Source organism: Arthrobacter sp. 92, assembly GCF_050260325.1.
In the GTDB taxonomy this organism is placed as follows: domain Bacteria; phylum Actinomycetota; class Actinomycetes; order Actinomycetales; family Micrococcaceae; genus Arthrobacter.
The window spans coordinates 2507549-2564310 of sequence record NZ_CP189863.1 but is presented as its reverse complement, the minus strand read 5'-3'; the positions used below and the strand labels follow the sequence as shown (position 1 = coordinate 2564310).

Below are 56762 nucleotides of genomic sequence, written 5' to 3'. Positions count from 1 at the left end.
ACCTACGTGTCCCTGGCGGTCATCATCGGCACCATCATCGTGGCTGTGGTCGCCAGCCTGGTAAGTTCCAAGGCGAAGAAAGCCAAGCTGGATGCCCGGCTTGAGGAGGACTCGCGCAAAAGCCTGACCGACGCCGAGTAAACGCAGCGGTGCCCGGCCAGGCGGACCGCCTGCGGTCTTAGCGGGACGATTAGCGGGACGACTAACGGCACGGCACCGGACCCTGAGCGGGGCCGGTGCCGTGCCGTTGTGGCGTCGTACGGTGCCTGCCGGATCTAGGGCTGCAGGTGTGAGCGGCGGTTCAGTTCCTGGCCGACCGGGTCATGCCCAGCAACCGGCGGAAGATCCCCTCACCGTCGTCGGCAATGCCGTCATGGTGGAAATCTGCTGTCTCCCAGACCTGGAGTCCACGGACGGCCGCGGCGGTCTCCAGCGATAAGTTCCTGTCGACGTAGATGTCCTCGCTGTACACCGCCGCGGCGACCGGGACCGTGTTCGCGGCCAACTGCGCCGGATCGTAGAGAGGGGCCCAGTCCTTCTTTTCTGCCAGGTGTTGCGCAACATCCCCCAGGGGCGCCAGGGTTTTGTCCTGTTCGAAGTACCAGGGATAAACCATTTCCCCGGTCAGCAGAAGTTGCGGCGCTTCGGGGCGGAATTCGGGGAAGTCGTTCAGGACCCGCCAGGCCGCCCACTGCGTGGCCTGCCCCTGCCCGTAGATGGACTCGTGCATCAGCGCGTACAGGGGGTTCGCGGAGCGCGAGACCAGCCCGTAGACCTGCTCGAGGAACTGATCCGAAAGGCGCTCACCGCCGGGCGCTGGAATGAAGGCGTCCTCCAACAGGTGATGAAGCGCGTCCACACGGGTATTGCCGCCCAGGAACGCGCCCACCATCTGGAACCGTTCAACGGTCAGGCGTTCGCCGCCGGGCAGGAACTCCGCCGCCGTCCGGAGGTGCCGGGCGATCTTGTTGACCTTCTCCCGGTCCTCGGGATACCAGCTGAAATACTCCGCGTTGCGTGCCGAGACGCGCCGGAAGGTTGCCTTGTACACGCGGTCGGCGGTTCCATGTAACGGCGCAAGACCACCGGTGATGAGCACCTCCCGCAGACCAGCCGGTGCAAAGGACAGGTAGCTGAGGGCACAGAATCCGCCGTAACTCTGCCCGTACACGGTCCACGGCTCCGAGCCCAGGGCCAGCCGGATTGCCTCCGCGTCGGCAACAATGGAGTCGGCCCGGAAGTGCGTCAGGTAGTGGGCCTGGGCGGCCGTGTCACCGCGGAGCGGGAGGGTATTACGGTCAACGGGGGATGACAGCCCGGTGCCTCGCTGGTCCAGCATCAGGATCCGGAAATCCCTGGCCGCCGCCTTCGTCCAGCCGCCCAGTGACGCCAGTCTGTTGCCCCGGCCCCCCGGGCCGCCCTGAAGATATACCAGCCAGGGCAGTTCCGCCGCCTCCGCGGCACCGTGATCGGCGGAGACGTACTCCCGGGCAAATAGGGTGATGTTCTCCGGGCCCGTTCCGAAGTGGTCCAAGGGCACGCGGAAGACGTGTTCGACGGTTCGCATCCCGCGGAAGGAGTGCCGGGCCCTGACATCGTGGCTGGTCGCGGCCCTGCCGTAGGCCGTGGACGCCGGCCCGGTGGGGGAGAGCTGCACGGAGGGCCGCGCGGAGGCCACGTCAGCCATTGATCCTGGCTTCCGCGCGGACCCCGGCCGGGGACCGGAGCGGAGCGGGAGCGCCAAAAGTCTCCAGCGCGGCTCCAGTCAGGCGGAACATGGACCACTCATCCATGGGATGGGCACCCAGGCCCTTGTAGAACTCAATGGACGGCTCGTTCCAGTCCAGGACGCTCCACTCGACCCGGGCGTAACCGCGTTCGACGGCGGTGGCCGCCAGATGCTTCAGGAGCGCCGTGCCATGGCCCTCGCCACGGGACTCCGGGGTGACATAGAGATCCTCAAGGTAAATGCCGTGGACGCCTTCCCACGTGGAATAGTTCAGGAACCACAGGGCGAAGCCCTGTACCTCGCCGACCGCGTTTTCAGCCATGGTGGCAAACACCCTGGGGCTCTCGCCGAAGAGCACCCCTGCCAGCATCCCCGGGGTGTTCCGGACAGCGTCCGGTTCCTTCTCGTAAACGGCCAACTCGTGGATCATCTTCAGGATGACCGGAACGTCGGCTTCGGTGGCGGGCCGGATAACACTCATGGTGATTCTCGTCTCTCCCTCGTTGGAGGCTGTGGATACTGGACTGTAAAACACTCTACTGATTCCGCGCTGTACCGGCCCCCGGACGGACACACCGGCACCGGCGGCTCAGAGCCTGTTGACGTCGGTCACGCGGACCACCGCGGTCCCCGTCTCGTCCGATGCCGCCAGATCCACTTCCGCCGATATTCCCCAGTCATGGTTGCCGGCGGGGTCGTCGAAGATCTGACGGACCTTCCAGATGCCCGGTTCCTCGGTGATGATCAGCAAACCCGGGCCCCGTGCGTCCGGTCCCGTGCCTATGTCATTGTGTTCGTCGAAGTAGTCGTCCAGGACGTCCTCCCAGCGCTCCGCGTCCCAGCCCGAGCCGCCGTCGAGTTCGCCAAGCACCGTGGCGGCCTCATCGGCGAACAGTTCCACACGGCGGAACATCTCATTCCGGACCATCACCCGGAAAGCCCTGATGTTCGAGGTCAGCGACGGCGGCGGGGGCGGCGGGGCATCGTGCCGGGTGGGGGCGTGCCCGGAGGTCAGCTCCTCCCACTCGTCGAGGAGGCTGGAATCGACTTGCCTGACCAGTTCGCCGAGCCACGCGATCAGGTCCTCGAGGTCCTCGCGGAGGGAATCCTGGGGAACGGTTTGGCGCAGCGCCTTGAAGCCGTCGGCCAGGTACCGCAGCACAATACCCTCGGAGCGGGCCAGGCCATAGAACTGGACGAACTCGCCGAAGTTCATGGCGCGCTCGTACATGTCCCGGATCACGGACTTCGGCGCCAGCTCGAAATCCCCGATCCAGGGAGCCGCCTTGCGGTACACATCGAATGCCTCGGTGAGGATGCCGGCCAGGGGCTGGGGGTAGGTGACCTCCTCCAGCATGGCCATCCGCTGGTCGTACTCGATGCCGTCGGCCTTCATGGCGGCGATTGCCTCGCCCCTGGCCTTCTTCTGCTGAGCAGAGAGAATCTGTCGCGGCTTCTCAAGCGTGGATTCGATCACGGACACGACGTCGAGGGCGTACGACGGCGACTCCGGATCCAGGAGCTCGAGTGCTGCCAGCGCGAACGGGGAGAGCGGCTGGTTAAGCGCGAAGTTGGGCTGCAGATGCACCGTCAGCCTGACCGTCCTGCCGTCCGGTCCCTGCTCTTCAGCGGGAATGCGCTCCACCACTCCGGCCGCCAGCAACTCCCGGTAAATACCGAGGGCCTTTTTCATGAGCTGCAGCTGGGATGAGCGCGGCTCGTGGTTCTCTGTGAGCAGCCGCCGTGCGGCCTTGAAAGGATCTCCGGGCCGCTCCATCAGGTTCATCAGCATGGCGTGGGTCACCGTGAAGCTGGAGGTCAGGGGATCGGGGACTGAATCCACCAGCCTCTTGTAAGTGGGCTCCCCCCAGGACACAAAGCCCTCCGGTGGTTTGCGCTTCACCACTTGGCGGAGCTTCTTTTGGTCATCGCCGAACTTGGCTGTGGCCTTGGCCATTGCCTTGACGTTTTCGATCACATGTTCGGGCGCCTGGACCACCACGGTGCCCGCGGTGTCGTATCCGGGACGCCCGGCACGCCCGGCGATCTGATGGAATTCGCGCGAATTCAACAGGCGGGTGCGGACGCCGTCGTACTTGCTCAGGGCAGTGAGCAGCACCGTCCGGATCGGCACGTTGATGCCCACGCCGAGGGTGTCGGTGCCGCAGATGACTTTGAGCAGGCCGGCCTGGGCCAGCTGTTCCACCAGGCGGCGGTACTTCGGCAGCATCCCCGCGTGGTGCACGCCTATGCCGTGCCTTACCAGCCGGTTCAGGGTCTTGCCGAAACCCGCGGCAAAACGGAACCCGGCAATGAGCTCGGCGATCTTGTCCTTCTCCTCGCGGGTGCACACATTGACGCTCATCAGGTTCTGGGCGCGATCGATGGCTTCCAACTGGCTGAAGTGCACAACGTAGACCGGGACCTGCTTGGTGGACAGCAGCTCCTCGAGGGTTTCGTGGACGGGGGTCTGCTGGTAGTAGTAGTGCAGCGGAATGGGACGCTCAGCGGAACTGACGGTGGTCGTCGGGCGTCCCGTGAGTTCGGTGAGGCCCGTCTCGAAGCGGCTGACGTCGCCCAGCGTGGCCGACATCAACAGGAACTGCGCCTGGGGGAGTTCCAGCAATGGAACCTGCCACGCCCAGCCGCGCTGCGGATCCGAATAGAAATGGAATTCATCCATGATCACGGAGCCAAGGTCGGCGGCGGAACCCTCGCGGAGAGCGATGTTCGCGAGTATCTCGGCGGTGCAGCAGATGATGGGAGCGTCCTGGTTGACGCCGGAGTCACCGGTGATCATGCCCACGTTTCCGGCGCCGAAGATCTCGCAGAGCGCAAAGAACTTCTCGGACACCAGCGCTTTGATGGGGGCGGTGTAGTAGCTGCGTTCGCCACGAGCCATCGCCTGAAAGTGGGCGGCGATTGCCACGAGGGACTTGCCGGAGCCGGTGGGAGTGGCCAGAATGACGTTATCGCCGGACGCCAGTTCCATGATGGCCTCATCCTGGGCCGCATAGAGGGTCAGTCCGCGGCTTTCGGTCCACTCGACGAACCGGGTGTACAGCTCGTCCGGATCGTGGGCGTTCCCCTCGGCGGACCGTGCGGCGGGGACGGGGAGCTGCTCAACGAGTTTCATTGATTTCAAGCTTAGTGCCCGGGGCGGCCCGAGGGCGGTTCGATCTTGGTAGCGGCGGCAGGCGGGGCTAGGCTCACGGTGGGGCAATAGCGCGAGCCATTGGAGGAAGTCGTGAAATGGGATCCTGCTAAATATGCGGAGTTCGGCAATTACCGGGACCGACCGTATTTCGACCTCACCGGGCGCGTGCTCAAGGATGATGCCCGGCATGTGGTGGATCTGGGCTGCGGGCCCGGAAATTTGACGGCCACCCTCGCTGACCGGTGGCCCGGCGCGGACGTTGTGGGGATCGATGCCTCGGAGGCCATGCTCCACAAGGCGGCGGAGCTGGCCGCCGCCAGGCCCAACCTCAGCTTTACCCTCGCCGACATTGCGCACTGGATGCCCTCAGGCCGCACCGATGTGGTGGTGACCAACGCCGCCCTGCAGTGGGTTCCGGGGCATCGAGATTTGTTGGCCCGCTGGCTGGCTGCCCTCAGACCCGGCGCCTGGTTTGCGCTCCAGGTCCCCGGCAACTTCAACGCGCCCTCGCACGCCCTGATGCGGCAGGTCGCGGAGTCAGCGCAGTGGCTCGAAGCCCTGGATGGCGTGCTCAGGCACGAAGACGCGGTGGGCGAGGCGGTGGAATACCTGCGGATCATGCTGGATGCCGGCTGTCAGGCGGAAGCCTGGGAGACCACCTACTGTCAGGTCATGCAGGGCCCGGACCCCGTCCTGGAGTGGGTCCGCGGAACGGGGCTCCGGCCGGTGCTCGCCGCGCTGGGGGCCGAGGAGGGTGCGGCGTTTGAGGAGGAGTATTCCGCGCGCTTGAGAGAGGCCTATCCGCCCACCCCGCACGGGACGGTTTTTCCGTTCCGGCGGATCTTCGCGGTGGCGCGGAAATTCGGCTGAGAAGCCTGCCACGGCTTTGTCATTCACATGACAAAACCTGCAGGGTTTGTGGGCTTACAATGACGAAACGGCCGAGGCGGGGGCATCTAGCTGGTTCTGGATCTGTTCCGTGATCTAGCGAGGGAGGTTTGGTGCTGCTACGCATGATGACGCGGCTGCTCGCCGCGCACCGCGCGAAAGTGCTGGCAATTGTGCTGCTCCAGTTCGCCCAGACCACGGCCACCCTGCTGCTGCCGACCCTTAATGCCTCCATCATTGACGACGGAATCGTCAAAGGGGACACCGGCCTCATTTTGCGGCTGGGCGGGTTGATGGCCGGCATCGCAGCCGCGCAGGTTGCGGCCGCCGTGGCTGCGGGCTACCTCAGCGCCTTCGTCGCCATGCGGCTCGGGCGCCAGCTGAGGCAGGAACTGTTTGCCAAAGTACAGGCCCTGTCCTCCCAGGAGGTAGGCGGCTTCGGGGCCACCAGCCTCGTGACGCGGGCCACCAACGACGTTCAGCAGATCCAGGCCCTGGCTGTGCTGGTCTTCACCATGCTGGTGGCCGCGCCGGCCATGGGCATCGGCGGAATCGTGCTGGCCTTGAACCAGGACGTGGTGCTGTCCGGCATCCTGGTGGCCATCGTGCCCATGCTGGTGCTGATCATGTTCCTGATCGTGCGCCGGCTGGTGCCCCTCTACCGGCAGGGGCAGGTCCTGATTGACCGGATCAGCCGCATACTGCGGGAACAGATTATCGGTGCCAACGTGATCCGCGCCTTCGTCCGGCAGGAACACGAAATCCGCCGTTTCCGCGCAGTCAACCGCCAGTTCACCCGGAACAACCTAAGCTCCGCGCTCCTGGTGGCCGGAATGCTTCCCCTCATCATGATCGTGGTCAACCTGTCGTCGGTGGCCGTGGTCTGGTTCGGCGGACACCGCATCCAGACGGGGGAGATGCAGGTGGGGGCGCTGACTGCCTTCATTGCCTACATCCTGCAGATCCTCATCGCCATCATGATGGCGATGTACGTGCTGATGAACGCGCCCCGCGCAGCGGTCTGCGCGGAGCGGATCCAGGCGGTGCTGGATACGGAACCGTCGATCGCCGACCCCGGAACGGTCCAGGTGCCGGCGCAGGCCGGTTCAGTGGCTGCCGGCGCGAACGATGCCCTGGCGGGTGCCGGGGCCGGTGCCACGCCGGGCACCGTGGAATTCCGCAACGTCTCGTTCGCCTACCCCGGCGCCGAAGCTCCCGTTCTGGACGGCATCAGCTTCACCGCGGTCCCCGGGGCCACGACGGCCATCATCGGCGCCACCGGCAGCGGCAAATCGACCCTGCTCAGCCTGCTGCCCCGTTTCCTTGACCCCACCGGGGGCGAAGTCTTGCTCGGCGGCCGCGATGTCCGCTCGGTGCCGCTGGAGCAGCTGAGGAATTCCTTGTCGCTGGTGCCTCAGCATGCCCATCTTTTCTCCGGCACCGTGGCCGAGAACCTCCGGATCGCCGCTCCAGAGGCGAGCGATGCGGAGCTCATGCAGGCGCTGCGGACCGCCCAGGCCGAAGATTTCGTGCAGGAGCTGCCGGACGGACTGCATGCGGCGGTACGGCAGGGGGGAACGAATTTCTCGGGCGGCCAGCGCCAGCGCCTGTGCATCGCCCGTGCCCTGCTCCGCGACGCGCCGGTGTACCTCTTTGATGACAGCTTTTCGTCCTTGGACTACTCCACGGACGCCCGGCTGCGGAGCGCGCTGGCACCGCTTATCCGGCGCGCCACCGTGATCGTGGTGGCGGAGCGGGTGGCAACGATCCTTGATGCAGGCCTCATCCTGGTTCTCAGCAACGGCAGGGTGGCGGCACAGGGGACGCATCTGGAACTGATGGATGCATCCTCCGCCTATCGGGAAATTGCCGCCTCCCAGCTCGCATTGGGGGGCATGTTGTGACGACGACGGCGTCCGCACCCCCGGGGCCCGGTTCCTGGGCCATCAGCAGGCGGCTGCTGGGACTCCTGGCCCCCATGAGGGGAAGGATGCTGGCGGCGGTCGCGGCAACGTGCGCCTTTGTGGTGCTCAACGTGAGCGCGCCGAAACTGCTCGGTGACGCCACCGACGTCGTTGTTGAAGGTGTATTTGGCGGGACCTTCAACGAACCCAAGCTGGCCGGGCTGCTGTTGGTGGTGTCTCTGATGTACTTGGGCGCTTCCCTCTTCAGCTGGACGCAGGGCGCCTTGACGGCCACGGCGGTCCAACGGCTCAGCTACGGGCTGAGGGCTTCCGTTGAGGCGAAGCTCCACCGTCTCCCGTCCGCCCACTTCGACGAACAACGGCGGGGCGACGTGCTCAGCCGGGCCACCAACGACGTGGACAACATCTCCCAGGCGCTCAACCAGTTGCTTAACCAGCTGATCCTCTCCGTGTTGATGCTTCTCGGGGCGCTCACCATGATGCTGTGGCTTTCACCCCTGCTGGCGGTCATCGCCCTGGTGACCGTTCCGCTCTCCACCCTGATTACCGTCCTTGTGGCGCGGAAGTCGCAGGCGCACTTTGCCGCCCAGTGGCACACCACGGGCGAACTGAACTCGCACCTCGAAGAGTTCATCACCGGTCACGAGGTGCTCAAGGCCTTTAGCCGGCAGGGCATGGCCATGGAGACATTCACCGCCAGCAACGACCGGCTCTTCCAGGCCAGCGCCCGTGCCCAGTATGCCTCCGGAGTGGTCCAGCCGCTGCTGGTCTTTGTCTCCAACGTCAATTACATCGCAGTGGTGGTGGTCGGCGCGCTCCAGGTGGCGGCCGGAGCCTTGACCATCGGCGGGGTGCAGGCGTTCATTCAGTTCAGCCGGCTGTTCAGCCAGCCCATCGGACAGATCGGCGGGATGCTCACGCTGATGCAGTCCTGCATCGCCTCGGCGGAACGGGTCTTCGACTTGCTTGACGCTGCCGAAATCCCGGCGGAGCTTCCGGTTGACACCACCGACGGGACGGGGCCTGGAGCCGGCGGGCGCGTGATGTTCGAGCACGTGACGTTCGGTTACAGCACTGGCACGCCTGTGGTCCGTGACCTCTCGTTCACTGCAGAGCCCGGTCAGACGGTGGCAATCGTCGGGCACACCGGCGCCGGAAAGACCACCCTGGTGAATCTCCTGATGAGGTTCTACGAGCTCGATTCCGGCCGAATCACCATCGATGGGGTGGACATCGCCACACGGGCCCGGGACGAGCTGCGCTCCACCATCGGGATGGTGTTGCAGGACGCCTGGCTGTTCACGGGCACCATCAGGGAAAACATCGAGTACGGCAGGCTGGGGGCCCGCGATGCCGACATCGTCAGTGCCGCCGAAGCCACCCTCGTGGACCACTTTGTCAGATCCCTTCCGGATGGTTACGCCACGATTCTGGGAAACGACGGCGGCTCACTCAGCGAGGGGCAGCGCCAGCTGATCACGATCGCCAGGGCGTACCTGGCGGGCCGCAGCATCCTCGTCCTGGATGAGGCGACGAGCTCGGTGGACACGCGCACGGAGATGCAGATCCGGGACGCCATGCAGCGCCTGAGGCAGGGTCGCACCAGCTTCATCATTGCGCACCGCTTGTCCACCGTGCGTGACGCTGATGTAATTCTCGTCATGGACCACGGACGGATCGTAGAACAGGGAACCCACGAGGAGCTGCTTGCAGCCAGCGGGTTCTACAGCAGGCTGTATGACGCCGAGTCCAGCGGCCGGGAAGAACTTCGCCCGGCTGAGGAACCCGGCCTATGAGCGGCGAGGTTGGCTTTCCCGGATCCTGGAAGCCAAACCAGGCCAGCTCCGTGCCGCTGTTCGAGCAACTGCGCCTGAACATCATTGAACGGGCGGACAGCGGGGCATTGGTCCCCGGCACCCGCCTCCCCGCGGTGCGAAGCCTTGCCGCCGAGCTCGGGGTCGCCCCGCACACGGTGGCCCGGGCGTACAAGGAGCTCGAGGCCGCGGGGGTGGTTGCCACGAGGGGACGGCACGGCACCACGGTGTGTGCCCGGGATGAGGCCTGGACCTCTCTGACTGCCGCCGCCGCCCAGTTCGCAAGCGCCGCCAAGGCCCAGGGAGCCAGTTTTGCCGAGGCGGTTCAGCTGCTGGCCGCCGCCTACGACGCCGAATAGGGCCCCTCATGGAAGTTCGAAGAAGTTTTCGATTAGCATTAGTGGGTGCCTAAAGCTGTAGCTGAAGAACCAGCCGTTGATGACCGCTCCGCCGTCGTTCCCCTCAACCGTGCCGCGCCAGCGCGTCCGGACCTGTCCCGGCTCGTCGTGAAGGGGGCCCGGGAGCACAATCTGCGCAACGTTGACCTGGACCTGCCCCGTGACTCCATGATTGTCTTCACCGGACTTTCGGGGTCCGGGAAGTCCTCCCTGGCGTTTGACACCATCTTCGCCGAGGGCCAGCGCCGCTACGTGGAATCCCTGTCCGCCTACGCGCGGCAGTTCCTGGGGCAGGTGGACAAACCGGACGTGGACTTCATCGAAGGACTCTCCCCGGCCGTCTCCATCGACCAGAAGTCCACCAGCAAGAATCCCCGGTCCACAGTGGGCACCATCACCGAGATCTATGACTACATGCGGCTGCTGTGGGCCCGGGTGGGGCGTCCGCACTGCCCGATCTGCGGCCAGCCGGTGGCGAAGCAGACCCCGCAGCAGATCGTGGACCAACTGCTCGAGTTGCCCGAAGGCACCCGGTTCCAGGTGCTCGCCCCCGTGGTTCGTGGACGTAAGGGCGAGTTCGTTGACCTCTTCAAGGAACTGACGGCAAAGGGTTACTCGCGCGCACGTGTGGACGGCGAGCTTATCCAACTCAGCGAACCGCCCAAGCTCGGCAAGCAGTTCAAGCACACCATCGAGGTGGTGGTTGACCGCCTGGTGGTCAAGGAAGGCATCAGCCAGCGGCTCACAGACTCAGTGGAAACGGCACTGGGGCTGGCCGAGGGCCGCGTGCTGGCCGAATTTGTCAGCCTTGACGCGGACGATCCCGAGCGGATCCGCGCGTTCTCCGAACACCTGGCCTGCCCGAACGAACACCCCCTCGCGATCGATGAGATCGAGCCGCGTTCGTTCTCCTTCAACAACCCGTTTGGGGCCTGCTCCGCCTGCAGCGGCATCGGCACCAAGCTGGAGGTCGACGAGGAACTGATCATTCCCAATCCGCAGCTTTCCCTGGGCGAAGGCGCCATTGCGCCCTGGTCCCTGGGCACCGCCACCACCGAGTACTGGAACAGGCTCCTCGGCGGCCTCGCCAAAGAGCTGGATTTCTCCATGAAAACCCCGTGGGAAAAGCTCCCCGCCGAGATCCGCCAGACGGTGCTTCACGGCAAGGACCATAAGGTTGTTGTCCAGTACCGCAACCGCTTCGGCCGGGAACGGAAGTACAGCACGGGCTTCGAGGGCGTGGTGCAGTACGTGCACCGCAAGCACCTTGAGACCGACTCGGACAAGGCCCGGGACCGTTACGAAGAGTACATGCGGCAGATCCCTTGCCCCGCCTGCAACGGCGCCCGCTTGAACCCGGCCTCGCTGTCAGTGCTGATCAATGGGAAGTCCATTGCCGACGTCGCCGCCCTGCCCATGCGCGAGTGCGCGCACTTCCTCAACAACCTGGTCCTCACCGGGCGGGAAGCCCAGATCGCCAACCAGGTGCTCAAGGAGATCCAGGCGCGCCTGACCTTCCTCCTCGACGTCGGCCTGGAGTACCTGAACCTGGAACGCCCCTCCGGGACGCTGTCCGGCGGCGAGGCACAGCGCATCCGGCTTGCCACTCAGATCGGTTCCGGGCTCGTTGGTGTCCTCTACGTGCTGGATGAACCGTCCATCGGCCTGCACCAGCGTGACAACCGGCGCCTCATCGAAACCCTGACGCGCCTCCGCGATCTGGGCAACACCCTCATTGTGGTGGAGCACGACGAGGACACCATCCAAGAGGCCGACTGGATCGTGGACATCGGCCCCGGCGCCGGCGAGCACGGCGGCCAGGTGGTGCACTCGGGCTCGTATGCCGAACTGCTGGAGAACACGGAATCCCTCACCGGTGACTATCTCTCCGGCCGCAAGAAGATCGACATCCCCAAGAAACGGCGCAAGTACGACAAAAAGCGCGAGCTCAAGGTCATCGGCGCCCGCGAAAACAACCTCGTCAATGTGGATGCCGCGTTCCCGCTGGGGCTCTTCACGGCTGTCACGGGCGTCAGCGGATCCGGCAAGTCCACGCTGGTCAATGAAATTCTGTACAAGGTGCTGGCCAACAAACTCAACGGCGCCAAGCAGGTGGCCGGCCGCCACCGCACCATCCAGGGCCTTGAACACCTGGACAAGGTGGTGCACGTGGACCAAAGCCCCATCGGGCGCACGCCGCGGTCAAATCCGGCTACCTACACGGGCGTGTTCGACAACATCCGCAAGCTGTTCGCCGAAACCACCGAGGCCAAAGTCCGCGGCTACCAGCCCGGGCGGTTCTCTTTCAACGTCAAGGGCGGCCGTTGCGAAGCGTGCTCGGGCGACGGCACGCTGAAGATCGAAATGAACTTCCTGCCCGACGTTTACGTCCCGTGCGAAGTGTGCCACGGCGCCCGCTACAACCGGGAAACCCTGGAGGTCCACTACAAGGGCAAGACCATCGCCGATGTGCTGAACATGCCCATCGAAGAAGGCGCGGAATTCTTCGCCGCTTTCTCGCCGATCGCCCGGCACCTCAACACCCTGGTCGAAGTCGGCCTGGGCTATGTGCGCCTGGGCCAGCCCGCCACCACGTTGTCCGGCGGCGAGGCGCAGCGCGTGAAGCTTGCCGCGGAACTGCAAAAGCGCTCCAACGGCCGGAGCATCTACGTCCTGGACGAGCCCACCACAGGACTGCACTTCGAGGACATCCGCAAGCTCCTCCTGGTGTTGCAGGGCCTCGTGGACAAGGGCAACACGGTCATCACCATCGAGCACAATCTCGATGTGATCAAGAGTGCGGACTGGATCGTGGACCTGGGGCCGGATGGCGGGTCAGGCGGCGGCCAGATCATTGCCACCGGCACTCCGGAGCAGGTGGCAAAGTCCACCCAAAGCCACACTGCAGCCTTCCTGGCGGAGGTTCTGCAGTAACACGGGCCGCACCCCATGCCGTGACGCCGTCGAATGGCTGAAGCCCGTTGATCCCGAAGGACCATGTATTCCTGCCGGGGCATGCGAGTTTCAGCCATTTGCGCACTCATGAGAAACTAAGCCGGTGACCCAATCAACAGTGCCCGTGATCTTCGACCTGGACGGCACTCTTGTCGATCCGGCCGGTGGAATAACGGATGGAATCTCGGCGGCCCTCAGTGAACTTGGCCTCAGGGTTCCGGCCCAGGCCCAGCTGGATGCGATGATCGGCCCGAAACTCAGCGATTCCCTGCTGAACGTCGCCGGGGTCCCGGCCGAGCTGCTGGGGCAGGTCATCGGCCTCTACCGCACGTATTACCGCGAAACGGGCATTGCCCAGAGCCGCCTGTACCCGGGGATCCGCGAACTGGTGGAGGACTACGCCGCGGCGGGCCGTCCCATCGCGGTGGCAACCCAGAAGCCGGAGGGCCTGGCCCGGACCGTCCTGGAACACCACGGCATTGCAGCCTCCTTTCTTTTCATCCGCGGCTCAGCGGACGACGAAGCGGCCCACGCCGCTGTCCCGCCGGGGAAGTCCGGGATTGTGGCGGCCGCCCTGGCCGATCTTCGGACCCAGCACGCCGTGATGGTGGGGGACCGCGCCCAGGACGTAGCGGGCGCCATGGCAAACGGGCTCGACTGCATCGGCGTCAGCTGGGGCTTCGCCCCGCACGGCGAACTTGATGAAGCGGGCGCCGTGGCGATCGTTCACACCACCGCCGGTCTTGTGGCCGCCATCGACGCCATGGACGAGGTCCGGAATTCAGCCCTGAGTGAGGTGCCTGACGATGGCACTGTTTGATGCGATCCGCTGGACCACCCGCGGGCTGATCTCCGGGACCTGCCGGCCCACGGTCATCGGGCTGGAGAACGTGCCCCGGGAGGGTCCGTTCATCGTGGCGCCCAATCACCTCTCCTTCCTGGACAGCGTGATCGTCCAGGCCCTCATGCCCCGGCCCGTGGCGTTTTTTGCGAAGGCCGAATACTTCACCACCGGCGGGGTCAAAGGGCGGGTCATGAAATCCTTCTTCGAGGCTGTTGGCTCCATCCCGGTGGAACGCGGCGAACAGGCCGCAAGTGTCCAGGCACTGAAGACGCTGCTGGACATCCTCGAAGCCGGCAACGGCATTGGAATCTACCCGGAAGGAACCCGTTCCCGGGACGGGATCCTGTACCGCGGGCGCACGGGTGTGGGCTGGCTGGCCTTGACCACGGGCGCCCCCGTGATCCCTGTTGGCCTCATCGGCACCCAGAACCTTCAGCCCGCCGGCAGCAACGCGGTGAAGCCCCAGCACTTCACCATGAAGGTGGGTGAACCGCTCTACTTCGAAAAGACCGGACCAGATCACTCCCTTCCCGCGCGCCGGCAGGTAACGGACCGCATCATGGATGCCATCGCCGAATTGAGCGGCCAGCAGCGCTCCACCAGCTACAACCAGAGCAAGTCCATTGAGTAGGCGGGCCGCGTCCGGGGGAACGGTCCGGCCTCAGTAGACTTGAACCGTGGCAGATCCAGCGACTTACCGACCCCGGACGGGTGAAATTCCGACCAACCCGGGGGTATACCGTTTCCGGGATCCGCACGGGCGGGTCATCTACGTGGGCAAGGCCAAGAGCCTGCGTTCGAGGCTGAATTCGTACTTCACGAACCCCGCGGGCCTGCTGCCCAAGACGCACGCCATGGTGCACGCGGCAAGCAGCGTGGAGTGGACCGTCGTCGGAAGCGAACTGGAATCGCTTCAGCTGGAATACACGTGGATCAAGGAATTCAAGCCGCGCTTCAATGTCGTCTTCCGGGATGACAAGACCTACCCGTATCTGGCCGTCACCATGGGGGAGAAGTTCCCGCGGGTTCAGGTGATGCGCGGGGAGCGCAAAAAAGGAACCCGGTACTTTGGCCCCTACACGGCCGGTGCCATCCGGGAAACCATGGACACCCTGCTGCGCGTCTTCCCGGTCCGCAGCTGCAGCCCCGGCGTGCTTAAGCGGGCTCAAGCCAGTGGCAGGCCCTGCCTGCTGGGGTACATCGACAAATGCTCGGCCCCGTGCGTGGGCCGCGTCACGGCCGAGGAACACCGGGCGCTGGCCGAAGACTTCTGCTCGTTTATGGGCGGCGAGGCCAAGCGCTTCATCGCACGCCTGGAAAAGGACATGGCTGCGGCGGTTGCGGAGCTCGACTACGAGCGCGCGGCGCGGCTCCGGGACAACATCATTGCATTGCGGAAGGTCTTTGAACGCAACGCCGTGGTGCTCGGCGAGGACACCGATGCTGACGTGTTCGCCCTCCACGAGGACGAGCTCGAGGCAGCCGTCCAGGTCTTCCACGTCCGCGGCGGCCGGGTCCGGGGCCAGCGCGGCTGGGTGGTGGAAAAAGTCGAGGATTCCACCACGCCGGACCTCGTGGAACATCTGCTCCAGCAGGTCTACGGGGAAGACGGCGAAAGCCAGGGACGGATACCCAGGGAAGTGCTGGTCCCCGAGGAACCAAGCAACGCAGCGGAACTGTCCGAGTGGCTGGCCGGCATCCGCGGCGCCAGGGTGGACATCAGGGTCCCCCGGAGGGGCGACAAGGCGGCTTTGATGTCCACTGTGCGCGAAAACGCCGAGCATGCCCTGACGCTGCACAAGTCGCGCCGTGCGGGCGACCTCACGGTCAGGTCCCTCGCACTGCAGGAACTGCAGGAAGCCCTGGACCTGCCCGTTGCCCTGCTCCGGATCGAGTGCTTCGACATCTCCCATGTCCAGGGAACCAACGTGGTCGCGTCGATGGTGGTGGTGGAGGACGGACTGCCGAAGAAGTCCGATTACAGGAAGTTTTCCATCACCGGCGCGGCCGCGGTTGACGACACCGCGGCCATGCATGACGTCCTGACACGCCGCTTCCGGCACTACCTCGAGGAGAAGAGCACCCAGGCCGAGGCCGCCCGGCTGCCCGGTCATCAGGCGGCGCTGCAGGCCCTGGCAGACGCGTCCGTCCAGGACACCACCACGCCGGCGCCCCGGGCCAAGTTTGCCTACCCGCCGAACCTCGTGGTGGTGGACGGCGGGAAGCCACAGGTCAATGCGGCGGCGCGGGCACTGGCCGAACTTGGCATCGAGGATGTCTACGTTGTGGGCCTTGCCAAGCGGCTGGAGGAGGTCTGGCTGCCGGACAGCGATTTTCCCGTGATCCTGCCCCGGACCTCGGAAGGGCTCTACCTGCTCCAGCGGATCCGTGATGAGGCGCACCGCTTCGCCATCACGTTCCACCGGCAAAAGCGCGGCAAGGCCATGACCGTCTCGGCCCTTGATGGCGTCCGCGGGCTCGGGGAGGCCAAGCGAAAAGCGCTCCTGGCGCAGTTCGGCTCCGTCAAGAGCATCCGGACCGCCACCGCCGCGGAGCTGACCTCGGCCAGGGGGATCGGCCCCTCCCTGGCCGATGCCATCGTGAGCCATTTCAGCACCGGCGCCGCCGCTCCCGGGACAAGCGAACCGGCAATCAACATGACCACCGGCGAAATCCTTGAAACTTAGCTAGGGTAAAGACCTGAACCGGCACGTGCGCTTGCGCGGAACCACACAGCAGAAATGGGGCTTCACTGATGGCAGAGTCAACGGCAGAATCCGAGGTGGAGCAGGACGGCATGACGCCCGTCAAGCCCGTTGAAGCGGAGCTGCTCGTCGTGACGGGGATGTCCGGGGCCGGGCGCAGTACCGCCGCGGACGCGCTGGAGGACCACGGCTGGTATGTGGTGGAGAACCTTCCGCCGCAGATGCTTGGCACCCTGGCCGAGCTCGTGTCGCATGCGCCGCAGTCCATCCCGAAGCTCGCCGTGGTGGTGGACGTCCGCAGCACGGCACTGTTCGCCGACATCAGGGCCGCCCTCGGAACGCTTGAGGCAAGCGGAGTCACCTTCCGGGTGCTTTTCCTGGACGCCAACGACGACGTCCTGGTCCGCAGGTTCGAACAGGGCAGGCGGCCCCATCCGCTGCAGGAGGGCGGCAGGATCCTGGACGGCATCGCCGCCGAGCGCCAGTTGCTGAAGGAACTCCGCGACGCCTCGGACATTGTCCTGGACACCTCCGAGTTCAATGTCCATGCCCTGGCCACCGCCATCACGGAGCTTTTCAGCGAAACCGGTCCGGTCGCCATTCGTTTGAACGTCATGAGCTTCGGGTTCAAATACGGGCTGCCCGTTGACGCGAACTTTGTAGTGGACGCGCGCTTCATTCCGAACCCGCACTGGGTCCCTCAGCTTCGCCCGCACACAGGCCTGGACAAGGACGTCAGCGACTACGTGCTGGAGGCCGAGGGCGTCCGCAATTTCGTGGACCGCTACGTGCTGGCCATCGAGCCCGTCCTTGACGGGTACCGGCGGGAAAACAAGCACTACGCCACCATTGCCGTGGGGTGCACGGGTGGAAAGCACCGCTCAGTGGCCGTGGCCATGGAGCTGTCCAAGAAGCTGGCGCAGTATCCGCGGGTCACCGTCACCACCACACACCGGGATCTGGGCCGCGAGTAATGGGACTGCTTACCGGGCCGTTGCCCCTGGTTCCGCCTGCCAGCGGCACCACCGGCGCGCAACTGGAGAAGGGACCTTCCGTTGTCGCGCTCGGCGGCGGCCATGGCCTGTCCGCCTCGCTGTCGGCACTGCGGCTCCTCACCTCTGAGCTGACCGCCATCGTCACCGTGGCGGACGACGGCGGATCATCCGGCCGTCTCCGGGAAGAGTACGGTGTCCTCCCGCCGGGAGACCTCCGGATGGCGCTCACCGCACTGTGCGACGACACCGACTGGGGCCGCACCTGGCGGGACGTCATGCAGCACCGGTTCAAGCCGGGAAAGGGCCCGGGCGGCTCGCTTGACGAACACGCCATGGGAAACCTGTTGATCGTGACGCTCTGGGAACTGCTGGGCGACACCGTGGCGGGCCTCAAGTGGGCCGGGGCGCTGCTGGGCGCCCGCGGTCAGGTCCTGCCCATGTCCACCGTTCCCTTGACCATTGAGGGCCAGGCGCGGGTCCCGGGGCCCGACGGAAGCCACACGTTGCAAACGGTCACCGGTCAGGCCAAGTGCGCGGTGGCGGGTTCGCTGGAGAGTGTTCGGCTCCTGCCCGAATCGGCGCCGGCGTGCATCGAAGCCCTGACAGCCATTGAGCTCGCCGACTGGATCATCCTGGGACCGGGCTCGTGGTTCACCTCCGTGCTGCCGCACCTGCTGTTGCCGGAAATACGCGACGCGCTCTGCAGCACCCCTGCCAAACGATGCCTCACCATGAACCTGGCAACGGACACCAAGGAAACGTGGGGCATGTCCGCTGCCGACCATCTGCACCAGTTGCGCAACTACGCGCCGGACTTCACCATCGACGTCGTCCTTGCGGATCCCGCGTCCGTGCCGGACGTCGAAGAGTTCAAGCGTGCGGCCGGGATGCTGGGAGCCGAGGTTGTGTTGGGTAAAGTGGGGGCGTCGAACCGCCGTCCGATCCACGACCCCCTGCGTCTGGCAACGGCGTACCACGATATTTTCGGGAACAGTTAGGAAGGTGCCATGGCACTGACATCATCAGTCAAAGAAGAACTGTCCCGCCTGGACATCAAGAAGTCCTCGGTCCGCAAGGCTGAAGTCTCGGCTATGCTGCGCTTCGCCGGCGGCCTGCACATTATTTCCGGCCGGATCGTGATCGAGGCGGAGGTGGACCTGGCGTCCACCGCGCGACGCCTCCGGGCGGCCATCGCCGAGGTGTACGGCCACCAGAGCGAGATCATTGTGGTGTCCGGCGGCGGCCTCCGCCGGGGCAACCGTTACGTGGTGCGCGTGGTCCGCGACGGCGAGGCCCTCGCCCGCCAGACCGGTCTGCTGGACACCCGCGGCCGTCCCGTCAGGGGGCTGCCCTCAGCGGTGGTCAACGGCTCCGCCGCCGACGCCGAAGCGGTCTGGCGCGGCGCCTTCCTGGCCCACGGCTCCCTGACCGAGCCCGGCCGGTCCTCCTCCATGGAGGTCACGTGTCCGGGGCCGGAGTCCGCCCTGGCGCTCGTGGGCGCTGCCCGCCGGCTTGGGATCCAGGCCAAGGCACGTGAAGTCAGGGGAGTGGACCGGGTGGTGATCCGCGACGGCGACACGATCGCCGCGCTGCTGACCAGGATGGGCGCGCACGACGCGCTCATGGTCTGGGAAGAACGCCGCATGCGCAAGGAGGTCCGGGCCACGGCCAACCGCCTTGCCAACTTCGATGACGCCAACCTGCGCCGCTCCGCACAGGCCGCGGTGGCCGCCGGCGCCCGCGTGGACCGCGCCCTGGAAATCCTGGGCGATGACGTCCCGGACCATCTCAAGTACGCCGGTGAACTGCGCGTCGCCCACAAGCAGGCCAGCCTCGACGAACTGGGCCGCCTGGCCGATCCGCCCATGACCAAGGACGCCATTGCGGGGAGGATCCGCAGGCTCCTGGCCATGGCGGACAAACGGGCACTGGACCTGGGTGTCCCGGGCACCGAGGCCAATGTGACGCCGGAAATGCTCGACGAGTAGGGAGCACCCCTAGAATCGTGACCTGGTGTTGGAAATACCCTGCGCGCGCCGGTGGTTGTGCCCCACGGACGCCGCGGGAACGCCGGGTGTTCCGGCACCTCAAGATTTCCGGATGAGCAATTCATCCGGATGCACAATCCGAGAGTTACCGAACCGGACAACCGTCCACGACATTGGAGGATTTTGTGACCGAGTACGTACTGCCCGACCTTGACTACGATTACGCAGCGCTGGAGCCCCACATCTCCGCGAAGATCATGGAGCTGCACCACAGCAAGCACCACGCCGCTTACGTCGCCGGCGCCAATAACGCCCTGTCCCAGCTGGCCGAAGCGCGCGAGAAGGGCGACTTCGCCAACATCAACCGCCTCTCCAAGGACCTCGCGTTCCACACCGGCGGCCACATCAACCACTCCGTGTTCTGGAAGAACCTCTCACCGGACGGCGGCGACAAGCCCGAAGGTGAGCTGGCGGCCGCCATCGACGACGCCTTCGGCTCCTTCGACGCCTTCCGGGCCCAGTTCACCGCAGCGGCCCTTGGCCTGCAGGGGTCCGGCTGGGGCTTCCTGGCCTACGAGCCCATCGGCGGGAACCTGGTCATCGAGCAGCTCTACGATCAGCAGGGCAACGTCGCACTGGGCACTACCCCGTTGCTCATGCTCGACATGTGGGAGCACGCCTTCTACCTGGACTACGTGAACGTCAAGGCCGACTACGTCAAGGCCTTCTGGAACATCGTCAACTGGGCCGACGTCGCCAAGCGCTTCGACGCCGCACGCAAGAACGCCACCGGCCTCATTACCCTCTGACGGTGACCCGGGACACATCCGGCTGTAACAAACTTCACATTTAGGTCGATATTGGCCGAATTGTGGACGGTCCGCCCCCGCACTTGCGGGGGCGGACCCACTTAAACGTAAGATGGATCACGGAAGGCGGTTAGCCTTCAGCAACGTGGCTGGTCGCCCTCCGATCTGGTAATCATCTCTGCCCAATGGCGTGCGGGATCTGTTAGTTGGCTTGAACGCCTGACTCAACTAGTCGTGCTTGAACAGCACCAAGGAGACTGAAAACGTGACGACCCGTATTGGCATTAACGGCTTCGGCCGCATCGGCCGTAACTACTTCCGCGCAGCCCTGGCCCAGGGAGCGGACCTCGAGATCGTTGCAGTCAACGACCTCACCAGCCCCGAAGCCCTTGCCCACCTGCTCAAGTACGACTCCGTGGGCGGCCGCCTGAAGGAAACCGTCGAGGTCAAGGACGGCAACATCGTTGTCAACGGCCAAATCATCAAGGTCCTGGCTGAGCGCGACCCCTCCAACCTGCCCTGGGGCGAACTCGGCGTCGACGTCGTGATCGAGTCCACGGGTTTCTTCACCAAGGCAGCCGATGCCCAAAAGCACATCGACGCCGGTGCCAAGAAGGTCCTGATCTCCGCGCCCGCCTCGGACGAGGACATCACCATCGTGATGGGTGTGAATGACGGCCTCTACGACCCCGCCGCGCACCACATCATCTCCAACGCCTCCTGCACCACCAACTGCCTGGGCCCGCTGGCCAAGGTGATCAACGATTCCTTCGGCATCGAGCGTGGCCTCATGACCACCATCCACGCATACACCGCCGACCAGAACCTGCAGGACGGCCCGCACAAGGACCTTCGCCGCGCCCGCGCCGCCGCCATCAACATGGTCCCCACGTCCACCGGTGCCGCCAAGGCAATCGGTCTGGTCCTTCCGGAACTGAAGGGCAAGCTCGACGGCTACGCCATCCGCGTTCCGGTCCCCACCGGCTCCGCTACCGACCTGACCGTCACCGTCTCCCGCGAAACCACGGTGGCCGAGGTCAACGCGGCGCTCAAGGCGGCCTCGGAGTCCGAGGAACTCAAGGGGCTCCTGACCTACACCGACGAGCCGATCGTTTCCTCGGACATCGTGGGCGACCCCGCCTCATCGATCTTCGACTCCGGCCTGACCAAGGTCATCGGCAACCAGGTCAAGGTTGTTTCCTGGTATGACAACGAATGGGGCTACTCAAACCGCCTCGTCGACCTCACGGAGCTCGTCGCATCCAAGCTGGGCTAGGGTTAGACACATGACATTCCACACCCTCAACGAACTGATCGCTGATGGTGTCCGCGGGCGGTACATTCTGGTCAGAAGTGACCTGAATGTGCCGCTCGACGGCTCTGAAGTAACTGACGACGGACGCATCAAGGCCTCCTTGCCAGTACTGACGAAGCTCACGGACGCCGGTGCCCGCGTGCTGGTCACAGCCCACCTCGGACGCCCCAAGGGCGCGCCGGACGAAAAGTACTCGCTCAAGCCCGCCGTTGAGCGGCTCGCCGAACTGGCCACCTTCAAGGTTGGGCTCGCCGCTGACACCGTGGGCGCCTCGGCGAAGGAACTGGCCGCAGTGCTCCAGGACGGCGAAGCGCTCGTTCTGGAGAACGTCCGTTTCGACGCCCGGGAAACCAGCAAGGACGACGCCGAACGCGGCGCCTTCGCGGACGAGCTCGTCGCACTGACCGGCGACAACGGTGCGTTCGTGGATGACGCCTTCGGCGCCGTCCACCGCAAGCACGCGAGCGTTTACGACGTCGCCACCCGGCTGCCGTCCTACCAGGGCGACCTGGTCCACACCGAGGTCGAGGTGCTGCGCAAGCTGACCACGGACACCCAGCGTCCGTACGTTGTGGTGCTCGGTGGGTCCAAAGTCTCGGACAAGCTCGCCGTTATCAACAACCTCATCGGCAAAGCCGACACCATTCTCGTGGGCGGCGGCATGCTCTTCACGTTCCTGGCAGCGGCCGGCCACAAGGTTGCCGGCAGCCTCCTGGAGGAAGACCAGATCCCCGTGGTCCAGGATTACCTCCAGCGCGCGGCGGCAGCCGGCACCGAATTTGTTGTCCCCACCGACGTGGTGGTGGCCAGTAAGTTCGCCGCCGACGCCGAGCACGAAACAGTGAGTGCGGAGGCAATCGAAGGCAGCAGCTTCGGCGCCCGGGGCATCGGGCTCGACATCGGACCTGATTCCGCGGCTGCCTTCGCGGCCCGGATCAAGGGCGCCAAAACGGTGTTCTGGAACGGCCCCATGGGAGTGTTCGAATTTGAGGCCTTCGCCGGCGGCACCCGGGCCATCGCCCAGGCGCTCACGGAAGCGGATGCCTTCACGGTGGTTGGCGGCGGGGACTCAGCCGCCGCCGTGCGCACCCTCGGCTTCGCCGACGACCAGTTCGGCCATATTTCCACTGGCGGCGGCGCCAGCCTCGAGTACCTCGAGGGCAAGGAACTGCCGGGCCTGAGCGTTCTGGACCGCTAGATCCTCCAGCCGGCAGGGCACCCGTTCCGCGAGGCTGCGGGTGCCCTGCCGGCTGCTCATCTGACAAGACCTTTTATGGAGAACACGTGACAAAGTCAACGAACGGCACCTTCAACCGCACGCCCCTCATCGCCGGCAACTGGAAGATGAACATGGATCACGTCCAGGGCATCACGCTGCTGCAGAAGCTGGCCTGGACACTGTCGGACGCCAAGCATGATTACGAGCGCGCGGAAGTTGCCGTGTTCCCGCCGTTCACCGACCTTCGTGGTGTGCAGACCCTGGTCCAGGGCGATGAGCTCTCTGTGGTCTACGGCGGCCAGGATCTGTCCCAGTTTGATTCCGGGGCATACACCGGTGATATTTCGGGCCAGTTCCTGAACAAGCTGGGCTGCAAGTACGTCCTGGTGGGGCACAGCGAACGCCGCACCATCCACAACGAGACCGATGACGTGCTCAACGCCAAGGTCAAGGCCGCCTACCGTCACGGGCTCACGCCTATCCTTTGTGTTGGAGAAGGGCTGGAAATCCGCCAGGCCGGCACGCACGTCCAGCACACCCTGGACCAGCTCCGGGCCAACGTCGAAGGCCTCACCGGCGAACAGGCAGCGGAGCTTGTGGTCGCCTACGAGCCTGTGTGGGCCATTGGCACGGGCGAGGTTGCCGGACCGGAGGACGCCCAGGAAATGTGCGCGGCAATCCGCGCCGAGCTCGCTACGCTTTTCGGCGACGAGGTCGCAGCCAAGACCCGGCTCCTGTACGGCGGCTCGGTCAAGGCCAACAACGTGGCAGCCATCCTGAACGAAGCGGACGTGGACGGCGTGTTGGTTGGCGGGGCCAGCCTCGACCCGGCGGAGTTTGCTAATATTGTCAGGTTCGAGAGTCACCTGCTGACGGATTAACCCGGACCCAGGCGTGGCCCCCGCAATCACCAACTTCTGAAAGGCCGTCGTGGACGTTCTTCATGTCATTCTGCAGATCCTCCTGGGCATTACCAGCCTCCTGCTGACACTGCTCATCCTGCTCCACAAGGGCCGGGGCGGCGGTCTGTCGGACATGTTCGGCGGCGGTATGAGCTCCGGGCTGAGTTCCTCCGGCGTTGCCGAACGGAACCTGAACAGGTTCACCATCATCCTGGGCGTCACGTGGGGCGTGGTGATCATCGCTCTGGGCCTGCTGCTGCGGTTCTCCACAGGTGCGGACTCCTAGTCCCTTAATCGCGGGCGTTTGCCCCTGCGGGGATTTTTGCCGCAATTTACACGACCGGTACTAACGACCCTGCCGCCGTCGGGAACTCCGAACTAAACTGTGGCTGTTGGCTTGAAACAGTCCGTCAGTCCAGTAGCCAGGAGTTCCCGATGGTTCATGCTACTTCTGGGTTCCGAGGCACCCGCGTGGGTGTCACAGAGGGATCAGCACCCAAAATCCAACCCAACGACGTCGTAGGTGAGCGCTTGCCGCGTATTCGTGTTTCCTATTGGTGCGCCAAAGGTCACGAGACGCGGCCTGTTTTCATTAAGCTCCCGGAGGACCAGATTCCGGCGGTATGGGACTGCAGGCGCTGCGGCGGAGCCGCAACGCGCAACGAGGCACCCCCTGAACTCCCCGCGCATGCGGAGGACGGGTTCAAGAGCCACCTCGAATACGTTAAAGAAAGGCGCTCCAGCCAGGACGCGGAAGACGTGCTGGCTGGAGCGCTTGAACGCTTAAGAGCTCGCGGGCCCCTTACGGACCAGCTGCTCCGGGACCCGTGAGGCGGCGTTTTCGTCGATCAGCCACAGGGTCTGAGACCGGCCGGCAGGCCCCGCCGCCGGCACCTGCACAGGATTTGCGCCCGCAAGGGCCAGACCCACGGCTCCGGCCTTGTCCTCGCCAGCCACCACCATCCACACTTCACTTGCCGTGTTGATGGCGGGCAGGGTCAGCGAAATCCGCTCCGGTGGGGGCTTGGGCGAGTTCCGGACGCCCACCACGGTCAGTTCCTTCTCGCGGATTCCTGCCTGCTCCGGGAACAGTGAGGCCACATGCGCGTCGGGGCCAACGCCGAGGAGAACCACGTCGAACCGCGGCAGCCGTGCGGGGTTCTCGGGCCGGTCATCGGACGTATCGGCGGCGTGCTCCGCGGCGGCGGCTTCGCCAAGCCGGCGCGCGTAATCAGCGGCGGCCTCTTCGGGCGAGCCAAACTCATCCGCGGAACCCGGCTCATGTACCCGTGCCGGATCCACCGGAATGTGCGACAACAGCGCCTGATGGGCCTGAACCGTATTCCGGTCCGGGTCGTTGCGGCCGACAAACCGCTCGTCGCCCCACCAGAAATTCACCTTGGACCAGTCAACAGCCATGGTGGCGGCGGAGTCGGCAACGGCCCTGAGGGTTCCGATCCCCACCGTGCCGCCCGTAAGCACCACCGTCGCCTCACCGTGTTTGTCCTGCACGTCCACAAGTTTGGTAATAAGACGCGCCGCGATCGCAGCCATCAGAACGGATGAGTCGGGGTGGATGCTTACTCTGGGCTCAGCGCTCACTGGGACGGACACTCCTTAGGTTGGTACGTGGCAGTCCAATAGTAATCACTTCGCCAAACACTTCGTCGGGGTCGAGGCGCCTGAGTTCTTCGGCGAGGCAGTCGCGCAGGCTGCGGCGGGGAAGGGAGATGCGCTGGGCGGGCTGGCCGGGCTGGGTCAGTTCGGCCACGGACAGGCCCGGCCTGAACAGCTGGACGTCGCCACCGGGCCTGGTCAGCCTGACGCGCCGGATCCCGGTTCCGGCCGGATCGGCGACGATGGTCACCGGCGCATCCAGGGCCAGGGTCAGCCACGCCGCGAGAAGGATGGTGCTGGGGGAGTCGGAGGCGCCCTCCACCGCGACGGCGGTCACCGGCGAGGGGTCAACCTGGTCCAGGACGGCGGCCAGCTGGATCCGCCAGTTGGTCAGGCGGGTCCAGGCAAGGTCGGTGTCACCGGCCTTGTAGGTGCGGCGGATGTTCTCCAGGGCCAGCTGCGGGTCTGACTCGTTGGCCGAATCCGTGATCCGCCGGTGCGCGATCCGGCCGATGGAGGTCTCGCAGGCGCTCTTCGGGGCGCCGTGCGGCCACCACGCCACAATCGGCGCGTCCGGCAGCAGCAGGGCCGCGACCAGGGATTCGCTTTCCTCGGCCAGTTCACCGTAGCCGCGCAGCACAATCACCTCGGAGGCCCCGGCGTCGCCACCGACCCGGATCTGGGCGTCCAGGCGGGTGGGGGCCTTGGCCCCGGCATCGGCGAGGACGATAATCCGGCAGGGGTGCTCCCGGCTGGCTTCGTTGGCGGCCTCGATGGCCTCCTCCTCCAGGCCGGACTTGGTGACCACCACGAGGGTCAGGACCCTGCCGAGGGCAATGACGCCGCCCTGCTCGCGCAGGGACATGATCTTTTTGGAGATCTTCGAGGTGGTTGTGTCGGGAAGATCTACGATCATGGCCTTCTCCAGGTTCGTCCGTCGCGGGCAAGCAGTTCGTCGGCGGAGGCGGGGCCCCAGCTGCCGGGAGCGTAGGGCTCGGGCTGTTCGCCGAGGCTGGCCCAGTAGTCCTCAAAGGGATCCAGGATCTTCCAGGACAGTTCAACTTCCTGGTGCCGGGGGAACAGCGGGGGCTCGCCGAGCAGCACGTCGAGGATGAGCCGCTCGTACGCCTCCGGGCTGGACTCCGTGAATGAGTGTCCGTAGCCGAAGTCCATGGTGACATCGCGGACTTCCATCTGCGTGCCCGGGACCTTGGAGCCGAAGCGGATGGTGGCGCCCTCGTCCGGCTGCACCCTGATCACCACGGCGTTCTGGCCGAAATCGTCCTCGCCGTGGTCGCGGAACAGCAGGTTCGGCGCACGTTTGAAGACGACGGCGATTTCCGTCACGCGCCGGCCCAGGCGCTTTCCGGCGCGCAGGTAAAACGGCACCCCCGACCAGCGCCGGGTGTGGATGTCCACCCGGATGGCCGCATAGGTTTCCGTGGTGGAGTCGGCGGGAATGCCTTCCTCCTCCAGGTAGCCCAGGACCTGCTCGCCGCCCTGCCAGCCGCCGGCGAACTGACCGCGCGCCGAGTGGGTGGACAGATCGTCCGGGAGCTTGACGGCGGCCAGGACCTTTTCCTTCTCCGCACGCAGATCATCCGCGTTGAAGGAAATAGGCTCCTCCATGGCCGTCAGCGCCAGGAGCTGGAGCAGGTGGTTCTGGATGACGTCGCGGGCCGCGCCCACACCGTCGTAGTAGCCCGCCCGGCCCCCGGTGCCGATGTCCTCGGCCATGGTGATCTGGACGTGGTCCACATAGTTGGCGTTCCAGAGCGGCTCGAAGAGCTGGTTGGCGAAGCGCAGCGCCAGGATGTTCTGCACCGTCTCCTTGCCCAGATAGTGGTCGATCCGGAAGACGGCGTCCTGCGGAAAGACCGATTCAACGATGTCGTTGAGCTGCCGGGCGGAATCGAGGTCATGACCGAACGGCTTCTCGATCACCACACGCCGCCACTTATCACCCTCGGCCTGGGCCAGGCCATGCTTGGACAGCTGGCGACAGACCAGCTCAAACGCCTTGGGCGGAATGGACAGATAGAACGCGTGGTTTCCACGGGTTCCACGCTGCTCATCGAGCTCATCGATGGTTTCGCCCAGCCGCTCGAAGGCGTCGTCGTCATCAAACTCGCCCTGGACGAAGCGGATGCCCTCGGACAACTGGTTCCACACCGCCTCGTCAAACGGAGTCCTGGCGTACGCCTTCACAGCGGCCTTGACCTCGGCCGCGAAGTCCTCGTTGTCCCACTGCCGCCGGGCGAAGCCCACCAGGGCGAAGCTCGGCGGCAGCAGGCCGCGGTTGGCCAGGTCATAGACAGCGGGCATCAGCTTCTTGCGCGCGAGGTCACCGGTCACGCCAAAGAGCACCAACGATGAGGGTCCCGCGATCCGGTTGAGCCGGCGGTCACGCGGATCCCGCAAAGGATTGCGTCCACGTCCTGCTGACTTCCTGCTGCCGTTTTCAGTTTCTGGCATGGTTGCTTCGGTGCCTTAGCTTTGAGTGTGGGAGGCTGCCTTGCCGGCAAGCGCTGAGACAAGGTCCTGCAGCTGCCGGACTCCGGCAGCACGGTCCGTCAGGTGCAGGCGGAGGACCGGACGTCCGTGTTCGACCAGGACCTGGGCGTCGCCCGCGGCCTGTGCCGTGATCAGCTCTCCGAACGTGAAGGGCCTGCCCGGAATGGGCAGATCAGTAGCGGACGCCGCCGTGACCTGGAGGAACACGCCAATAGCCGGGCCGCCCTTGTGGAACTGACCGGTGGAGTGCAGGAACCGCGGGCCCCAGCCAAACGTCACGGGACGGCCGCTGACGGCGGCGAACTGATCGCGGACGCCTTCCAGCGAAGCGTAGGCCAAGCGGTCAAAGTACGCCTGGACACTGAGGTAGCTGTCCGGGGCGAGTTCGGCGAGCAGGGCGGACACGGCTTCGGACGCCGTTGCGGCGTCGCCGAGCCAGTCACCACCCCTGACCTCAACGGCCCCGTCGACGAAGTTGGCGGGTGTGGGCTCGGGCTGCGCGTCCAGCAGCCCGCGGGCCGCCACCTTGGCGGCCTCGACGTCGGGCTGGTCAAACGGGTTGATGCCCAGCAGGCGTCCGGCAACGGCCGTGGCGAACTCCCACACCATCATCTGCGTCGCAAGGCCACCGGCGATGGCAACCTCGTTTGCGCCCAGCTGGACGTCGTCGGCGTCGGCCGAAACGAGCCGGACAACCAGGACATCCGCTGCACCGGAGGTCACTTCAGGGGAGTCCGGGCCGGCGACAACGGGCAAAACGCCGGTGCCGAGCTTGCCGGTGGATTCGGCAATGAGCTGTTCAGCCCAGTCCGCGAAGCCGACGATGCCTGAGCCGTCCTCGGCGATGACAATTTTATTGCGCAGGGGGCTGGTGCCTCCCAGGGCGGAGCCAAGGGCGAGCCCGATGTTGTCCTCGGAGTCCTCGTTGAGGATTTCCGCCGTTTCCTCGGCTTCATCGAGGAACGCCTGGATGTCCACCCCGGCCAGACCGGAAGGGACAAGACCGAAGGCCGTCAGCGCGGAATAGCGTCCGCCCACGTTGGGGTCCGCGTTGAACACCGCACGATAGCCGGCTTCCCGGGACGCCTGGTCCAGCGGCGATCCGGGGTCCGTGACAATGATAATCCGGCTCGCCGCGTCGATGCCGGCATCCGTGAAGGCCTGTTCGAAAATCCGGCGCTGGGAGTCCGTTTCCAGGGTGGATCCGGACTTTGAGGAGACAACGATGGCCGTTTCCGCGAGCCGGTCAGCCAAGGCGGCGCTGACCTGCTCGGGGTCCGTGCTGTCCAACACGGTCAGCTCGACGCCAGCGGTGCCGGCGATGACCTCGGGAGCCAGGGACGAGCCGCCCATGCCGCAGAGGACAATGCGGGTGACGCCCTCTGACCTCAGGGCCTCGCGCAGTGCCAGGATGTCGGCAACCAGGGCCTGTGAAACAGTGGCCGCCTCTACCCAGCCCAGCCGGACAGCAGATTCCTGCTCGGCATCGGGACCCCAGAGTGTGGCGTCCTTGGCGAAGATCCGGGTGGCAACCCGGTCCTCCAGCAGTGCGGGCAGGTGCTGTTCGTGGGCCTGGCGGGCAGCGCCACTGGCGTCGTAGCTGAGAGTTGTCATGATGGGTTAGGAAGCCTTCCGTGCGGACGCAAGGGCGCCTTCGACGTCGCCCAGGAGTTCCTTCCAGCTGGCCACGAACTTGTCCAGGCCCTCGGACTCAAGCAGGGCCACGACCTCGTTGTAGGAGATGCCCAGGGCGTCGAGGGCATTAAGCGTGGCATTCGCGTCGTCGTATCCGCGGGTGATGGTGTCACCGGTGATGACGCCGTGGTCGAACGTCGCGTCGAGAGTTTTCTCGGGCATGGTGTTGACCACCCCGGGCGCCACCAGTTCGGTGACGTACAGGGTGTCCGGGTATGCCGGGTCCTTCACGCCGGTGGACGCCCACAGGGGGCGCTGCGGCAGCGCGCCGGCATCCGCCAGGAGCCCCCAGCGCTCGGTGGAGAACAGTTCCTCATAGACCTGGTAGGCCAGGCGTGCGTTGGCCAGGCCGGCCTTGCCCTTGAGGGCCTTGGCCTCATCGGTGCCAAGGGCGTCGAGGCGCTTGTCGATTTCGGCATCCACGCGGGAGACGAAGAACGAGGCCACCGAGTGGATCTTTGAGAGATCCTGGCCGTTCTCCTTGGCCTGCTCCAGGCCGGACTGGAACGCGTTGATGACCGCGCGGTAGCGCTCCAGCGAGAAGATCAGCGTCACGTTCACGCTGATGCCCGCGGCCAGGGTAGCCGTGATCGCTTCGAGGCCTTCAAGGGTTGCCGGGATCTTGATCAGGACGTTGTCCTTGTTGACCTTCTTGTACAGGTGCTTCGCCTCGGCGATGGTGCCGGCGGTGTCCCAGGCGAGGCGGGGGTCCACTTCGATGGACACGCGGCCGTCCACACCCTTGGTGGCGGCGGCGACCGGGGCGAACAGGTCGCAGGCGTCGGCGACGTCGGTGGTGGTGATTTCAAAGACGGTCTCTTCCACGGACGCGCCGGCAGCGGCCTGCGCCGCGATGGTGGCGTCGTAGTCGTGGCCGGCGGTGATGGCGGCGTGGAAGATGGACGGGTTGGTGGTGACGCCAACGACGTTCTTCTCTTCGATGAGCTTGCGCAGGGTGCCGGTCGTGAGGCGCCCGCGGGAAAGGTCATCGAGCCAGATGGACACGCCGGCGTCGGAGAGCTGCTGGGTGGGGGTAGTCATGTCATAACTCCTTGAAGAATGTGGGTGCTTGTCAGGATGAAAGACCGGCGAGGGAGTCCTTCGCCGCTGCGGCGACAGCCGCCGCCGTGATGCCGAATTCCTGGAAGAGGCGCTTGTAGTCCGCGGAGGCGCCGAAGTGCTCGAGGCTGACGGAACGTCCGGCGTCGCCGACGAATTCCTTCCAGCCCAGGGCAAGGCCGGCTTCCACGGAAACCCGCGCCTTGACCGCCGCGGGCAGGACGGCCTCGCGGTACGCGGCGTCCTGCTTGTTGAACCACTCCACGCACGGCATGGACACCACGCGGGTGGGAATGCCCTCGGCCTGGAGTGCCTCGCGGGCCTGGACGGCGAGCTGGACTTCGGAGCCGGTGCCGATCAGGATGACCTGGGCGTCGGCGGTCTTGCCGTCCCGGGAGGCCTCGGCGAGGACGTAGCCGCCCTTCGCTACGCCGGACACGGAACCGAACGCGTCGGCCTCGGCTTCGCCTTCGCCGCGGGCGTAGGTGGGGATGTTCTGGCGGGTCAGCACGATGCCGGCAGGGTTCTCGTGGTTTTCGAGCATGACCTTCCACGCCGCGGCGACCTCGTTCGCGTCGCCGGGACGGACCACGTCCAGGCCCGGGATGGCCCGAAGGGAGGCCAGCTGCTCCACCGGCTGGTGGGTGGGGCCGTCTTCGCCCAGGCCGATGGAGTCATGGGTCCACACGTACAGCGACGGGACACCCATCAGGGCACCGAGCCGGATCGCGGGGCGCTGGTAGTCGGAGAAGATCAGGAACGTGCCGGAGAACGCCCGGGTCTTCCCGTGCAGGGCGATGCCGTTCACGATCGAGGCCGCCGCGTGCTCACGGATGCCGAAGTGCAGCACCCGTCCGTACGGGTTGCCCTTCCACGCGTTCGTCTGCTTGGAGGCGGGAACAAAGGACGGGGAGCCCTCGATGGTGGTGTTGTTCGATTCGGCGAGGTCCGCCGAGCCGCCCCAGAGCTCGGGCATGACCGGGCCGATGGCGTTCAGGACCTTACCGGAGGCGGCGCGTGTGGAGACGTCCTTGCCTGCTTCGAAGACCGGCAAAGCGGACTCGAGCTCAACCGGGAGCTTGCGGGCCTCCACGCGCTCCAGCAGTGCGGCGCCGTCAGGGTTGGCGGCCTGCCAGGACTCGAAGGAGCCCTGCCAATCCGCGCGGGCCGCGGCACCGCGGTCAACAACCGCACGGGCGTGCGCCAGGACGTCCTCGTCAACCTGGAAGGACCTGGCCGGATCGAAGCCCAGAACATTCTTCAGCGCGGCCAATTCCTCGGCACCGAGTGCCGAGCCGTGGATCTTGCCGGTGTTCTGCTTCTTGGGGGCCGGGTAGCCGATGATGGTGCGCAGCGAAATGATGGAGGGCTTGGACGTCTCGGCCTTGGCCGCGAGCAGGGCCGAGTACAGCTCCTGGACGTCTTCCTTGTACTCGCCGGTCTTGGTCCAGTCCACGCGCTGGATGTGCCAGCCGTAGGCCTCGTAGCGCTTGAGGACGTCCTCGGTGAAGGCGATGTCGGTGTCGTCCTCGATGGAGATGTGGTTCTCGTCGTAGATCACCACCAGGTTGCCCAGTTCCTGGTGTCCGGCCAGCGAGGACGCCTCGGAGGTAACGCCTTCCTGGAGGTCGCCGTCGGAGGCAATGACCCAGATGGTGTGGTCGAACGGGGACGTGCCGGCGGGAGCGTCGGCGTCGAAGAGGCCGCGTTGGCGGCGCTGGGAGTAGGCGAAACCGACCGAGGACGCCAGGCCCTGGCCGAGGGGGCCGGTGGTGATCTCCACACCGGCGGTGTGCTTGTACTCCGGGTGCCCGGGGGTCAGTGAACCCCAGGTGCGCAGAGCCTTGAGGTCATCCAGTTCCAGGCCGTAACCGGAGAGGAAGAGCTGGATGTACAGCGTGAGGGATGTGTGGCCGGGGGAGAGGATGAAACGGTCGCGGCCGATCCAGTCCGGGTTTTTCGGATCGTGGCGCATCAGCTTCTGGAAGAGCAGGTACGCGGCCGGGGCCAGGCTCATGGCAGTGCCCGGGTGGCCGTTGCCTACTTTTTCGACCGCATCAGCGGCCAGGACACGCACCGTGTCAACGGCGCGCTGGTCCAAACTGGTCCATGACAGTTCTTGCTCTTCCAAATGTGGCACGAAAACCGGGCCCCTCTCTGTGCTGACGGCAGGTGGTACGGACAGGCCGGAGCGGGGCACCCCAAAATGGTGCCCGCTGCGGTTTGTACCAGCCGTTCACCATTGAAACGTTGATCTATCATTCAGTCGCGTGTGACGAGACGGGTACGCGCTTTAAAGCGGAATCCCTTGCGTGCTGATCTGCAAAACAGCTTAGCCCTATTCCATCTGCTGGTCAGCGTATATCTCACTAAGTGGACTGAATTTTCCTTATATGAATCACCGGCCCGGAATCCCGTTGTGAGCTTCAGTTAATCTGCCGGAATCACCTGGAGCTCGGGGGCGGAAGAGCCACGGTATGATATTCGGAGGCCATCAGCGGAGCGAACAGGCCCGCCTCGGGCCCCGCCGCTGCACGAACCGCTGCACCAACCGGCCGGACTGAACAGCCAGACAGAACAGAGTGACTGCCACCGTGAGCACAACAGATACGCCGCTGAACACCTCCCGGGCACCGGGGAAAATCGGGCTAGCCCGCAAAGCAAAGGCGTACCTGGCCCTTACGAAACCCCGGGTCATAGAACTCCTGCTCGTCAGCACGCTTCCCACCATGATCTATGCCGAGCGCGGATTCCCCTCGATCGGGCTTATCCTGGCTACCCTGGTGGGCGGTGCTTTCGCCGCCGGCAGCGCCGGCGCTTTCAACTGCTACATCGACCGCGACATTGACAAGCTGATGCACCGGACGGAGAACAGGCCGCTGGTCACCGGCGAGGTGACACCGCGCGAAGCGCTGGTTTTCGCCTGGCTGCTGGGAGCGGCCTCGATTGCCATCCTGTGGTTCGGCGCCAATCCGCTCTCCGCGTGGCTTGGGCTCGGAGCCATCCTTTTCTATGTGGTCATCTACACCATGATCCTCAAGCGGCGCACGGCCCAGAACATTGTGTGGGGCGGGGCGGCCGGCTGCTTCCCGGTACTCATCGCCTGGTCCGCCGTTACCAACACGGTGGAATGGCCCGCCGTCGTCCTCTTTATGGTGATATTCCTCTGGACGCCGCCGCACTACTGGCCGCTGTCCATGCGGTACGGCGAAGATTACCGCAATGCGAATGTGCCCATGCTGGGCGCAATCGCGGGTGCGAAGGTGGTCTCCGTCCAAGTGGTGCTCTACGCCTGGGCCATGGTGGCGTGCTCGCTTCTGATGATCCCGGCGGGCGGCGCGGGCTGGGTCTACACGGTTACGGCCGTCCTGGCCGGCGCCTGGTTCCTCTACGAATCACATGCGCTGTACACCCGCGCGCAGGGCGGCGATGTCTCGAACAAGGGAGCCATGAAGGTCTTCCACGGTTCCATCAGCTACCTGACGCTTCTCTTCATCGCTCTGGCCGTGGATCCGTTTGTGGGTTCGGCCATCATGCCGCGCTAAGGAGTTCGCGCGAAGCGCCAGCTTCGTCGAGAAACCGCCGCTGCAGCGACAGCGCCGCACAATCAGAGCAACAAGCAGCAACGCGGGGCCACTTTCCCACCCATCCGGAACTCCGGAGTGGGCGGGCAAGTGACCCCGCGTTGTCTTGTGCTGAGCGGGATGCTGCTGCGCTGGATGCCTCTATTTGACGGGGCTGGAATGCGCGACGTCGGCGGCGTTGGTGGCGGCGCTCATCAGCAGGGCGGCCCCCAGCATGTGGGCGGCCACCAGCAGGGCGGGAATCCCGTTGTAGTACTGCGTGAAGCCGATGACCGCCTGAAGGATGGTGACGGCGAAAAGCATCAGCACGGCTGTCCGGAAGAGGCCCGTGATCCTGCCACGGAACACCAGGTACAGGCCGAACACTCCTCCCGCGGTGATCAAGTAGGCAGGAACTGCGTGGATGTGGGCGAAGAGGTCCCAGTCAAGGTCGTTCCGGGGGGCGTTGGCGTCACCGGCATGTGGTCCGGCGCCGGTTACCACCACGCCGAGCGTCACGGCCACGGCGGAGAAGACTGCCACTGCGGTCATGACCGGCCGGGCGGAGCCGGGCAGTGCCGGGAGGTAGCGGTCCATAAACCGTCCGGTCCGTCCGTAGGCCCTGTTGACCAGAAGCGTGGCAAACACCACGAGCGCCATGGAAACCAGGAAGTGCAGGCCCACAACCCAAGGGTTGAGCTGCGTCAGGACCGTGATGCCGCCGATCACTGCCTGGGCGGGGATGCTGGCAAGCAGTCCAAGTGCCAGCAGGAACAGGTCACGCCGTTCCTTGCGGAGGTTCCACAAGTACACCAGCATGAGCGCGGCAATTGCTGCCAGAGCGAAGGTGAGCAGCCGGTTGCCGAACTCGATAAATCCGTGAATTCCCATTTCTGGGGTGTTGATCAACGAGCCGCTGGTGCAGCGCGGCCAGGTGGGGCAGCCAAGCCCGGAGGCCGTCAGGCGGACAGCCCCGCCCGTCACTACCAGCACCGTCTGTCCGATCAGCGAGAGGAGGGCGAGCCTGCGGACGGTCGAATCGACCGTCACTGGAAGTTTGGACGTTATCCGTCCGAATATCTGGGGGAGGCGCGATGCCGTGCTCACGGTTTTCTCAATTCCACTTGAACCAACGGATGGCTGCTGCGCCGGCGAGTACCGTCCACAGCAACAGGATAAGGGCGGCGCCTCCATTGAGGCTTCCGTGCAGGAAAGCGTCCCGCAGGGCTTGTCCCAGGGCGCCGGAGGGCAGGTAGTGGACGATTGCCTGCGCGAGTGCGGGCTGCCGCTCCACGGGCAGGACGATGCCGCCCAGGGCTCCGAGCAGGATCCACAACAGGTTGGTGATCGCCAGGGTCGCCTCGGGCCGCACGGTGCCTGCCACCAAGAGCCCCAGGGCGGTAAAGGCCGCAGCCCCGAGAACCAGCAGGGCCAGTCCCGGCAGCCAGCCGGCCGGGTTTGGTTGCCAGCCGAGTATCAGGGCCACGGCGCCCACCACCAGCACCTGCAGGACCAGTACGGCCAGAACCGCCAGAATCTTGCCTGCAATCAGGCCGGTGCGGCCCAGGGGTGTGGTGGACAGGAACCGCAGGACGCCGTAACGGCGGTCAAAGCCTGTGGCGATCCCTTGCCCGGTGAACGCCGTAGACATGGCGCATAGTGCGAGAACGCCCGGAACGGCAATGTCGATGCGGCTGCTTCCCAGGCCATCGAGCAATGGGGTCACTTTCAGCCCCACCATGGCCAACAGGGGCATCACAACGGCCAGGATGAGCTGCTCGCCGTTCCTGATCATGGTGAGCGCCTCGTATTTGCCCTGGAGCAGGATGCGCTGAGGCAGTGGGGCAGGGGCACTGCCGAGAACCCGGTTCATCGAAGGTCCCTTCCCGAGATGTCCAGAAATACGTCTTCAAGGCTGCGGGCTTCAAGGCTCATGGAACCCGGCATGATGCCGCGGGCGGCCCACCATGCGGTCAGCGCGGCCAGGTCGTGCGGCGTCAGGGCGCCCGTGGCCGAGTAGCTCCCGGCCCGAGTTTCCCGGAAATCGACCGTGTCGGGGAGGACACCGGTGAAATCGAGGCCCGGCGGCGCCTCGAAGAGCAGGGTGCGGATGTGCTCCTGGGCTGCGCCGGAAGGCACGTTGCGCTGCAGCAACTGGGCGACCGTGCCCTCGGCCACGTTCCTGCCGGCATCAATGATGTAGACGTAGTCGGCCAGCCGCTGGGCGTCGTCCATAAGGTGGGTGGTCAGGATGATTCCCATGCCGCTGTCGCGAAGTTCCGATATCAGCTCGAACACGAGCTGGCGTGACTGGGGATCCAGGCCGGCGCTCGGCTCGTCAAGGAACAGGACCTCCGGATTGCCGATCAACGCGGCCGCGAGGGCCAGCCGCTGCTTCTGGCCGCCCGAGAGGCGCCTCACGGTGGTCCGGCCGAAGGTGTTGATTCCGAGCCTCTGGATGAGGTCCTCCACCGGCCACGGGTCCTGGTACATCCCGGAAATGTGCTTGAGCAGGGGGATCGGATGGGCCGACGGCGGAAGTCCGCCATCCTGCAGCATCACGCCGACGCGTGAGCGCAGGGCTGCCCCTGCTGCGTCCGGGTCTTCGCCCAGGAGCGAAATCGTCCCGCCGGTTCGCCGTTGGAGCCCCTGGGCGCATTCTATGGTGGTGGTCTTGCCGGCGCCGTTGGCTCCCAGCAGGGCCGTGATTTGTCCGCGTCCGGCAGTGAGGGAGAGCCCGCTCACTACCCGGAGCATCTTGCCGTCGAGGGAGGCCAGTGGGCCGACGTCCTTAATGAGTCCGCTGATGGACAGGACGGGGGATTCGGTGGATCGCACCAAAGCATTCTACGGGATGTAGTAAGGAGGATGCCTGGCAGTCGGTTGACGGAGGTCAGCCTCGCCTTACTGGATCAGCGGACTAAATTACGACATGATTGTGTTGTGTATTCCATGAGCACTCCTCTTTCTGCGCCCCGAACCGGGTCCAACGCGCCAATTGGTGCGGCCCGTTCGCTCCGGCCCGCAGCGGGAACGGCCGCCGCCCGGCACACGGCGGGGCACTCCGCGTCCGCAGCCGATGCCGAAGAGCGCACGCGTGACCGGGTGTTGAGCGCTGTCCTGGAGCACGGCCCCGTGAGCGCCGCTGAACTGGGCGACCTGCTCGGTTTCACCCCCGCCGCCGTACGGCGCCACCTTGACCACCTGTCCCGCTCCGGCGTGATCGAAGTCAAGCGCGTGGCCCGGGCAGGTGCAGGCGCCGGCCGCCCGGCCCGCCGCTACGTCCTCAGCTCCCAGGGACAGTCGACGCTGGGCAATGACTACCTTGACATCGCTGCCTCGGCCCTGCAGCGCCTGTGCGAGATCGCCGGACCCGACGCCGTCCGCGCGTTCGCCGTCGAGCGGTTCGCGGACATGGAACGGCGTTATGCTCCTGAGATTGACGCCGCCGGCGCCGATATCACGGCCCGCGCCGAGGCGTTGTCAGCAGCGCTGAGCCGGGACGGCTTTGTGGCGTCGGCGGCAACCATCGAGGCCAGGGCGCCCCTGCCTGCCGCCTTGTCCAGCGTCCAGCTGTGCCAGGGGCACTGCCCCATCCAGCATCTGGCCACGAAATTCCCCGTATTCTGCGACGCCGAAACCGAAGTCTTCTCGCGGCTTGTCGGCGTCGACGTCCGCAGGCTGTCCACGCTCGCACGGGGCGGACACGTCTGCACCACCCACATACCTACAGGCCGTCCAGCCGCCAAAGAGCCCATCGGCTCTGCAGGTGCCCCGGGCAGCCTGGATGAAGTATCCAACCATCTGCAAGAAAGGCCGTGATGACGGACCAACTATCAGAGAAAAAGGTTGCTGAAACGACTGTGATTTCGGAAATTCTGGAAAAGAATCCCGAGCTCCACGGTATCGGCACCTATGAATACGGCTGGGCCGATAAGACAGACGTCGGCGCCAATGCCCGCCGTGGCATTAACGAAGACGTCGTCCGCGACATTTCGGCCAAGAAGAGCGAGCCGGAATGGATGCTTGATCTGCGCCTTAAGGGCCTGAAGTACTTCGATCGCAAGCCCATGCCCACTTGGGGCGCGGACCTCTCGGGCATCGACTTCGACAACATCAAGTACTTCGTGCGCTCAACCGAGAAGCAGGCTGCCACGTGGGAGGACCTCCCCGAGGACATCCGCAACACCTACGAGAAGCTGGGCATCCCGGAAGCGGAGCGCAGCCGCCTCGTTTCCGGCGTCGCCGCCCAGTACGAGTCCGAGGTGGTCTACCACCAGATCCGTGAAGATCTCGAAGCACAGGGCGTTATCTTCCTGGACACGGACACCGCTCTGCGCGAGCACCCGGAAATCTTCCAGGAGTACTTCGGAACCATCATTCCGGTGGGCGATAACAAGTTCGCTTCGCTGAACACGGCCGTGTGGTCCGGCGGTTCCTTCGTGTACGTGCCCAAGGGCGTCCACGTTGACATCCCGCTGCAGGCGTACTTCCGCATCAACACGGAAAACATGGGCCAGTTCGAGCGCACCCTGATCATCGCCGACGAGGACTCCTACGTCCACTACATCGAAGGCTGCACCGCGCCGATCTACACCTCTGACTCGCTGCACTCGGCCGTTGTGGAGATCATCGTGAAGAAGGGCGCCCGCGTCCGCTACACCACCATCCAGAACTGGTCCAACAACGTGTACAACCTCGTGACCAAGCGCGCCATCTGCGAAGAGGGCGCCACCATGGAGTGGATCGATGGCAACATCGGCTCCAAGGTCACCATGAAGTACCCGGCCGTCTACCTTGTGGGCGAGCACGCCAAGGGTGAGACGCTTTCCATCGCCTTCGCCGGCGAGGGCCAGCACCAGGACACGGGCTCGAAGATGGTGCACATCGCGCCGAACACCAAGAGCTCCATCGTCTCCAAGTCCGTTGCCCGTGGCGGCGGCCGCGCCGCGTACCGCGGCCTGGTCCAGGTCCGCGAAGGCGCCAAGCACTCGGCCAACACCGTCCGCTGCGACGCCCTCCTGGTGGACACCATCAGCCGCTCGGACACCTACCCCTACATCGACATCCGTGAGGATGACGTTGTGATGGGGCACGAGGCCACGGTCTCGCGCGTCAGCGAAGAGCAACTGTTCTACCTGATGTCCCGCGGCATGCGCGAAGACGAGGCCATGGCGATGATCGTCCGCGGCTTCATCGAACCGATCTCCCGCGAGCTTCCGATGGAATACGCCCTCGAACTGAACCGACTGATTGAACTGCAGATGGAAGGATCGGTCGGTTAATGACTGATATCACTACTGAAAAGGCCCGCATCGGCGCGCCGTCAGCCCAGCCGTTCATCAACGGCTTCACCGAGGAAGGCGAGAGCCTTTCCCCGATCAATTCGGCCGGCTCCAAGGCCCCCTTGGCGGGCGAAGCCGTCAAGCGCCACTCCCACGGCGGCGGCGTCGGCATCCCGGACAGCTCACGCGCCGGCCGCCTGACGTCCTACAAGCTGGCTGATTTCAAGCCGCTGACCGGCATGGAGGAAGACTGGCGGTTCACACCGCTCAAGCGTCTCCGTGGACTCCACGCCGAGGCCCTCGTCGGTTCGGCCCCGGCCATCACCGTCACGGGACCGGACGCAGTTACGGTCGAAACCGTGGGGCGCGAGGACAAGCGCATCGGCTCCGCGGGCATCCCCGAGGACCGGGTTTCGGCCAACGCCTGGGAGCACTTCGCCGAGGCCACCGTGATTACCGTTCCGGCAGAGCTTCAGGCGGGCAGCGAAATCAACGTTGTCCTGAGCGGACAGGGCGTTGAGCCGTCCGCCCAGCACCTCGTCATCGTTGCGCAGAAGTTCTCCAAGTCTGTGGTGGTCCTGGACCACCACGGCAGCGCCGTTGTTTCCGAAAACGTGGAAATTGTGGTGGAGGACGGCGCCGAACTGTCCGTCATCTCGCTTCAGGAGTGGAACGAGGACGCAGTGCACGCCTCCTCCCAGCAGGCGAAGATCGGCCGGGACGCCAAGTTCAAGCACGTCGTGGTCAGCCTCGGCGGGGACCTGGTCCGCGTCACGCCGTCCGCACGGTTCACGGCCCCGGGCGGAGAGGCCGAGATGTTCGGCCTGTACTTTGCCGACGCCGGCCAGCACCTTGAGCAGCGCCTGTTCGTTGACCACGCGGTGGCCAACTGCAAGTCAAACGTTCTGTACAAGGGCGCCCTCCAGGGACGCAACGCGCACACCGTCTGGGTGGGGGACGTCCTGATCCGCAAGGAAGCCGAAGGCACCGACAGCTACGAGGCCAACCGGAACCTGTTGCTCACCGACGGCGCCCGTGCCGATTCGGTGCCCAACCTTGAGATCGAGACCGGCCTGATCAAGGGCGCCGGCCACGCGAGTGCCACCGGCCGCCTCGATGACCAGCACCTGTTCTACCTGATGGCACGCGGCATTCCGGAGGACGTGGCCCGCCGCCTGGTGGTCCGTGGCTTCCTGCACGAAATTATCCAGCACATCGGTGTTCCGGCCCTCGAAGAGCGGCTCACCGATGCGGTTGAGCGCGAACTCGCGGCCACCAACAACTAGAAACACGGGACAAACACCAGATGACTGACCAGCCAAAAGGCGAGCTTGTCTGCAACGCCAATGAGATCCAGGTTAAGCAGGCGCTGCGGATCCTGATCGATGACTACCCCGTAGCCATCGTGAAGGACTCCATGGGCGAAATCCACGCCATCGGTGACACGTGCTCGCACGCGGACATCTCACTCTCCGAGGGTGAGGTTGAGGACTGCAAGATCGAGTGCTGGGGCCACGGCTCGCAGTTCGATCTCCGCAGCGGCCAGCCGCTTCAGCTGCCGGCCTACGATCCCGTGCCGGTATTCGCCGTGACCATCCAGGACGACAACGTCTACGTTGACGTCACCAACATCGTGAACGGTGCCGAAGTCCCTAACTTCAGCTGACCGGGCGGCCCGTCCACTGGGCCCGCAGCACGCTTAGAAACTTATCTACGAGAAACCGCACCGCAGCCGGAGGGCACGGTGCAGAGGAGAACAAGATACATGTCTACTCTTGAGATCAAGGACCTGCACGTCAGTATTGACACTGAGCAGGGCACCAAGGAGATCCTTAAGGGCGTCAGCCTGACCATCAAGACGGGTCAGACCCACGCGATCATGGGACCGAACGGTTCGGGCAAATCCACGCTGGCTTCCACCATCGCCGGCCACCCGCGTTACAAGGTCACGAGCGGTTCCATCACGCTCGACGGCGAAGACGTCCTGGCCATGAGCGTGGACGAGCGCGCCCGCGCCGGCGTCTTCCTGGCCATGCAGTACCCCGTTGAGGTTCCCGGGGTCAGCATGACCAACTTCCTGCGCACCGCCAAGACGGCCATCGATGGCCAGGCTCCGGCGCTCCGCACCTGGACCAAGGACGTCAAGGCTGCCATGGCGCAGCTGCGCATCGATGCCGACTTCGCCCAGCGCAACGTCAACGAGGGCTTCTCCGGCGGCGAAAAGAAGCGCGTGGAAATCCTTCAGCTGGAGCTCTTCAAGCCCAAGTTCGCCATCCTTGACGAGACGGACTCCGGCCTGGACGTTGACGCGCTGAAGGTGGTCTCCGAGGGCGTCAACCGCGCCCACGCCGCCGGCAACATGGGCACGCTCCTCATCACGCACTACACCCGCATCCTGCGCTACATCAAGCCGGACTTCGTCCACGTCTTCGTTGACGGCCAGGTTGTTGAGGAAGGCGGCCCCGAGCTGGCCGACCGCCTCGAAGAAGAAGGCTACGACCGCTACGCCACGGGCGCCGGAGCAGCCACCATTGCTGCCGCCACCACCGGTGCGGCACAGGCCTAGTTAGGACTCCGCCATGACGGAAATCAATACGGCCCGCACGGGCCTCGAGGATGTCGAAGAGGCACTCAAGGATGTGATCGACCCTGAACTGGGTGTCAACATCGTTGACCTGGGCCTGCTGTACGGACTGAAGTACTCGGACGACGACGGTGCCCTGCTGATCGACATGACCCTGACCACGGCAGCTTGCCCGCTCACCGATGTCATCGAGGAGCAGGTTGGCAAAGCCCTCGACGGAATCGTGGACGACTGGCGCCTGAACTGGGTTTGGATGCCGCCGTGGGGTCCCGAGCGGATCACCGAGGACGGCCGCGACCAAATGCGCGCACTGGGCTTCAACATCTAGTTCCTGCCAAACAAGAACGGCGGGCCCACCTCCTGGAGGTGGGCCCGCCGTTCTTGTTTGCCGGTTCTTACGGGGTCTTATGGGGTGCTAAGGCGTGGCGACGCTGAAGGTGTCGCACTCGTTGATGTCTCCGGTTTTATAGCCCTGGTAGAACCATTTTTGGCGCTGGGCGCTGGAGCCGTGGGTCCAGGACTCGGGGGAAACGCGACCGGTGGCGGCCTTCTGGATCCGGTCATCGCCCACCGAGGCCGCGGCGGACAACGCGTCCTGCAGGTCCTGCTGCTTGAGCGGCTCAAGGAACGGCTTGCCGGTGTTGGGATCGGGGGTGGTGGTGGCGTGGTTGACCCAGATTCCGGCATAGCAGTCGGCCTGCAACTCAACGCGGACGCCGCCGGACTGCGGACCCTGCGGATCCTGCTGCGCGCGGTCCAAGGTGCCCAGCAGGTTCTGCACATGGTGCCCGAACTCGTGGGCCACCACGTATTCCTGCGCAAGCGGGCCCCCGGAAGAGCCGAAGCGGTCCACGAGCTCCTGGAAGAAACCGGGATCGAAGTAGGCAGTGGTATCCACCGGGCAATAGAAGGGTCCCACCTCCGTGGTTGCCGCGCCGCAACCGGTGTCCGTAGCTGCGCTGAATATCACCGCGTGCGGCTGGGAGTACTTCGTCTTGTACTGCGCCAGATACGAGGGCCAGAAGGCATTGAGGCTGTTCACGGTGCCGGTGATCCGGCAGTCCAGGCGCGCATCGGCGTCGGCTCCGGTCTTGCACGCCGGCGCGCTGCCCTGGGCCTGCGACTGCTCCGGGGCGGCTCCGGTCAGCCCTTCCAGGAGGCTTGGGTTGATGCCGAAGAGGGCCGCGAGCAACAGGATGATCCCGCCGCCTATCCCGCCGCCAATCTTGGTGCCGCGGCCCATACCGCGCCGGTCCTGGACCTGGGACGGGTCCAGCTGGACATTGTCATTGAAACTCATATTGTCACAATAGCGTTTAGGGTCAGCGCCGCAGCGGGCCCCGCCGGTAAAGTTGATCCGATGCCTTTTCTCAATAGACTTCACCGCTGGGCCGATGAACGCCCGGACGACACCGCCGTCGTTGTGGGTGGGCGGCACATCAGCTGGTCGGGCCTCCGTGACGCCGCGGCCGCAAGGGTGGCGCACTCCACCGCGGTCACCGTGCTTGCCGAGGCGAACTCGCCGGAGTTCGCTGTTGCCTTCGCCGCCGCTGTGGCGGGAGAGAGGCAGTGCGCAGTCCTGGATCCGACGTGGCCCAAACAGCTGCAGGAGGATATTGCCGAACGGCTCACCCGCTCACGGGCCGGCCATCGGGAACCGGTCCCGGGCACGGGCCTCGGCGACGGCCCCCCGGACACACCCTTCCTGATCGGCCTGACCTCGGGCACCACCTCCGTTCCGAAGGCGTTCACCCGCTCGCGGCGGTCCTGGCAGCTGTCCTTTGACGCGTCGATCGAATTCTTCGGCCTGACCGCCGCGGACAAGACCCTGGCACCCGGTCCCCTGGCGGCCAGCCTCAACCTGTATGCGCTGTCCGAGTGCCTCTACGCCGGCGCCGAATTCCACACCCTGGAGTCTTTCGACGTCGGCGATGTCCACGCGGCGATCGGCCATGACGGCATCACCCGGCTGGTGCTCGTGCCCACCATGCTCCGGCTGCTCAGCGAGCGCGGCCTGACCGGCGGGGTGGACGCCTCCGGGATCACCAGCATCATCTGCGCCGGTTCAAAACTTGATGCCCGCACCCTTGACGCGGCCCGCCGCTGGGCGCCGAACGCAACGATCTTTGAATATTACGGCGCCTCCGAACTCAGCTTTGTCTCCGGCGCGGGACTTCGCGCGGGCGAGCCGCTGGACGCCGGCGGTACGGGAATCGGGGTCCCGTTCCCCGGTGTGGACGTCCGGATCCTGGACGACGCCGGAGCGCCGGTTCCGGACGGCGCCGACGGAAACATCTGCGTGCGCAGCGGCATGGTCAGCAACGGATACCTCTGGGGCGACGACGGCCAGGCCCTGCGCTGCTTCGGCGGCTGGTTCACGGTGGGGGACCAGGGCTACCTTTCCGGCGGGGTGCTGCATATCCTGGGGCGCCGCTCCGACATGATCATTACCGCCGGCAAGAATGTCTATCCGCACGAGGTGGAACTCGCCCTGTCCTCTGTTCCGGGCGTGGCGGCTGCCGTGGCCGCGGGAATGGCCGATGACGTCCGGGGCCAGCGCGTGGTGGCCGGCGTCGTTCCGTCACATGGCGGCATCACCGCCACCCAGGTCAAGGCGGGCCTGTATGACATCCTGCCCAGGGATAAGCGGCCGCTGCAGTATTACGCGCTTGAGGAGCTGCCGCTGACGGACCGCGGCAAGGTGAGCCGGCAATTGTTGCTCGACTGGATCGACCGGCGCGACCCCCGGATCCGGCCCCTTGCCTGACGTGCGCAGCCCAGTGCGCTTCCAGCCCGCCCTCCCCGAGGACCGTCAGCCGGTCATCATCGCCGCTTTACGCACCCCCATCCGCCGGGTCAACGGCGCATTGGGTGACGTCAGGGCCCACCAGCTGCTGGCGCCCGTCCTGGCACGGCTTCTCGCGGACACAGGGCTGCCGCCTGAAGCAGTGGGGGACGTGGTGATCGGCAATGCCGTGGGCGGTGGCGGCAACGTTGCGCGCCTTGCTGCTTTGGAGGCCGGAATGCCGGTCACAGTGCCGGGTCTGACGGTGGACCGGCAGTGCGGCTCGGGCCTGGATGCCATCGTCCTGGCATCGCGCCTGGTAGCGGCCGGCGGTGGCGGCGCCTACCTTGCCGGCGGTGTGGAGAGCATCAGCACCGCGCCCCTGCGGGCGAACCGGACGCCCGCCGGCCCACCTGACTTCTTTAAACGGGCACAGTTCGTTCCGCTGAGCTACGGCGATCCGGACATGGGCGTCGCCGCCGAAAATGTGGCCGCGGACTTCGGGATCAGCCGCGCCCGGCAGGATGAGTTCTCACTGCGGAGCCATCAACGGGCCCTGCGGGCGGCCGCGTCCGGAACCTTCGACGGCGAGACCGTCCCACTTCAGGCATCGTCAGGGGCGCTGGTGGCCAGCGACGACGGCCCCCGGGCCAGCCTGACGGCGGCCCTGATGTCCCGCTTCCCGCCGGTGTTCGTTCAGGGTGGGACCGTGACCGCCGCAAACTCCTGCTTCGACGCCGACGGCGCGTCCGCCGTCGTTCTGACATCCCTGACCCGGGCGCGCGAGCTTGGCGCCCGGGACGGGTTGCTGGTGTTGGGCACCGATACCGCGGGGGTGGATCCTCGGCTCCTCGGCATGGGCGCCGCCGTCGCGGCGGAGCGTCTACTTGCAGATCACGCGGTGGCTCCGGCCGCGCTGGGTCTTGTCGAGTTCAACGAGGCTTTCGCCTCCCAGACCCTTGCCTGCCTGGAGCGGTTGGGAATCGACCCACGGCACGCCAACCGTGACGGCGGGGCGTTGGCGCTTGGGCACGCCTACGGCGCGTCGGGGGCTGTCCTGGTCACGAGGATACTCGCGCAGGCTCGAAGGGCTTCAGCCCCGGCGCTGGAGGGAAGCGCGCGTGCAGGCGACGGTCAGCTGAGCCTGGCCATGATCAGTATTGCCGGTGGGATGGGCACCGCAGCCCTTTTCCGCTACCGCCGATTCGGTTAGCGGGACAGCGGACTAGTCAGCCGCCGTTTGAGTCCTTGCCGTCATCGGGTTCGCCGAGCCCTCGGGCGGCCAGCGCGTCACCGGTTTGCCGCGCATAGGCCACCGTGGTGATGAAAACCGGCAGAATGAGCGCCCGCGGGTTCCGTTCCAGGCCGCGGGCGCGTGCGGAGTCCCGGACATCGGAGTAGGCGCCGACGATGAACGGGATGCTGCGGAGCATGATGGCGATCGTCAGTGCAAAGCGTTCCGGATCCGCGCCGAACCGGGTGAGGGGCCTTGCCAGGGACACCACGCCATCGAGGAGGCGCTGGATCGGCGTGGTGGCAGTGAGCAGCGATGCCGCCACCACGCAGACCAGCACGTTCAGGACAATCCGCACCGCCACGGGGCCGCCCAGCTGCCACCATTGGAAGAGGCCAATGGCCAGGAGGACCGGCAGGATGGGGCGCACCGAGCGGACCAGGCGGTACGGGCCGGCTCCGCTGAGCAGGAAAAGAGCGCACAGGAGCACCAGCACCGCGGCTGCCACCGCCCAGTCCACAACCAGGAACGAAGCCAGGCCGCAGCCGAGCACCGCTGCGAATTTCAGCGAGAGCGGCGCCCGGTGGATCAACGAGCTGCCCGGCACATAGTTGACCAGGAGGAAGCTGTGTCCGTTCACCGGCTCCCCGCATCTGCTGGTGGCAGTCCGGCCATGGACAGCGCCCGGTAATGCTCGACGGCGGCGTCGGCACCGCCGTCGAACACCACCCGTCCGGCCTCCACCACGAGGACGCGGTCCATATCACGGACAAGGTCCAGGTCATGCGTGGACATCACGATCTGCTGGCTCAGCCCTGACAGGGTCCGGCGCAGCAGCTCGCGGTTGCGCAAGTCAAGGAGCGTGGACGGTTCGTCCAGCACCAGTACGGCGGGATCCACCGCCAGCACGGCGGCCAGGGCCAGGAGTTGGCGTTCACCGCCGGAGAGCTCGTAAATGCTTTGGTCGGCCAGCGGCAGCAAGCCGAACCGGTCCAGGATGGACTCAGCCCGCTGCCTGCGTTCCCTGGCATTTCGGATGGACCGCCGGAGCGAGAGTTCAACATCCTCCCTCCCGGTGGGCATCACCAGCTGGGACAGGGGGTCGGTGAAGACGAAGCCGACCTGCCTCCGCAGCGTGCGGACCGACCGGACGGAGTCAGCCCCGTCCACGCTCACCGACCCGCAGCTGGGTGCGACCAGACCGTTGAGCAGGCGCAGGAGCGTGGACTTCCCGGAACCGTTGGCTCCAATGACGCCGATCCGGTGTTCTGCCAGGGTCAGCGACAGATCCGTGAGCAGGGTCTTGGGCTGATCGGACCCGTCCACGATGACGCGGACGGCCACTCCGTCAAGGGTGATGCGGCTCATGGCTAGTCGGCTGCCGGAACCGTCCCGGCACCCGCGTCACGGTGGCCGGCGCGGCGGATCAGGAGGTCGGGGAAGGCCTTGTGCAACGCAAGGGCGATGATTACGGCCAGGACGTTCTTCAGGATGTCGCCCGGGTAGTAGGCCAGGTCAAGGATGAACGCCTTGGACAGATCCAGTTTGGCATTGAGCATCATGCCGAGCACGCCCAGGCCGTGGATGGCCACAATGCTTGTCACCATGGCGGCGGCGAACAGGAGAAGGCCGCGGCGCTTCCGCGTACGACGGATGACAAGCTGCGTCAGCCAGCCCACCACTGCGGCGCCGAGGACAAAACCCACAAGGTAGCCCGCCGATGGCCCGGCCAGAACCCCGAGGCCGCCGCGGCCTCCACTGAAGATGGGAAGGCCGGCGAGGCCCAGGAGAGTGTAGAGCCCGACGGCGGCAAATGCCCGCCCCGCGCCGAGCGCCATCCCTGTCAGCATCACGGCGAGGGTCTGGACGGTGATGGGCACGCCCAGGGCGCCCACGGGAATTGCGGCGACGAGCGCTGACGCGGCCACGAGGGCAGCGAAGACGGCAATGAGTCCGAGGTCGGTGGCGTTCCAGCGGCTGCGGCGGTTGTCGTGGCCGGCCACGGCGTTCTCAGTCTGGGTCATGGGGATGTCCTGTCGGTGGTAATGGCAAATTCCTCTGGATTCTGACGATACGTTCCCGGCGAGGCCCCCATTTTGTAGGGGATCCACTAAGCAGGAGTCCGTGCACTGGATGGGGTATCCAATAGCGGTCCCGGACTGTACCGGGAGTCGTTCACGGTGCACGTCGATCTGCCCGTTCCGCTCCGGTATTCCGCCGGGGGAGCTGCCGGTAGACTGGTAGAGGCCGTTCTCTCGGCCACACTGCCCCGGCGCCCTTCAGATTTCATTCGTTGTGCCGCGGCGTTCCCCGTTGTGAAAGGCCTTAGCTGCATTGATTACCGTCCAGGATCTCGAACTGCGCGCCGGCGCCCGCCTCCTTATGGACCAGGTGAGCTTCCGGATCGACAAGGGAGACAAGATCGGCCTCGTCGGCCGTAACGGTGCAGGAAAGACCACGCTCACCCGGGTCCTGGCAGGCGAAGGCCTCCCTGCCGGCGGCAAGGTCACCCGCAGCGGCGAGATCGGCTACCTGCCGCAGGATCCCCGCACCCCGGACATGGAACAACTCGCCCGCGACCGGATCCTTTCCGCCCGGGGCCTGGACATCGCCGTAGGCAAACTCCGCCAGACGCATGAGGACATGGCCAGCGAGGACCCCGAGGTCCAGCGTAAAGCAATGAACCGCTACGACCGGCTCGAGTCCGAGTTCCTTGCGGCGGGCGGCTACTCCGCGGAGGCTGAAGCCGCGGCGATCTGCTCCAACCTTGCGCTGCCTGACCGGCTGCTGAACCAACCGCTGAAGACCCTCTCCGGCGGTCAGCGCCGCCGCGTCGAGCTCGCCCGCATCCTTTACTCCGATGCCGAGACCATGCTGCTCGATGAGCCCACCAACCACCTCGACGCCGACTCCATCGCCTGGCTGCGGGAGTTCCTCAAGAACCACCAGGGCGGCCTGATCGTGATCAGCCACGACACCGAACTGCTCGAAGCCACCGTGAACAAAGTCTTCCTGCTGGACGCAAACCGCGCGCAGATCGATTTCTACAACATGGACTGGAAGCGCTACCTCGCCCAGCGCGAAACCGACGAGCGCGCCCGCAAGCGCGAGCGTGCCAATGCGGAGAAAAAGGCCCAGGTCCTGTTCGACCAGGCTAATAAGATGCGTGCCAAGGCCACCAAGGCCGTTGCCGCGCAGAACATGGCCAAGCGTGCCGAACGGCTCCTCGGCGGCCTGGAGGCAGTCCGCGAGACCGACCGCGTTGCAGCACTGCGCTTCCCGGATCCCTCGCCCTGCGGCAAGACCCCGCTCACCGCGGACGGTCTCAGCAAGTCCTACGGCTCGCTGGAAATCTTCACCGACGTGGACCTGGCGATCGACCGCGGCTCCAAGGTTGTCATCCTCGGCCTCAACGGCGCCGGAAAGACCACACTGCTGAGAATGCTCGCCGGCGTCGACAAGCCCGACACCGGAGAAGTGATTCCCGGCCACGGCCTGAAGGTGGGCTACTACGCCCAGGAGCACGAGACGCTGGACGTGGACCGCACCGTCCTGCAGAACATGCGTTCCTCCGCCCCGGACATGAACGACTCCGAAGTCCGTGGCATCCTGGGCTCGTTCCTGTTCTCCGGGGACGACGTCGACAAACCTGCCGGCGTTCTCTCCGGCGGCGAAAAGACCCGACTGGCGCTGGCCACCATCGTTGCCTCGAGCGCGAACGTGCTGCTCCTTGACGAGCCCACCAACAACCTCGACCCGGCCAGCCGCGCAGAAATCCTCGGTGCCCTGAGCAACTACACCGGCGCCGTTGTGCTGGTGAGCCACGACGAGGGGGCTGTTGAAGCCCTGAACCCCGAGCGCGTTGTGCTGCTGCCCGACGGTGTCGAGGACCTCTGGAATGAGGACTACCTGGACCTGATCACACTGGCTTAGCGGACGGTGAGCTCTTCGGCTTCGGTGATCCTGCGAAGTTCTTCATAGCTGATCGAGAACATCGAATTGTGGTCCCCGGCGCCCGCCCACAGCAACGAGTGGGCCGCCAGGGAGTGGTCCAGGAGGGTGCGGATCCTGCTGGGGTGTCCCAGCGGGGCAACTCCACCGATTTCCTGGCCCGTGTGGTGCAGCACGAAATCGGGAGTGGCCCGGCGGAATTTCCCGGTGCCCAGTTGCGCGGCCACTTTGCCCAGATCCACTCTGGCGGCGCCGCTGGCCAGGATCAGCAGGGGCGAGCCATCGTGTTCGAAGACCAGGCTGTTGGTGATTGCGGCAACGTCGCACCCCAAAGCGGCAGCGGCGGCGGCCGCCGTCGGGACCTTTGTGGTGAAGACGGTGACCGTGTCACGGGCGCCTGCTTCCGTCAGCGCACGCCTGACGTTGTCAACGGGGCCCAGAACCTCTGTCACCTCAAAAGCCCTGTGCGTCGAGGATGGCGTCTTCCTCTTCTTCAGCGGTGGCATTCTTCCGCTTCCGGGGTACCGGGCGGCGCCGGGCTGATGCCATGGCGTATTCCGGCACCCGGTCCGGTGTGCCCTCCATCCCGGCCTCCGCGGCCGCATCCTCGGCGTCGATCTGGTCATTGCGCGCCTGTTGCCTGGCGGCGTAGCCGAAGCCGAAGAACATGAGCACGCCGAAGGCAAACCACTGCAGCGAGTAGGACAGGTGAGTGCCCTCATCCGTGGAAGGCATGGGGAAGGCCACCGGCATGTCCGCCACGGCAGGGGTCTCGGAGGCGAGCTGCCCATAGGCGCCGGTCAGCAGGGGATGCCCCAGCTGGGCGGAATAGGCGGGAAGGTTAATGGAGGCGAGCTGACCGTCCGGGGCTCCGCGCTGGAGTTCCGGTTCGGACGGCTTGAGGCGGACAACAACACTCACGTGGCCCGGCGGGGGAGCGGGAACCGAATCGGGATGGCCGGGGGTGTTGTTGCCAATCGGCAGCCATCCGCGGTCAACCACCACCGTCCCGCCGTTGTCCAGCGTGAACGGGACCACCACCTCGTACCCGGGCTGGCCGTTGAGTGGGCGGTTGCGTACGATCCGCTGGCCGGAGACGTCGTAGCTGCCCTTCAGTTCCACCTGCGTCCATTCGCGGCTGGCGTCGAGCGTGGTGAACTGATCACGGACCTGCGCAAACGGAACGGGGGTGGCGGAGTAGTTGGAGGTGACCGTGTTGATCTCGGCGAGGGTTTCGGCGCGCCGGTCCATCTGCCAGCGGCCCAGAAGGACACAGCCGGTGGCGAAAATTGCAGCCAGCAAGAGGTAGCCCAGCCATTTGCTGGAGAAGAGAAAACGGTACATTCAGCTGTCCCTGCCCGCGGGTGCGGCTGCGGCGTCCATGCCAGCCGTCTCCTTCCACAACCCGCGGGTCCGCAGGTAGTCCTCGAGCCATTGCCTGTGGGCACCGCATGCCAGCCAGATCTTGCGTCGCTCCGGCGTGTGGATCTTCGGATTGTTCCACAGCAACTGCCAGTCGGCGGGCGCACGGCAGCCCTTTCGGGAGCATAGGGGCGGCATAGGCTCCAGCGCGTCGGTGGACGCGCCGGCGGCCAGGTCAAAGATGTTCATGATGCCGTCCGTTCCTGGCCGTCGCTGTCTTCGTCGTCGTTGATGAGTTCACCCTGCAGCACGGTCGGTCCGTCGCCCGCGGCGGCCGGCCGGACCTGGGGCGCTTCAAGCTCCGCGAGCGGCGCCGAGTCGAGCAAATACTCGCTGTGGACCTCAGCTTTGTCGCTCCCGTTGGCAATGACCACGGCGACCCACGGAAGAAAAACTGCTCCTGCGATGGCGACGATCTTGAACCAGCCGTCCACCACAAAGACAAGGCCGAGGCAAACCATACGGGTCCCCATGGCCACGGCATACTTGATCATCCGCTCCCGCATGTCCTCGGAGTGTGCAGTGGCGGCGTCTGTGATGCTGTGAACCTGTCCGTCGCCGGTTTCGGCGGCTGGTTCACCGGGCAATCGTTGTCCGGATCGTCGTTCAAGTGTCACGGCTGTCTGATCACGCTCCCAAGGCTTCTCTTAATTCTCTCACCATCGGCAGAGCCGCCCAAACGGAGGCTAAGATCGGAGGCAGTAAAAATCCAGCCATCACCGCGGTGCGTCGTGCCGCAGAATCCCGGAGCACCACATGACTGAAGCAGTATCCACCGGCCGCAGCGTTCTGATCACCGGAGGCAACCGGGGCATCGGCCTCGCCATTGCCGAAGCCTTCCTGGCCAACGGGGACAAGGTCGCGGTGACGTACCGCAGCGAAGCGGAACTTCCCGAGGGAATTCTTGGGGTCAAGGCCGATGTCACCGATGAAGCCTCGGTGGACGCCGCGTTCAGCGAAGTGGAAGCCGCCCATGGCCCTGTTGAGGTTTTGGTGGCAAATGCGGGCATTACCAAGGACACGCTCCTGATGCGCATGAGCGAGGACGATTTCACTTCGGTGATCGACACGAATCTTACCGGCGCGTTCAGGGTCATCAAGCGTGCGTCCAAGGGCATGATCCGGGCGCGGAAGGGCCGCGTGGTGCTCATCTCCTCAGTGTCCGGACTCTACGGCGCCCCGGGACAGATCAACTACTCGGCGTCGAAGGCGGGGCTTGTGGGCATCGCCCGCTCCCTGACCCGCGAGCTGGGGGGCCGCGGTATTACGGCCAACGTTGTGGCGCCGGGCTTCATCAACACGGATATGACGGCGGAACTGCCCGAGGCCACCCAGAAGGACTATCTGACGAAAGTCCCCGCCGGGCGCTTCGCCGAAGCCTCCGAGGTGGCAAACGTGGTCCGCTGGATTGCCAGCGACGAAGCCGCTTACATTTCCGGTGCCGTGATTCCGGTGGACGGCGGATTGGGGATGGGCCACTAGGGTCCCCGCCTGCTTCCGGCCTTCTCCCGCGTCCTCCAGATCGGGACCTTGTGCCCAATACAGGCCCCTCCTGCGGGTGTGTAATGGGCATACCAACCTGTCCCGCGTCAGTGCCGGGAGCCACGTTGCCGGGAGGCAAGACTAGGAGAACAATCATGGCCGAGCTGAGCAAGTGGACGCCCTCGGACGTCCTGGAACCCCTCCGGCGGTTCATCGACGGGGAGCTGGCGACGTCGTCGATCCGCGTGGAGCAGTTCATGGACGGCAACACCCTCGTGGTGCGCGCGGAAGTGCCCGGGCTGGACCCCGATAAGGACGTCGAGATTACGGTCTCTAACGGCATGCTTCACATCAAGGCCGAACGGGAGGAAAAAACGGAGCACAAGAGCAAGAACAGCTACCGTTCGGAGTTCCGCTACGGATCGTTCACGCGCAGCGTTTCCCTGCCGCCGGGTGCCCGCGAGGAAGACATCACGGCCTCGTACAAGGACGGGGTTCTGGAGGTCCGCGCCCCTGCTGCGGTAGAAACGGCGGAGCCGGCGAAGCGCAAGATCCAGATAGCCCGCAGCTAGTCCGGTCACAGCCGGTTCAACCGGGCAGCGGGTCCACCCTGGAGGGGGCAGGCGGCAACGTCAGCCCGCCTCGTTCCGTGCTTCCTCCAGCCAGCGGGCAACCTCGTCGTCCAGATCTTCGACGGACCGCAGTTCAAGGTGGTGCATCCAGATGCCGGGGGACGGTTGGACGACCTCCTTGTACCGCCCGTCGGTAATCCGCCGGCCTAACGCGATCGAGAGCACGGCGGGCACATCCGAGGTGAGGTACCGCCCGGGACACCACACATAGGCGAAACCCCGTCGGCTGCCCCGGAAAGCGACCTGGCTTTTTGTGGTGCGCATTGCCGGGGCGGGAGGTGCCAGCAGGCCTTCCACCGCGTGGAGCAGCTCCAGCCCCAGCGGGCAACCGCGGAAGACCTCCTCCGGCGTCGACTCCTCGGCAACGCCGCGGGTCACGGCGCAAACCCCCGCCGGGCCCACCGCGCGACGTTCCGGCATTTCATGCCGGCGAGCCTACGCCCCGGCCCTCAGCCCGGCAAGGGCCTGCGGGGCCGCCCGAAACCGCGGCGGAAACTAGGGTGATCCAGCTTCTTTGTTGAGGTCAAACAACTGAAAACTTCCGGTCCGCTGGCATGATGGAGGGCGAACCCGCAGTTGTTGGATGTTTGGAACAAAGGAGCTCGAATGGGATTGCTGGATAACAAGACTGCCATCGTGACCGGATCGTCACGGGGAGTTGGCGCGGACGTCGCCAAATTCCTGGCTGCCGAAGGTGCTGCCGTGGTGGTGAACTACCGCCAGAAGGCTCCGCGGGCCAACAAGGTGGTCGCGGAGATCGAAGCCGCCGGTGGCCGGGCTGTCGCGGTTGGCGCGGACCTCACCACCCAGGCGGGCGTGCAGGCTCTGGTCAGTGCCGCCATGGAGAACTTCGGTTCCCTCGATGTCCTGGTGCTCAACGCGTCCGGCGGCATGGAGTCCGGCATGGAAGCGGATTACGCGTTGAAACTGAACCGCGATGCCCAGGTGAACATGCTCAACGCCGCCGTGCCGCTGATGCGGGAAGGTTCGCGTGTGGTGTTCGTCACCAGCCACCAGGCACATTTCATCAACTCCGTGCCCACCATGCCCGAGTACGAGCCGGTCGCGCGCAGCAAGCGGGCCGGCGAGGAGGCGCTGCGGGAACTCGTGCCGAACCTGGCCGAGAAGGGGATTTCGCTTGTGGTTGTTTCGGGCGACATGATCGAAGGCACAGTCACAGCCACCCTGCTGGACCGGTCGAACCCCGGAGCCATCGAGGCCCGCCGCGCCGAAGCGGGCCGGCTGTACTCCGTGTCCGAGTTCGCCGCCGAGATTGCCAAAATGGTGACGGCCGACGTCGAGACCGGTCACACCGAATACGTCGGCGGAGCGGACTACTTCGGCAAGGGCGCCTCGAAGGAAAGCTGACCGCTCTAAAGTCCACCGGCCCTGTGCCGGGCTGCGAAGAGCTCCGACCCTCACTGTGGTCGGAGCTATTCGCGTCCAAGGGGCTGGCGCTGTTGGCAGATCCCGGGGCCGCGGTCAGACTCCGGCGATGTGCCGCACCGCGTCGAGGTAGGGCAGGTTCACGGCGGCGTCCGCGGCGGCCCGGACGGCCGGTTTCGCATTGAACGCGACGCCGATGCCCGCGGCGCTGAGCATGTCCAAGTCGTTGGCGCCGTCGCCCACTGCGATGGTGTGCTCCATGGGAATGCCCTCCGCCGCCGCCCATTCGCGAAGGTACTTTTCCTTGGCCGCACGGTCGATCACCGCACCAAGTACCTTCCCGGTCAAGGCGCCGTCCACGATTTCAAGCTCATTGGCAATCCAGTAGTGCAGCCCCAGGCCCTCGGCGATGGGGCGAAGGATCTGGTTGAATCCGCCCGACACCACGGCCACCACATGACCGGCAGCCTGGAAGGCGGCCACGAGTTCGGCGGCGCCTGCGGTGAGCTTCACCTCATCGCGGACGGAATCGACGACGGCGGCGGGCAGCCCGGCAAGGACCGCCACCCGCGCGTGGAGGCTCTGCGCGAAGTCCAGTTCGCCGCGCATGGCGGCCTCGGTGACCGCCGTCACCTCTTCCCGCTTTCCGGCGTAGGCCGCGAGGAGTTCGATGACTTCCTGCTGGATTAGCGTGGAGTCGACGTCCATGATGAGGAACTTGCGGGGAGCGCTTCGCAGTGAATCGGGAACAATGGCCGTTTCCAGCCCCGGCAGCCCCGCGGCGGACACCTGCTTGCGCAACACGGCAATGTCACTGGTGGTGCCGGAATCGATGGAGAAATCCAGGCTGTGCACCTCGTACCGGTCGTCGCCGGTGCGGCTCTCGGCCCCCAGCACAGCTCCTGAACGGGCCAGGACGGAACGCAGCTGCTCCAGTTCCGGAGGGGACAATTTCACGCCGTAGCTGACCGCAGTCACGTTCGAACTCATGGCTGCAATCTTAGCCAGCGCACCCGTGGCGCCCGAATTCGTTTCGTCCCCCCTTCCCGCAGGCCCGGCGGCCGGGGCTCAGTTATCAGTCGCCCCCCGTTTTGTCCTAGTGTCTACTCCTATGAGTGAAGTTCTTGAAATGGCTGGCGTCAGCGTGGTCCGCGGAGCCAAAACCCTCCTCAACAAGGTGGACTGGCAGGTCAGGGAGGGCGAGCGCTGGGTGGTGCTCGGTCCCAACGGCGCAGGCAAGACCACTCTGCTTCAGATCGCGGCCGCACGGCTTTACCCCTCCAGCGGCATGGCCGGCATCCTCGAGGAAGTCCTGGGCGCCGTTGACGTGTTCGAGCTCCGGCCGCGCATCGGCCTGTCGTCCGCGGCCCTCGCCAACCAGATCCCGGAGCACGAAAAAGTGCTCAACGTTGTGGTGACCGCGGCATACGGCGTGACCGGACGCTGGCGGGAAGGCTACGAAAAGGATGACGAACGCCGGGCCTTCGGCCTCCTCAACGACTGGGGGATGGGACCGCTGTTGAACCGCCAGTTCGCCTCTCTGTCCGAGGGTGAGCGCAAGCGTGTGCAGATCGCCCGCGCCCTCATGACGGACCCCGAGCTGTTGCTCCTGGACGAGCCGGCCGCCGGGCTGGACCTGGGGGGCCGCGAGGACCTTGTGCATCGCCTCAGCGAACTGGCCCGGGACGAGACGGCGCCGGTCATTGTCCTGGTGACGCACCACCTTGAGGAAGTTCCTCCCGGATTCACCCATGCCATGCTGATGCGCGACGCCGGAGTGGTGGCCTCAGGCCCCATCGGGGAGGTCCTCACAGCAGAGCACCTCAGCGAGACGTTCGGCCTGTCCCTCGAGGTCACCGTCAACGCCGGCCGGTACACCGCCACCGCCCGCCGCTGACGGAGCGCCCGGC

At 65.6% G+C, this 56762-nt stretch carries 54 protein-coding genes (1 of these 54 cut by a window edge); 32 read left to right on the top strand and 22 right to left on the bottom strand.

Annotated elements, in window-relative coordinates:
• A protein-coding gene (locus tag ACP4XC_RS11810; protein ID WP_427169778.1) for a TerC family protein crosses the window boundary here: on the top strand, positions 1–141 show its final stretch. Its footprint begins 888 nt before the window's first position; the window shows 141 of its 1029 coding nt (coding positions 889–1029); its start codon lies beyond the left edge, outside the window; it ends in the stop codon at positions 139–141.
• Positions 142–301: 160 nt separating this feature from the next.
• Here ACP4XC_RS11810 and ACP4XC_RS11805 read toward each other — a convergent pair whose 3' ends face one another.
• From ACP4XC_RS11805 to ACP4XC_RS11795, 3 genes are all read right to left on the bottom strand, one after another.
• Positions 302–1567 carry an alpha/beta fold hydrolase gene (locus ACP4XC_RS11805; protein WP_427175097.1) on the bottom strand — a complete coding sequence of 422 codons (1266 nt, stop codon included), beginning with the start codon at positions 1565–1567 and terminating at the stop codon, positions 302–304.
• Between the two features lie 112 nt (positions 1568–1679).
• Positions 1680–2210 carry an N-acetyltransferase family protein gene (locus tag ACP4XC_RS11800; protein WP_427169776.1) on the bottom strand — a complete coding sequence of 177 codons (531 nt, stop codon included), beginning with the start codon at positions 2208–2210 and terminating at the stop codon, positions 1680–1682.
• Positions 2211–2318: 108 nt separating this feature from the next.
• Complete coding sequence (locus tag ACP4XC_RS11795) at positions 2319–4865, bottom strand: DEAD/DEAH box helicase (protein ID WP_427169774.1); 2547 nt, start codon at positions 4863–4865, stop codon at positions 2319–2321.
• Positions 4866–4976: 111 nt separating this feature from the next.
• Here ACP4XC_RS11795 and ACP4XC_RS11790 point away from each other — a divergent pair, with 111 nt between their 5' ends.
• The 17 genes from ACP4XC_RS11790 (at position 4977) to ACP4XC_RS11710 (ending at position 24474) form a co-directional block, all read left to right on the top strand.
• Positions 4977–5756 carry a trans-aconitate 2-methyltransferase gene (locus ACP4XC_RS11790; RefSeq protein WP_427169772.1) on the top strand — a complete coding sequence of 260 codons (780 nt, stop codon included), beginning with the start codon at positions 4977–4979 and terminating at the stop codon, positions 5754–5756.
• 143 nt (positions 5757–5899) lie between these two features.
• Positions 5900–7678, top strand: coding sequence for an ABC transporter ATP-binding protein (locus ACP4XC_RS11785; RefSeq protein WP_427175096.1), 1779 nt, complete (start codon positions 5900–5902; stop codon positions 7676–7678).
• An 86-nt stretch (positions 7679–7764) separates the two neighbouring features.
• Complete coding sequence (locus tag ACP4XC_RS11780; protein WP_427175095.1) at positions 7765–9495, top strand: ABC transporter ATP-binding protein; 1731 nt, start codon at positions 7765–7767, stop codon at positions 9493–9495.
• Positions 9492–9872 (top strand): GntR family transcriptional regulator, encoded by a 381-nt coding sequence (locus ACP4XC_RS11775; protein WP_427169770.1) that lies wholly within the window; start codon positions 9492–9494, stop codon positions 9870–9872. The genes ACP4XC_RS11780 and ACP4XC_RS11775 overlap by 4 nt, the downstream gene beginning before the upstream one ends.
• 45 nt (positions 9873–9917) lie before the next feature.
• The gene (gene uvrA / locus ACP4XC_RS11770; protein WP_427169768.1) at positions 9918–12845 is read left to right on the top strand and encodes an excinuclease ABC subunit UvrA; all 2928 of its coding nucleotides are present in this window, start codon (positions 9918–9920) and stop codon (positions 12843–12845) included.
• Between the two features lie 124 nt (positions 12846–12969).
• Positions 12970–13686: an HAD hydrolase-like protein gene (locus tag ACP4XC_RS11765; RefSeq protein ID WP_427169766.1), complete on the top strand. Its 717-nt coding sequence runs from the start codon at positions 12970–12972 to the stop codon at positions 13684–13686.
• Positions 13673–14341, top strand: a complete 669-nt coding sequence (locus ACP4XC_RS11760; RefSeq protein ID WP_427169764.1) for a lysophospholipid acyltransferase family protein — start codon at positions 13673–13675, stop codon at positions 14339–14341. The genes ACP4XC_RS11765 and ACP4XC_RS11760 overlap by 14 nt, the downstream gene beginning before the upstream one ends.
• 46 nt (positions 14342–14387) lie before the next feature.
• The gene (gene uvrC, locus ACP4XC_RS11755; protein ID WP_427169762.1) at positions 14388–16397 is read left to right on the top strand and encodes an excinuclease ABC subunit UvrC; all 2010 of its coding nucleotides are present in this window, start codon (positions 14388–14390) and stop codon (positions 16395–16397) included.
• Between the two features lie 68 nt (positions 16398–16465).
• Positions 16466–17389 (top strand): RNase adapter RapZ, encoded by a 924-nt coding sequence (rapZ, locus tag ACP4XC_RS11750; protein WP_427169760.1) that lies wholly within the window; start codon positions 16466–16468, stop codon positions 17387–17389.
• The gene (locus ACP4XC_RS11745; protein ID WP_427169758.1) at positions 17389–18408 is read left to right on the top strand and encodes a gluconeogenesis factor YvcK family protein; all 1020 of its coding nucleotides are present in this window, start codon (positions 17389–17391) and stop codon (positions 18406–18408) included. The genes rapZ and ACP4XC_RS11745 overlap by 1 nt, the downstream gene beginning before the upstream one ends.
• Before the next feature lie 9 nt (positions 18409–18417).
• The gene (gene whiA, locus ACP4XC_RS11740; protein ID WP_427169756.1) at positions 18418–19398 is read left to right on the top strand and encodes a DNA-binding protein WhiA; all 981 of its coding nucleotides are present in this window, start codon (positions 18418–18420) and stop codon (positions 19396–19398) included.
• A 185-nt stretch (positions 19399–19583) separates the two neighbouring features.
• Positions 19584–20207 carry a superoxide dismutase gene (locus ACP4XC_RS11735; protein ID WP_427169754.1) on the top strand — a complete coding sequence of 208 codons (624 nt, stop codon included), beginning with the start codon at positions 19584–19586 and terminating at the stop codon, positions 20205–20207.
• 265 nt (positions 20208–20472) lie between these two features.
• The gene (gap, locus tag ACP4XC_RS11730; protein WP_427169752.1) at positions 20473–21483 is read left to right on the top strand and encodes a type I glyceraldehyde-3-phosphate dehydrogenase; all 1011 of its coding nucleotides are present in this window, start codon (positions 20473–20475) and stop codon (positions 21481–21483) included.
• A gap of 10 nt (positions 21484–21493) precedes the next feature.
• Positions 21494–22720 (top strand): phosphoglycerate kinase, encoded by a 1227-nt coding sequence (locus tag ACP4XC_RS11725; RefSeq protein ID WP_427169750.1) that lies wholly within the window; start codon positions 21494–21496, stop codon positions 22718–22720.
• Positions 22721–22806: 86 nt separating this feature from the next.
• On the top strand, positions 22807–23622 hold the full coding sequence (gene tpiA, locus ACP4XC_RS11720) for a triose-phosphate isomerase (RefSeq protein WP_427169748.1): 816 nt from the start codon (positions 22807–22809) through the stop codon (positions 23620–23622).
• A 49-nt stretch (positions 23623–23671) separates the two neighbouring features.
• Positions 23672–23929: a preprotein translocase subunit SecG gene (gene secG / locus ACP4XC_RS11715; RefSeq protein WP_427169746.1), complete on the top strand. Its 258-nt coding sequence runs from the start codon at positions 23672–23674 to the stop codon at positions 23927–23929.
• 149 nt (positions 23930–24078) lie between these two features.
• On the top strand, positions 24079–24474 hold the full coding sequence (locus ACP4XC_RS11710) for an RNA polymerase-binding protein RbpA (RefSeq protein ID WP_427169744.1): 396 nt from the start codon (positions 24079–24081) through the stop codon (positions 24472–24474).
• On the opposite strand, the gene pgl is transcribed toward ACP4XC_RS11710, so the two are convergent.
• From pgl to tkt, 6 genes are read right to left on the bottom strand one after another with little or no spacing between them, the layout of a single operon-like run.
• Positions 24427–25245: a 6-phosphogluconolactonase gene (gene pgl / locus ACP4XC_RS11705; protein WP_427169742.1), complete on the bottom strand. Its 819-nt coding sequence runs from the start codon at positions 25243–25245 to the stop codon at positions 24427–24429. The two genes, ACP4XC_RS11710 and pgl, sit on opposite strands and share 48 nt — an antisense overlap.
• Entirely contained in the window at positions 25235–26176 is a 942-nt protein-coding gene (locus ACP4XC_RS11700; protein ID WP_427169740.1) for a glucose-6-phosphate dehydrogenase assembly protein OpcA, read from the bottom strand. Before ACP4XC_RS11700 ends, pgl begins: the two co-directional genes overlap by 11 nt.
• Complete coding sequence (gene zwf, locus ACP4XC_RS11695) at positions 26173–27735, bottom strand: glucose-6-phosphate dehydrogenase (RefSeq protein WP_427169738.1); 1563 nt, start codon at positions 27733–27735, stop codon at positions 26173–26175. Before zwf ends, ACP4XC_RS11700 begins: the two co-directional genes overlap by 4 nt.
• 15 nt (positions 27736–27750) lie before the next feature.
• Positions 27751–29388 carry a glucose-6-phosphate isomerase gene (locus ACP4XC_RS11690; RefSeq protein ID WP_427169735.1) on the bottom strand — a complete coding sequence of 546 codons (1638 nt, stop codon included), beginning with the start codon at positions 29386–29388 and terminating at the stop codon, positions 27751–27753.
• Between the two features lie 6 nt (positions 29389–29394).
• The gene (gene tal, locus ACP4XC_RS11685) at positions 29395–30510 is read right to left on the bottom strand and encodes a transaldolase (RefSeq protein WP_427169733.1); all 1116 of its coding nucleotides are present in this window, start codon (positions 30508–30510) and stop codon (positions 29395–29397) included.
• A 31-nt stretch (positions 30511–30541) separates the two neighbouring features.
• A complete protein-coding gene (gene tkt / locus ACP4XC_RS11680) occupies positions 30542–32659 on the bottom strand; it encodes a transketolase (protein ID WP_427175094.1) in 2118 nt (705 codons plus the stop codon).
• Positions 32660–33110: 451 nt separating this feature from the next.
• On the opposite strand from tkt, the gene ACP4XC_RS11675 reads away from it, so the two are divergent.
• Positions 33111–34073: a heme o synthase gene (locus ACP4XC_RS11675; RefSeq protein WP_427169731.1), complete on the top strand. Its 963-nt coding sequence runs from the start codon at positions 33111–33113 to the stop codon at positions 34071–34073.
• Positions 34074–34253: 180 nt separating this feature from the next.
• Here the strand turns inward: ACP4XC_RS11675 and ACP4XC_RS11670 are convergent, their stop codons facing one another.
• The 3 genes from ACP4XC_RS11670 to ACP4XC_RS11660 are packed head-to-tail and all read right to left on the bottom strand — an operon-like array spanning position 34254 to position 36929.
• Positions 34254–35198, bottom strand: coding sequence for a COX15/CtaA family protein (locus tag ACP4XC_RS11670; protein ID WP_427169728.1), 945 nt, complete (start codon positions 35196–35198; stop codon positions 34254–34256).
• Between the two features lie 7 nt (positions 35199–35205).
• Positions 35206–35964 carry an ABC transporter permease gene (locus tag ACP4XC_RS11665; RefSeq protein ID WP_427169726.1) on the bottom strand — a complete coding sequence of 253 codons (759 nt, stop codon included), beginning with the start codon at positions 35962–35964 and terminating at the stop codon, positions 35206–35208.
• Positions 35961–36929, bottom strand: coding sequence for an ABC transporter ATP-binding protein (locus ACP4XC_RS11660; protein ID WP_427169724.1), 969 nt, complete (start codon positions 36927–36929; stop codon positions 35961–35963). Before ACP4XC_RS11660 ends, ACP4XC_RS11665 begins: the two co-directional genes overlap by 4 nt.
• Positions 36930–37043: 114 nt before the next feature.
• Between ACP4XC_RS11660 and ACP4XC_RS11655 the strand changes: the two genes are divergently transcribed.
• The 6 genes from ACP4XC_RS11655 (at position 37044) to ACP4XC_RS11630 (ending at position 42288) form a co-directional block, all read left to right on the top strand.
• On the top strand, positions 37044–37913 hold the full coding sequence (locus ACP4XC_RS11655) for a helix-turn-helix transcriptional regulator (RefSeq protein WP_427169722.1): 870 nt from the start codon (positions 37044–37046) through the stop codon (positions 37911–37913).
• Complete coding sequence (gene sufB, locus ACP4XC_RS11650; RefSeq protein WP_427169720.1) at positions 37913–39376, top strand: Fe-S cluster assembly protein SufB; 1464 nt, start codon at positions 37913–37915, stop codon at positions 39374–39376. Before ACP4XC_RS11655 ends, sufB begins: the two co-directional genes overlap by 1 nt.
• Positions 39376–40662 carry a Fe-S cluster assembly protein SufD gene (sufD, locus tag ACP4XC_RS11645; protein WP_427169718.1) on the top strand — a complete coding sequence of 429 codons (1287 nt, stop codon included), beginning with the start codon at positions 39376–39378 and terminating at the stop codon, positions 40660–40662. The genes sufB and sufD overlap by 1 nt, the downstream gene beginning before the upstream one ends.
• A gap of 20 nt (positions 40663–40682) precedes the next feature.
• Complete coding sequence (locus ACP4XC_RS11640) at positions 40683–41042, top strand: non-heme iron oxygenase ferredoxin subunit (protein ID WP_427169715.1); 360 nt, start codon at positions 40683–40685, stop codon at positions 41040–41042.
• A 99-nt stretch (positions 41043–41141) separates the two neighbouring features.
• Positions 41142–41942, top strand: coding sequence for a Fe-S cluster assembly ATPase SufC (gene sufC / locus ACP4XC_RS11635; protein WP_427169713.1), 801 nt, complete (start codon positions 41142–41144; stop codon positions 41940–41942).
• Positions 41943–41955: 13 nt separating this feature from the next.
• The gene (locus ACP4XC_RS11630; RefSeq protein ID WP_146337626.1) at positions 41956–42288 is read left to right on the top strand and encodes a metal-sulfur cluster assembly factor; all 333 of its coding nucleotides are present in this window, start codon (positions 41956–41958) and stop codon (positions 42286–42288) included.
• A gap of 87 nt (positions 42289–42375) precedes the next feature.
• Here the strand turns inward: ACP4XC_RS11630 and ypfJ are convergent, their stop codons facing one another.
• Entirely contained in the window at positions 42376–43260 is an 885-nt protein-coding gene (gene ypfJ, locus ACP4XC_RS11625; protein ID WP_427169711.1) for a KPN_02809 family neutral zinc metallopeptidase, read from the bottom strand.
• Between the two features lie 60 nt (positions 43261–43320).
• Between ypfJ and ACP4XC_RS11620 the strand changes: the two genes are divergently transcribed.
• Together ACP4XC_RS11620 and ACP4XC_RS11615 are read left to right on the top strand one after the other, a co-directional pair.
• On the top strand, positions 43321–44727 hold the full coding sequence (locus tag ACP4XC_RS11620) for a class I adenylate-forming enzyme family protein (RefSeq protein ID WP_427169709.1): 1407 nt from the start codon (positions 43321–43323) through the stop codon (positions 44725–44727).
• A 1-nt stretch (position 44728) separates the two neighbouring features.
• Complete coding sequence (locus ACP4XC_RS11615; protein WP_427169707.1) at positions 44729–45958, top strand: thiolase family protein; 1230 nt, start codon at positions 44729–44731, stop codon at positions 45956–45958.
• Between the two features lie 16 nt (positions 45959–45974).
• On the opposite strand, the gene ACP4XC_RS11610 is transcribed toward ACP4XC_RS11615, so the two are convergent.
• Genes ACP4XC_RS11610 through ACP4XC_RS11600 form a run of 3 tightly spaced genes read right to left on the bottom strand, consistent with a single transcriptional unit; the run spans position 45975 to position 48003 of the window.
• On the bottom strand, positions 45975–46619 hold the full coding sequence (locus ACP4XC_RS11610) for an energy-coupling factor transporter transmembrane component T family protein (protein ID WP_427169705.1): 645 nt from the start codon (positions 46617–46619) through the stop codon (positions 45975–45977).
• Positions 46616–47347 carry an energy-coupling factor ABC transporter ATP-binding protein gene (locus ACP4XC_RS11605; RefSeq protein WP_427169704.1) on the bottom strand — a complete coding sequence of 244 codons (732 nt, stop codon included), beginning with the start codon at positions 47345–47347 and terminating at the stop codon, positions 46616–46618. The genes ACP4XC_RS11610 and ACP4XC_RS11605 overlap by 4 nt, the downstream gene beginning before the upstream one ends.
• Before the next feature lie 2 nt (positions 47348–47349).
• Complete coding sequence (locus tag ACP4XC_RS11600) at positions 47350–48003, bottom strand: biotin transporter BioY (protein WP_427169703.1); 654 nt, start codon at positions 48001–48003, stop codon at positions 47350–47352.
• A 310-nt stretch (positions 48004–48313) separates the two neighbouring features.
• Here ACP4XC_RS11600 and ACP4XC_RS11595 point away from each other — a divergent pair, with 310 nt between their 5' ends.
• Positions 48314–49912 (top strand): ABC-F family ATP-binding cassette domain-containing protein, encoded by a 1599-nt coding sequence (locus ACP4XC_RS11595; protein ID WP_427169700.1) that lies wholly within the window; start codon positions 48314–48316, stop codon positions 49910–49912.
• On the opposite strand, the gene ACP4XC_RS11590 is transcribed toward ACP4XC_RS11595, so the two are convergent.
• Genes ACP4XC_RS11590 through ACP4XC_RS11575 form a run of 4 tightly spaced genes read right to left on the bottom strand, consistent with a single transcriptional unit; the run spans position 49909 to position 51969 of the window.
• Positions 49909–50382 carry a YbaK/EbsC family protein gene (locus tag ACP4XC_RS11590; protein WP_427169698.1) on the bottom strand — a complete coding sequence of 158 codons (474 nt, stop codon included), beginning with the start codon at positions 50380–50382 and terminating at the stop codon, positions 49909–49911. The genes ACP4XC_RS11595 and ACP4XC_RS11590 overlap by 4 nt on opposite strands.
• 1 nt (position 50383) lies before the next feature.
• A complete protein-coding gene (locus tag ACP4XC_RS11585) occupies positions 50384–51274 on the bottom strand; it encodes an SURF1 family protein (protein ID WP_427169696.1) in 891 nt (296 codons plus the stop codon).
• Positions 51275–51541 carry a hypothetical protein gene (locus ACP4XC_RS11580; protein ID WP_427169695.1) on the bottom strand — a complete coding sequence of 89 codons (267 nt, stop codon included), beginning with the start codon at positions 51539–51541 and terminating at the stop codon, positions 51275–51277.
• Positions 51538–51969, bottom strand: coding sequence for a DUF3099 domain-containing protein (locus ACP4XC_RS11575; RefSeq protein ID WP_427169693.1), 432 nt, complete (start codon positions 51967–51969; stop codon positions 51538–51540). Before ACP4XC_RS11575 ends, ACP4XC_RS11580 begins: the two co-directional genes overlap by 4 nt.
• A gap of 139 nt (positions 51970–52108) precedes the next feature.
• Between ACP4XC_RS11575 and ACP4XC_RS11570 the strand changes: the two genes are divergently transcribed.
• Both ACP4XC_RS11570 and ACP4XC_RS11565 read left to right on the top strand, forming a co-directional pair.
• Entirely contained in the window at positions 52109–52834 is a 726-nt protein-coding gene (locus ACP4XC_RS11570; protein WP_427169691.1) for a beta-ketoacyl-ACP reductase, read from the top strand.
• A gap of 155 nt (positions 52835–52989) precedes the next feature.
• On the top strand, positions 52990–53406 hold the full coding sequence (locus ACP4XC_RS11565; RefSeq protein WP_427169689.1) for an Hsp20/alpha crystallin family protein: 417 nt from the start codon (positions 52990–52992) through the stop codon (positions 53404–53406).
• 60 nt (positions 53407–53466) lie between these two features.
• Here the strand turns inward: ACP4XC_RS11565 and ACP4XC_RS11560 are convergent, their stop codons facing one another.
• Entirely contained in the window at positions 53467–53886 is a 420-nt protein-coding gene (locus ACP4XC_RS11560) for a DUF5655 domain-containing protein (RefSeq protein ID WP_427169687.1), read from the bottom strand.
• Positions 53887–54072: 186 nt separating this feature from the next.
• Between ACP4XC_RS11560 and ACP4XC_RS11555 the strand changes: the two genes are divergently transcribed.
• The gene (locus tag ACP4XC_RS11555; RefSeq protein WP_427169684.1) at positions 54073–54834 is read left to right on the top strand and encodes an SDR family oxidoreductase; all 762 of its coding nucleotides are present in this window, start codon (positions 54073–54075) and stop codon (positions 54832–54834) included.
• Between the two features lie 114 nt (positions 54835–54948).
• Here ACP4XC_RS11555 and serB read toward each other — a convergent pair whose 3' ends face one another.
• Positions 54949–55842 (bottom strand): phosphoserine phosphatase SerB, encoded by an 894-nt coding sequence (gene serB, locus ACP4XC_RS11550; protein ID WP_427169682.1) that lies wholly within the window; start codon positions 55840–55842, stop codon positions 54949–54951.
• Between the two features lie 121 nt (positions 55843–55963).
• Between serB and ACP4XC_RS11545 the strand changes: the two genes are divergently transcribed.
• Positions 55964–56749 carry an ABC transporter ATP-binding protein gene (locus ACP4XC_RS11545; RefSeq protein WP_427169680.1) on the top strand — a complete coding sequence of 262 codons (786 nt, stop codon included), beginning with the start codon at positions 55964–55966 and terminating at the stop codon, positions 56747–56749.
• Positions 56750–56762: the final 13 nt, after the last annotated feature.

Excerpts from the sequence above, each read along its gene's own strand:
- ACP4XC_RS11805 (WP_427175097.1), bottom strand. The coding sequence starts at position 1,567 with ATGCGAACCGTCGAACACGTCTTCCGCGTGCCCTTGGACCACTTCGGA.
- ACP4XC_RS11800 (WP_427169776.1), bottom strand. The coding sequence starts at position 2,210 with ATGAGTGTTATCCGGCCCGCCACCGAAGCCGACGTTCCGGTCATCCTG.
- ACP4XC_RS11795 (WP_427169774.1), bottom strand. The coding sequence starts at position 4,865 with ATGAAACTCGTTGAGCAGCTCCCCGTCCCCGCCGCACGGTCCGCCGAG.
- ACP4XC_RS11785 (WP_427175096.1), top strand. The coding sequence starts at position 5,900 with ATGATGACGCGGCTGCTCGCCGCGCACCGCGCGAAAGTGCTGGCAATT.
- ACP4XC_RS11780 (WP_427175095.1), top strand. The coding sequence starts at position 7,765 with ATGCTGGCGGCGGTCGCGGCAACGTGCGCCTTTGTGGTGCTCAACGTG.
- ACP4XC_RS11775 (WP_427169770.1), top strand. The coding sequence starts at position 9,492 with ATGAGCGGCGAGGTTGGCTTTCCCGGATCCTGGAAGCCAAACCAGGCC.
- ACP4XC_RS11760 (WP_427169764.1), top strand. The coding sequence starts at position 13,673 with ATGGCACTGTTTGATGCGATCCGCTGGACCACCCGCGGGCTGATCTCC.
- rapZ (WP_427169760.1), top strand. The coding sequence starts at position 16,466 with ATGGCAGAGTCAACGGCAGAATCCGAGGTGGAGCAGGACGGCATGACG.
- ACP4XC_RS11745 (WP_427169758.1), top strand. The coding sequence starts at position 17,389 with ATGGGACTGCTTACCGGGCCGTTGCCCCTGGTTCCGCCTGCCAGCGGC.
- whiA (WP_427169756.1), top strand. The coding sequence starts at position 18,418 with ATGGCACTGACATCATCAGTCAAAGAAGAACTGTCCCGCCTGGACATC.
- ACP4XC_RS11725 (WP_427169750.1), top strand. The coding sequence starts at position 21,494 with ATGACATTCCACACCCTCAACGAACTGATCGCTGATGGTGTCCGCGGG.
- ACP4XC_RS11710 (WP_427169744.1), top strand. The coding sequence starts at position 24,079 with ATGGTTCATGCTACTTCTGGGTTCCGAGGCACCCGCGTGGGTGTCACA.
- ACP4XC_RS11700 (WP_427169740.1), bottom strand. The coding sequence starts at position 26,176 with ATGATCGTAGATCTTCCCGACACAACCACCTCGAAGATCTCCAAAAAG.
- zwf (WP_427169738.1), bottom strand. The coding sequence starts at position 27,735 with ATGCCAGAAACTGAAAACGGCAGCAGGAAGTCAGCAGGACGTGGACGC.
- ACP4XC_RS11690 (WP_427169735.1), bottom strand. The coding sequence starts at position 29,388 with ATGACAACTCTCAGCTACGACGCCAGTGGCGCTGCCCGCCAGGCCCAC.
- tal (WP_427169733.1), bottom strand. The coding sequence starts at position 30,510 with ATGACTACCCCCACCCAGCAGCTCTCCGACGCCGGCGTGTCCATCTGG.
- ACP4XC_RS11665 (WP_427169726.1), bottom strand. The coding sequence starts at position 35,964 with ATGAACCGGGTTCTCGGCAGTGCCCCTGCCCCACTGCCTCAGCGCATC.
- ACP4XC_RS11655 (WP_427169722.1), top strand. The coding sequence starts at position 37,044 with ATGAGCACTCCTCTTTCTGCGCCCCGAACCGGGTCCAACGCGCCAATT.
- sufB (WP_427169720.1), top strand. The coding sequence starts at position 37,913 with ATGACGGACCAACTATCAGAGAAAAAGGTTGCTGAAACGACTGTGATT.
- sufD (WP_427169718.1), top strand. The coding sequence starts at position 39,376 with ATGACTGATATCACTACTGAAAAGGCCCGCATCGGCGCGCCGTCAGCC.
- ACP4XC_RS11640 (WP_427169715.1), top strand. The coding sequence starts at position 40,683 with ATGACTGACCAGCCAAAAGGCGAGCTTGTCTGCAACGCCAATGAGATC.
- sufC (WP_427169713.1), top strand. The coding sequence starts at position 41,142 with ATGTCTACTCTTGAGATCAAGGACCTGCACGTCAGTATTGACACTGAG.
- ACP4XC_RS11630 (WP_146337626.1), top strand. The coding sequence starts at position 41,956 with ATGACGGAAATCAATACGGCCCGCACGGGCCTCGAGGATGTCGAAGAG.
- ypfJ (WP_427169711.1), bottom strand. The coding sequence starts at position 43,260 with ATGAGTTTCAATGACAATGTCCAGCTGGACCCGTCCCAGGTCCAGGAC.
- ACP4XC_RS11620 (WP_427169709.1), top strand. The coding sequence starts at position 43,321 with ATGCCTTTTCTCAATAGACTTCACCGCTGGGCCGATGAACGCCCGGAC.
- ACP4XC_RS11605 (WP_427169704.1), bottom strand. The coding sequence starts at position 47,347 with ATGAGCCGCATCACCCTTGACGGAGTGGCCGTCCGCGTCATCGTGGAC.
- ACP4XC_RS11600 (WP_427169703.1), bottom strand. The coding sequence starts at position 48,003 with ATGACCCAGACTGAGAACGCCGTGGCCGGCCACGACAACCGCCGCAGC.
- ACP4XC_RS11585 (WP_427169696.1), bottom strand. The coding sequence starts at position 51,274 with ATGTACCGTTTTCTCTTCTCCAGCAAATGGCTGGGCTACCTCTTGCTG.
- ACP4XC_RS11580 (WP_427169695.1), bottom strand. The coding sequence starts at position 51,541 with ATGAACATCTTTGACCTGGCCGCCGGCGCGTCCACCGACGCGCTGGAG.
- ACP4XC_RS11570 (WP_427169691.1), top strand. The coding sequence starts at position 52,109 with ATGACTGAAGCAGTATCCACCGGCCGCAGCGTTCTGATCACCGGAGGC.
- ACP4XC_RS11565 (WP_427169689.1), top strand. The coding sequence starts at position 52,990 with ATGGCCGAGCTGAGCAAGTGGACGCCCTCGGACGTCCTGGAACCCCTC.
- ACP4XC_RS11560 (WP_427169687.1), bottom strand. The coding sequence starts at position 53,886 with ATGCCGGAACGTCGCGCGGTGGGCCCGGCGGGGGTTTGCGCCGTGACC.
- ACP4XC_RS11555 (WP_427169684.1), top strand. The coding sequence starts at position 54,073 with ATGGGATTGCTGGATAACAAGACTGCCATCGTGACCGGATCGTCACGG.
- serB (WP_427169682.1), bottom strand. The coding sequence starts at position 55,842 with ATGAGTTCGAACGTGACTGCGGTCAGCTACGGCGTGAAATTGTCCCCT.
- ACP4XC_RS11545 (WP_427169680.1), top strand. The coding sequence starts at position 55,964 with ATGAGTGAAGTTCTTGAAATGGCTGGCGTCAGCGTGGTCCGCGGAGCC.